Origin of the sequence: Nocardia sp., assembly GCF_025465275.1 — a bacterium.
Classification (GTDB): domain Bacteria; phylum Actinomycetota; class Actinomycetes; order Mycobacteriales; family Mycobacteriaceae; genus Nocardia.
Genome location: NZ_JAODNK010000173.1, coordinates 1 through 49396, shown reverse-complemented (window position 1 = coordinate 49396; position 49396 = coordinate 1). Strand labels below are relative to the sequence as shown.

Genomic DNA, 49396 nt, shown 5'->3' with positions numbered 1-49396 from the left:
GCCCGGCAACTCCTCACCGCTGACCGACGGCGCGTCCGCGGCGCTGATCATGAGCGAGGAGAAGGCCGCACAGCTCGGCCTGAGGGCCCGCGCCCGCTTCCACTCCTTCTCCGTTGTCGGCGACGACCCGCTGCTCATGCTGACCGCCGTCATCCCCGCCACCCGCAAAGTCCTCGCCCGCGCCGGGCTGACCATCGACGATATCGACGCCTACGAGGTGAACGAGGCCTTCGCCCCCGTCCCACTGGTCTGGGCACACGAACTCGGCGCCGACCTCGCCAAACTCAACCCCCGCGGCGGCGCCATCTCGCTCGGCCACCCGCTCGGCGCCTCCGGCGTCCGCATCCTCGCCACCATGCTCAACCACCTCGAGCAGACCGGCGGCCGCTACGGCCTCATGACCATGTGCGAAGCCGGCGGCCTCGCCAACGCCACTATCATCGAACGCCTCTGATCATCCGGTGATAGCCGCCATGGGCAGCGCCGTGGCACACGGCTATGTTCCCATCACTGGGGATATCACGTGTAGTGGTCAACGATACGTTGGACCCGTGACCACGATGCCGAGTGTTAAAGTTTAGGTCGTTCATATGTCGAACAAGAATCAGACGTTTGTAGCCGATCATCACGAACTGCGGCATCATAGTAATTTGAACGACCAGCGGTCTGCTGAGATCACTCAGGCAGCGATCCCGCCGGTTGATCATCTGAACAGTCTGGTTGATGAATTGGGAGTTGCGGGCGCGATCGGTGTACAAGCGTTGATCGACTATCACGCGAACTATCGCCAGACCGAGTTGAGCAATATTGCGGCCGCACATGGCGCAATTCGAGACACGCTGCGCGATCAGGTCATACCAACTGTCATTAGCGCGGATCAGAATTTCGGCCATCGGATCGACCCTGCTGGGGACATTCAGTCGGTGAGCTTATGACGACGGATCCTCCCCAGGGAGATTCAACTGGCAACCTGGGCAGTTCGCTTTCCATGGACCCGGCCGACCCTGCGGGCTATGGACAACTCGTTGCTGGTGGCGAATTCAACCACTACATGGTGTCGCCGAATGGTTTGTATTCCGTGTTCGCGGTCCCCGGACCGCCATCCTCCAACGACTCGTCTACTGCCTACGAGATTGTCGGGCCGGACGGTCAGCAGTTGGCCACACGGCAGCTCCCACAGGTAGGCGCGACTGGGCACATCGATATCGGCAATGACGGCGTATTGACTGAATATGCCACAGCGGGCACAAGCAAGTCCGTGCAAACAATCGCACCTTTGACGCCTAAACCTTCGCCGGGTGAATGCACCATAGTCAACTCGCCGAAGGCTCCGGCGGCGGTACGAGCCGCCATCGACGATGCACAGAAGGTAACACAGAATATCCTGGGTCAATTTGGATCCAAGAAGCCGCAGGTAGTCAACCCGTATCCATTGACGACGTCGAACGTCTTCGCTTTGGATAAAAGCAGCGGCGCGACCGCAGATCAGTACAACGCGGCAGTGAAGGCGCTTATCGATCAGGCGTCGAAATGGTCGGACGTCAATGACAAACAGGCAATCGAGGCGTCCGCTAAAATGGTGGGGGCGAACAACAAGTATTACAATGATATTGTCGATACAATTACCAATTTGAATATTCAGTTGCGGACATTGATCTCGCCGAATCCGGATAAATTCGACGCCACCAATACCGACTCGATCCTGGTGTCTGTTGCCACGGCCATGGACACCGTACAGCAGAAATATCAAGGTTATATGACGGAAGTCGCGGATGCAGCGCAGACCATCGTCGTTCGCCGCGGCGACAATCTCAGCGAGATCGCCGCCAAGTACGGCCAGACCTGGCAGCAACTGTATGCGCGTAACCGGCAGATCGTAGGAACCGACCCGAACCTGATCCAGCCCGGGCAGAAGTTGACAATCAAGCCGGCGAAATCCGCGGGAGACGGTAACGGCGCGAAGGCGTCGGGTACTCAAATCAACGAAGTAGCAACCGGCACGCCCAAAGCTAAACCGCTGACCGTGGTCAAGCCCCCGGCGAAATCCGCGGGAAACGGTAACGGCGCGAAGGCGTCAGGTGCTCAAATCAACGAAGTAGCAACCGGCACGCCCAAAGCTAAACCGCCGACCGTGGTCAAGCCCCCGCCGAAAACCGACGCTCGGACCCCGTGGTCCGCCGGAGGCGTCCAGTTGCGGACCACATAGGGCAGCACCCGGCCGAACGCGGTGAGTAGAACCCGGCAGGTTTCCCGCCGGATGCATGGGGTCGGATACACCGCTTCGGGCCGACTATTCACTCCTGGCGGGCAGTAGATCTGCGTTGCGAGCTCCCGGACCCAGGATCGGCTGGATATCTCGGCCGCGCAGATGCTCGCCGCATTCCGAGCAGACCGGCTGCACTGTCATGGTGTGGCCGCACGTCTTATGGACGGCCTCGATGGGCGGGCCGTCGGGGGCGGCCCAGGTGTCGCCCCACTGACGCATGGCGTTGACCACCGCCCACAGGGAGCGGCCCCTGTCGGTGAGCTTGTAGTCGTAGCGGACCGGATTGTCCTGATATGGAACCCTGTCCATGATTCCTTGGGCCACAAGGTATTCCAGGCGCTGAGTGAGCACGTTGCGGGCGATGCCCAGGCGTGAGCGGAAGTCGTCGAAGCGGGTGATGCCGAATAGCGCATCCCGGACGATCAACAGCGTCCACCATTCGCCCACGACCTCCAGGCATTGGGCGATGGAGCAGTTCATGTCCTCGAAGCTGGTACGGCGCATGAGCCCAGCATAGTCAGTTGCTTCAAGGAACTCACTGCCCTATTGTCCGTCTCATGATGCAACTCACTAACCGTGTGGGTGGTCGGCTGATGAGGGAGAGCTCGTGAACAGCGTTGTGGTGGAGAAGGAGCAGCGAGCCGTCGACTCGCGGGTGGTGCTCGGCATCGTCGCCGTCGGTGTGCTGCTGTCGAGCCTGGATCTGTTCATCGTGAATGTGGCGCTGCCGGATATTGCGGCGGACTTCACCGGATCGAAGATCTCCGGGCTGTCGTGGGTGCTCAATGCGTACGCGATCGTGTTCGCGGCGCTGCTGGTGCCCGCCGGGCGACTGGGTGATCGCAGCGGAAACCGCACCACCTTCCTGATCGGGCTCGCGGTCTTCATTCTCGGGTCGGCGCTGTGCGCGGTGTCGTGGGATGTGGGTGCGCTGGTGGCATTTCGGGTGCTCCAGGCGGTGGGCGGGGCAATGCTGATACCGGCTTCACTGGGCCTGGTGTTGGCGGCGACTCCGCCGGAGCGGCGGGCCGTGGCGGTGCGACTGTGGGTCGCGTTCGGCGGGCTCGGTGCGGCGCTCGGACCCGTATTCGGTGGCCTGCTCGTCGAAATCGATTGGCGCTGGGTGTTTCTCGTGAATGTGCCGATCGGCTTGATCGCACTGGTGATCGGCTTCCGGCTGCTGCCCGATCCGAGCGGCGATGGCGGCAGCCTGCCGGACGGCTTCGGGGCGCTCATGCTCGTGGGCTCGGTCGCGACATTCATCCTGGCGCTGGTGAAGGGCGAGGACTGGGGCTGGAGCTCCGCCCGTGTGATCGGCGGATTCCTTGCCGCGGTGTGCTTCGCGATCGCCTTCGTGGTGTCCTCGCGCCGTCATCACAGCCCGGTGGTCGATCCGGCACTGCTGAGGCTGCCGAATTTCGCTCTCATGCTGGCCAATTCGCTGCTGTTCAATATCGCCTTCGCGGGCATGCTGCTCTCGGTGGTGCTGTGGGCGCAGAACGTGTGGGGGTGGTCGGCGCTGCAGACCGGTCTGGCAATCGCACCCGGGCCGCTGGTCGTACCGTTCGTCGCGGTGCTGGCCGGACGGGTCATCGCGAAATTGGGTGCGGGGCCGGTGATCGCGCTCGGCGGTGTGCTGTTCGCCGCCGGAATCCTCTGGTGGACGGCAAGTATCACGCTGGAACCGAACTTCGCCGGTGGGCTGCTCGGCGGCATGCTGCTGACCGGGCTCGGCGTCGGCCTCACCATGCCGACGAGTTTCGCGGCCGGCACGGCGGGGCTGCCGCCGCAGCGTTTTGCCACCGGATCGGCGGTGCTGAGCATGGCAAAGCAGATCGGATTGGCTGTCGGCGTGGCGATACTGGTCGCGGTGCTCGGCACGCCGGTCGGGCCGGATGCGACGCTCAGGGCATTCCAGCACGGCTGGTACGTCATTGCCGGCGCGGCGGTAGTGGCTGGTGTGATCGGGCTGGCGGCTCGGTTGCCGCGGCCGGCTGTCGCCCCTGCCGAGTAATCGACAGTGCGCCGGTGTCGGTGTCTCACAGCAGGACACCGACACCGGCGCGCATCAGACTGTGGGCGGGGGTTGGCACCAGGATTCTCAGGGCTGGACTCAGGGGTTGTCCCGATAGTCGGCGGGCCCCGGTCTACATACGGTCGATACATGCGAATTGCGCCGACGGTGACAGTGCTGGCCTTGCTTGCGGTGGCGGGATGCTCATCCGTGAACACCGACAACTCACCCAAAGCTGTGACGAGTACACCGGTCGCGGTGTCCGCGCATCGGGTCGACCAGGTGCGCGCCGATATCGATGCCATCGTGCGATCGGGTGTCCCGGGGGTAATCGCGACCCTTACCGAGAATGGTCAGACGGTGACGCTTACCTCCGGAGTCGCCGATCGCGCCACCGCCGCACCGATTCCCATGTCGCCACCCCAGGAAGTCCGGATCGGCAGCATCTCCAAGACCTTCACCGCCTCGATCATCATGCAGTTGGTGACCGAGGGAAAGATCCGTCTGGACGAGCCGATCGACACCTACCTGCCCGGGCTGCTCACCGGCAATGGCGTGGACGGCAAGGTGATCACCGTTCGCCAGATCCTCCAGCATCGCAGTGGCCTACCCGAATTCAGCAATGATCCCGAGGCCGACGAATACCGCGCCGGAGTGCAGGGCCGCACGCTGACGCCCCCGCAGGAGATAACCCTCGCCCTGCGCCACCCCGCCCAGTTCAGCCCCGGCTCCCAGTTCAAGTATACGAACACCAATTTCATCGTCGCGGGCATGCTGGTCGAAAAGGTCACAGGCAGAACGTATTCCGAAGAGCTGTCGGGCCGGATCACCACGCCCAACCGGCTGACCGGCACCTATCTGCCCGCCACCGGTGACACCGACCTTCGTGGCCCGCACCCGCACGGATACGGGACCATCAATGGCGTCGTCACCGATGAGACCCGGTCCGAGCCGTCCATTCCGTGGACGGCGGGCGCACTCATCTCCACCGGCTCGGATCTCAATCGGTTCTACCTTGCCCTGCTCGCAGGGCAGATCGTCGCGGGTCCGCAGCTGAAGGAAATGCTGTCGTCGAGCGTGCAGATGCCGGATAGTCCCTTCTACTACGGACTGGGAATCGGCAATACCGAACTTTCCTGCGGTGCACAGTACTTCGGCCACACCGGCGGCATTGCCGGCTACGTCACCATTACCGGAGGCACCCGTGAGGGCCGTGCGGTGACGATCGCAATGACGTCATCCCCGGACCCGTCGCCGGACTCCATGGCCCTGCTGAGCCACGCCCTCTGTCCGTAGTTCCGCATCACAGGGTTCGGTGGTGGAGCTCGGCGGCGAGGGTGAGGAGTTCGGGCATATGCGGACCGTCCGTCGCCGCAAGGGCGACCGCCTCCGCCAGCGGGACGGCCCGAACCTCCAGAATTTGTTCCGCGTCATCCGGATTGGTGGGGGAGCCGCTGAGAACCACATCGGCGGTGCACCAGAGCCAGGCCTTGCGGGGGTGGGGCTGCCAGGGCCGGTACGGAGTCGGGCGATCTGTCACCGCATGGTGAGCGCCTATCCACCGGATGGGGCTGATCAGTTCGGCCCCGGCTTCCTCACGCAGTTCACGGGTGACGCACTCCAGCACCGACTCCGACTCCTCGCGAGTGCCACCAGGCACCAGCCACACGTCCCGATTGTCCCGGCACAGGACAATGCGCTCACCGACAAAACAGATGACGTGAATATTGGTCACCAGCTCATCCGCCGGCAGCTCGGCCGAGAACTGGACGTCCAGGCCGCCCCATTCCCACCGGGCGGGAGTGTGCAGCAGCGGATACCGATCGGCAAGCGTCATGCGTCGACCGTAGCCGGAGTCCGCAACCGGAACGTGTTTCAGTATTGTTCCCCCATGGCCTTCGTGATCGACAACAGCGTGGAGATCGACGCACCCGCCGAGCTGGTTTGGCAGGTGCTCACCGACGTGGACAAATACGGCGAGTGGAACCCCTTCGTTCCCTCCTGCCAGACCACCCTCGAACCCGGCACCCCGATCGACATGCAGGTGCGGCTGATCGGGCCGAACCCCCGCAAGCAGCGCGAATTCATCTTCTCGCACACGCCGGGCAAGGAATTCAGTTACCGCATGAAGCCGGTCCCGGGCTTGCTGCGCAGCCAGCGCCAGCACATCCTCACCGCGTTGGACGACGGCCGCACTCAATATGAATCGCACTTCTTCATCGCTGGCCCGCTCAGCCCACTCGTCGGCGGACTGTTCGGCAGCGCTATGCGTAAAGGGTTCGGCGGCATGACCGACGGCCTTAAGCAGCGCGCCGAGTCTCTGCGCCGCTGACCAGCCGTACGGTTGCGCCACGCCGAAACCCATACCTAATCCGGAGATTCAGGGCAGATCAGAATCAATCTCGAACGTACATTCGAGCGCTGGACTGCCTTTCTCGAAATGCGCAGACGGACGTTCAAGGTGAAAGACCTTGTCGAACAGCGCAATAGGCAACGACTGGCTACCCGACACGGGACTGTGGTGATCGAGGATCTGCGCACCCGCAATCTGAACCGCTCGGCACGTGGCACAGTGGCAGAGCCCGGCAACCGGGTCGCGCAAAATGCTGGGCTCAACCGGGCCATCCTCGACAAGGGCTGGCACATCTTCGATGAAGCAGGAACCAGCACCCCCGCGAGGGCTAGTGCGCCAACCCGCCTGAGCGGGATGGAATCTCTCGCCTTTCAGCGTGAGAGGAAGTCAAAAGATGAAGCCCATGCCGGGTTTGCTGCGCGGCCACCGGCAGCACATCCTGACGCCGCTGGATGACGGCCGTACTCGCTACGAGTCCCACTTCGTCATCGCCGGGCCGCTGAGCATCGTCGTCGGCGGAATCTTCGGCGGCGCTATGCGCAAGGGATTCGGCGATATGACCGACGGGCTCGAGAAGCGCGCCGAATCCCTGCGGGCAGTGCGCGACTGACGCATTATTCGCACGCTACGCCGTCGCCGTTGCCGTCCAACTGCAAGCGGTAGCCCGGGTCGTTGCGGCGTAGTGGCGCTCTTCCGGCGGCCCGCACGTCATCGCAGGTCTTGAAGAAGACTGTGACCGTGCTGGTCGCCGGGGCGGCGGGAGTGGTTGCGCCGCAGGCGGAGAGCACCTTGGCCATGGCGTCGTGCTCGGGGCGGGTTACCCAGAGGCTGTAGACGCTCTTCACTTGGATCTGCCGGGCGACGTAGGTGCACTGGTAGTCCTTGCGGGGCGGGAGCCACTCTGCGGCATCGGAATCGCCCTTACCCTGATTGGTCGGACCGTCCACGGCTTGTAGATTTCGCGGGTCGTTGGCGAGGTTGCGGCGCTGTTCGGGGGAGAGGTCCTGGGCTCCGGTCATCCAGGCATTGCTCAGTGCCACAATGTGATCGATTTGGACGGCGGCGCTGGTGTCGCGGCCCTGTTTGAAGACGATGGTCTTGCCGGTGTAGACGTCGGACAGGGTGCCGGAGACGACCTTGCACTTCTCCTTGGGATCGACCGAGGTACTCTTCAGATCCCGCTGCAGGATGTCATTGCGGGTGTCGCAGCCATTGTGGCCACCCGAGACGGCGACATCGTCGCTCCAGGCGAGGCCGAACTGCTCGCGGTTGTAATCCGTTTTGGGAGCGCGAGTCTGGACCGGTAGCCGCTCCAGTAGCGACCGCGCCTGTGTCACCTCATCGGTGGGCGTAGTCTTCGGGCCCGGTCTGTTCGTCAGCACCAGTGCGATGACGGTGACCAGTAGTAGCCCTGCAATAGCGAGGGGCAGCAACAACTTCCGGAGGCGCGATGGCTTCTTCTGCAACATGTCCGGAACACCGTGCCAATCCGGCACCCGAAACAGCAAGTTGCACCGGCGGTTCGGAGACCGGTGTCACAGCGGACAAAACAGCAGTGGCGCTCTCGTATCGATTCGAGAGCGCCACTGCTGTTACAGCACGTACGAGGGGTTTGCCGGCCCGATTATCGGGGCGGCCTTGCTGCTACCAGCGATCGCGGCAGTGATCGGGGTCCGCATGACCCCACTGATCGTGTTCGTCGTTGTGCCAATTGCCCTGGCGGTCGCAGTGCCAGTCGTAATCGCCGCGGGGTGCGCGGGGGTCGTGGAAGTCGCGATTGTTATTGCCGCCCCACTCCGGCGGGGCACCCTGATTCGAACCACCCGGTGGCTGCTGATGCATCGGGACAACCGAATCGGCGCTCGCCGTCGCCGCGAGTGGGGCGGCGAACAGCGCGCCAACCGCCGCGACAGCGAATAGGCGACCAATTATCTTGCGTTTCATCGTGATTCCTTTCCAGTCGTTTGACCAGCAACGATCTACCCGACCGTAGCGCCATCGTATTTGCCCGGTAAATAACAACAGGGTCATTCTCTGGCGGTTCGAAGAAAACTCACAGGCAAAGAGCAAGACGCACAGAAAGAATAGAAGCTGCTTCTAATCTTTTGTCCAGAATTAGCGAAACAGACATCAAGGACACCGAGTCGGCCGGGTCGGCGCATGATCAGGCCTGATGCAGCCAGGCTATGAAGAATGCTATGCCGCCGGCGAATAGAAATAACGAGACCGGAATGGCCCACCACGGCCCGGTTCGGCTGAGTATTCGCTGTGAAAGGCGGCGCTGCACAATGCCGAATGCGGCGAGCGGCAGCAACCACAGCGGGAACAATCCCACCCCCAATGCGGCATGCACCGCCCAGGCACCCGCTAATGTCGGCCCGCCCCAGGAGTTTTCGAGGTCGTCCCCGGCGATCAACGGGTAGCAGGCTCCGCGCACCAGCGCGACAGCTGCCAGAAAGACCGCGAACCACGCGAGCAGGCCGATCGCGGCGGCGAGCACCGTATGCGCGGCAGTCCGCCACGGGCTCGGAGCACGCAGCTCGAACGGTTCCCGGAACACCCGCCGGGTCACTCGGGCGCGAACCCCCGTGCTGGCGAACGCAATCGGGAGCGAGAACACCGCGTAATACGCGGCCCGCAGTATCCGTTCACGCTTCGTCATGAGGACCACGGTAGCGGCGGCCGGATCCGGAACCTCGCACCGAAACGGCCGGACCTGATCGCATGCCCATCAACGTGCGCAAATGCGAATCGCCGCACCGACATTACTGTCGGCGCGGCGATTCAGGGGAGTAAGTACTACGCGTTATTTAGCTTGTTCAAGCGCTCGCAGGACTCCAGGTACTCGGCGATCAGGCGCTGCACGACGTCGGCGGAACGCTCCACCTTGTTCATCAAGCCGACCACCTGGCCGACCGGATTGAAGTTCACGTCCTTCGCGGCCTCGGGGTAGCGGTGGCCACGCTTCACGCCGTCGAGGGCGACCATCATCTGCAGCGGCATGCCCAGCGGGTTCGGGGTGTCATCCCGCTCCCACGCCTCGGTCCAATCGTTCTTGAGCATGCGGGCGGGCTTACCGGTCCACGACCGTGACCGCACGGTGTCACTGCTGGTGGCGTCGAGATAGCTCTGCATCTGCGCGGGCGGCACATTGGCCTCCTCGACGGTCAGCCACAGCGAACCGGTCCACGCACCGGCCGCACCCATGGCCAGCGCGGCCGCGACCTGACGGCCGTTGCCGATACCACCGGCCGCGAGCGCGGGCAGATCGCCGATCGCGTCGATGACCTGCGGCCACAACACCAGCGAGGCGATCTCGCCGCAGTGGCCGCCACCCTCGGTGCCCTGCATGACGACGAAGTCGAGCCCGGCCTCCTTGTGCTTGAGCGCGTGCTTGACCGAACCGCACAGCGCGCCGATGAGGCGGCCGGAATCTTGAATCTGCTTGATCACGTCATCGGGCGGAGTGCCCAGTGCGTTGGCGACCAGCTTTGCCTTGGGGTGCTTCAGAATGACCTCGATCTGCGGGGCGACCGTGGTGGCGGTCCAGCCCAGCAGCTGATTGTGCCGCTCACCCTCGGGCAGATGCGGGACGTGATGGTCCTCGAGGATCTTCTCGGCGAAGTCGCGGTGGCCCTGCGGAACCAGTTCGGCCAGTTTGGCTTCCAGCTCCTCGGGGGTCAGACCCTCGGCGCCCTTACCTTCGTACTTGGAGGGGATGACCAGGTCGACGCCGTAGACGCCCTGCACATGCTCGTCCAGCCAGGTGAGCTCGACCTCGAGCTCCGCAGCGGTGAACCCGACCGCGCCGAGCACGCCAATTCCGCCGGCATTGCTGACCGCGGCGGCCACATCGCGGCAATGGGTGAAGGCGAAGATGGGTACATCGATGCCCAGGCGATCACAGATCTCGGTACGCATGTGGGTGGGGCTCCTCTTGACTTCCCGGCACTGGAATGTTCTGCCCATCACACTAGAACATGTTCTACATTCAGACCAGTCTCTCGAAGACCACCGGCAGGTACATGCCAACGGCTTGTTCTAGTTGCCGGGAACATGCAGTCAGTGCAACAGCAGACCGTCTACCACCAGATCGTCGAACAGCAACTGATCGACCGGCGGTACATGCGGCCGATCCGCATACGTGAACCAGGCCATCTCCTCGATCTCACTGCTGACGGTCAGGGTTCCGACGTAGTCCGCCGTGTAGCAGGCCATCCGCACGACCGCGCCGGGGATCTCGGCCTCGTACGTGCCGACATGCGCGACCGACTGCGGTGCCAGGGCAACGGTCAACTCCTCGTGGATCTCCCGCACGAGGGTCTGCAGATCCGTCTCCGCCCCTTCCCTTTTGCCGCCCGGGATATAGAAGGCGTCTTTGCCCCGGGGCCGAGCACACAGAATCCGCCCGCTCTCGATGCGTACCCACGCCACCGTGTCGATCAGCCGCTGCTCCGTCTGCATGCCCGCAGCCTAAATCAGCGCGGCGACAAGACCGCTTGCTCCACAAGGCGGTTCATTGCGCGGGCTACTCGATCTTCGTCGCCGGTGATCCAGAAGTCTTGAATGAGGCCGCGCATCCCGGAGATGAGGAGGGTGGCCGCAGCCTCGGGATCATCATGGGTGGGGTCGATGCGGGCGAGGGCGTCGGTCATGGCGGTGACCAGGACCTGGATGGCGTCATTGGCGTAAGAGGCGAAGGGGCTGCCGGGGACGCAGGCTGCGCCAAGCACCTGGAGGAGGACTCGGTTGCTGACACCCCCGGGCCCGGTGGTGTTGATCGCGAACGAGTGGGAGAGGCGCGATCTGAGGACGAGGGGGTCCTCGATGCCCGTGAAGAGGGCAGCAATGTCGGGGCGCTGGGTTTCCAGGGCGGCGACGAGCATGTGCTCTTTGGTGCCGAAGTAGTGGATGAGCATGCGGGAGCTGGTGCCCAGGTACTCCGCGAGCGGACGCAGCGAGAGTTCGGCCAGGCCGTGGTCGGCGATATAGGCGATGACTCCGGAGAGGAGTTCGGCGCGACGGGCGTGGTCGAGGGGGCGTGGCACGGGTTGACTGTAGCGGACGGTACAGGTATTCATATCAACATGGGTGTAGCAACTGGTACAGAAACTCGGCGAGTGGTGGTCACCGGAATGTCGGCTACCACCTGCCTCGGAGCCGATCTCGATACGACGTGGACTCGACTGCTCGCGGGTGAGAGCGGAATCGCGCCGCTGACGGACGATTTCGTGGCGGAGAATCAGCTCCCGGTACGAATCGGCGGCCGGTTGACCGCGCAGCCGGGGGAGCAGCTGACCCGGATCGAACAGCGGCGCATGTCCTTCGTCCAGCAGCTGGCGCTGGTGCTCGGGCGGCAGGTGTGGCGGGAGGCGGGCACACCGGAGGTTGATGGCGAACGCCTTGCGGTGGCGGTCGGCACGGGACTCGGCGGCGGGGAGGCGCTGGTGCACGCGGTCGATGTGATGCGCGCCGGCGGATATCGCAAGGTGCCGCCCATGACGGTGCCCATGGTGATGCCGAACGGCTCCGCCGCGACCATCGGCTTGGAGATCGGCGCGAAAGCCGGTGTCTACGCCCCGGTTTCCGCATGCGCGTCCGGTGCGGAAGCCATCGCCCATGGCTGGCGGCTCATCGCCACAGGTGAGGCGGACGTGGTGGTCGCCGGTGGTGTGGAGGGCCATATCGATGCCGTACCGATCGCCAGCTTTGCCATGATGCGGGCCATGAGCACCCGCAATGACGAACCTGCCCGCGCCTCACGGCCTTTCGACAGGGAACGCGACGGGTTCGTGTTCGGCGAGGCAGGCGCCATGCTGGTCCTGGAATCCGAAGAGCATGCGCTGGCGCGGGGTGCGCACATTTACGGGCGGGTGCTCGGCGCGGGCATCACCTCGGACGGTTATCACATCACCGGGACCTCCCCGGATGGTGACGGGGCCGCGCGGGCCATGCGCAAGGCGATCATCGCAGCGGGCCTGTCGGCCACTGATATCGACCACATCAATGCGCACGCCACCTCGACCCCTGTCGGCGATGCCTCCGAGGCCAATGCCATCACTGCCGTGACCCCCGAAGCCTCGGTGTACGCGCCGAAATCCGCCCTGGGACACTCCATCGGCGCGGTCGGAGCGCTCGAAGCGATCCTCACCCTGCGCACACTCGAGCGCCAGATCATCCCGCCCACACTGAATTTCGAGCAGGCCGACCCCGATATCGACCTGGATATCGTCGCGGGCACTGCCCGCACCGAGCGCATGGACTACGCCCTGAGCAATTCCTTCGGCTTCGGCGGGCACAATGTCACACTGGCGCTCGGTCGCGCCTGACGCGGCGAAACCCTAGCCGCGCAGGGCTTTCGGCACCAAGGCCGCGCCCCGCACCGCCACCGGGCGCAAGAGCGTGAAGCAGATAGTCAGCCACAGTGCGCCGAAGAGCAGGCCGCCGAGAATATCGGTGGGCCAGTGCACGCCGAGATACAGCCGGGAAAACCCGACCGCGAGGACGAAGCAGCCGGCAACGACCACGAGCAGAACTCGCCGAAGTCCGTGCACCAGCGGCAGCGCCAGCGCCACCAGGGTCGCGACAACGACCGTCGACCCCAGGGTGTGCCCGGACGGATATGAGTGATTGGTCTCGGTAACCAGGTGATCGACGACCGGTGGTCGATCACGCCCGATGAACTGCTTGCCCGCAAAGGTCAGCACGCCTGCGCCCAGCGCCGCGATACCGAGGAATATCGCCGTCTCCCACTGCCGTCGCCAGGCCAGCAGCACGCAGACCAGCACCGCGAGGATCCCCATCGTCGTGGTGTCACCGAGCGCACTGATCACCTTGGCGATCGAGGTGAGTGTGTCGCTGCGGTGGTCGATGAACCATTGCAGCCAGCGCGCATCCGGTCCGAGTGGATCGGGATGCGCGATCACCGCGAGGGTCAGTGCGAGGGTGAGCACACTGAGAGTCAGCATCGCGACCAGGGCAGCAGGCTGAGGCAGGAGTGCGCGCGGGCCGGTTGCGGGCGCCAGTGATTGCTCCTGGAGTGGTGAAGTGGCGGACGACATCTGTCGACCCTGGCATGCGGCCCCTGAGAAGAAGTTGAGAAGCCGGGTCGGCGGGCAGGACCGCGGGAGTCCTGTTGCATGCTTGGGCGGTGCGGGTACTGGTGGTGGAAGACGAGCAGCGATTGGCGCGCACGATCGCCCGCGGGCTCGAGCTGGAGGGTTTTGTGGTGCAGCTCGCGCACACCGGCAGCGAAGGACTGTGGTGGGCGATCGAGGACGATTTCGATGTCATCGTGCTCGACATCATGCTGCCGGAACTGAGCGGCTACGAGGTGCTGCGGCGGCTGCGGCAGCGGGATGTGTCGACGCCGGTGCTCATGCTCACCGCCAAGGACGGCGACTACGAGCAGGCCGATGCGCTGGATCTGGGTGCGGACGACTACCTCACCAAGCCGTTCTCCTTCGTCGTACTGATCGCCCGGCTGCGGGCACTCACTCGCCGTCGCGCCCCGCAGCAGCCGTCACTGCTCGCCGCAGGCGATCTGACACTGGACCCGGTCCGCCGCTCGGTGCATCGCGGCGGCACCGCCCTCACCCTGACTCCCCGCGAGTTCGGACTGCTGGAATTCCTGTTGCGGCACAAGGGCATTGCCGTCACCAAAACCGAGATCCTGCGCAATGTGTGGGACGCGAACTATGAAGGCCCGGAGAACGTTGTCGAGGTGTATGTCGGCTACCTGCGCAAGAAGATCGATGCCCCCTTCGGGCACAGCAGTATCGAAACGCTACGGGGTGTCGGCTACCGGCTGATCGATCCGGGGACCGGCGACGGGCAGATCGATCACGAATCGAGCGCCACCCCAGAGTGATTCGCCGACCGTGACGGTGCCGGCATGTGCACCGACCAGTTCGGCGACGATCGCCAAGCCGAGCCCGGAGCCACCGGAGGCCCGCGCGCGATCGGCTTCGAGCCGGACGAAGCGGCCGAAGATCCGCTCACGATCGGCCGGCGGAACCCCGGGCCCATCGTCATCGATCACAATGCGGGCGCGGTCCCCGTCCTGCGCAATTGAGATGCCCACCTGCGAATCGGCATGCGCGACAGCATTATCGGCAATATTGCGCAGCACCCGAGCCAGTCTTGCCGGATCACCGATGACCCGCGCGGGCCGGATATCGGTGCGGACGGTCACGGTGCCGCGAGCCTTCAGCGCGGCGGCCTGCGCATCCCCGAGATAGTCGAGATCGACATCACCGGTGCGCAATTCGAGCCCATGCTCGTCAGCGGCGGCGAGGGTGAGCAGATCCTCGATGAGGTACCGCATGCGCTCGGTCTCGGGCAGCAGAGTGTCATTGATGAGATCGCGGTCGAGTACTTCGGGTCGGTCGCGCGCCAATTCGAGCGCGGCGGTGACGGCGGCCAGGGGACTGCGCAATTCGTGTGAGGCATCGCCGACGAACCGGCGTTGCGCCAGGTGACCGGCCTCGATGCGGGCGAGCATGCCGTTCATGGTCTCGGCCAGCCGCGCGATCTCATCGCGAGCCTCGGGCACCGGCACCCGCTCGGACAGGTCCGTCGCGCCGATCCCGGTCACCCGGCGGCGGATCTCCTCCACCGATCGCAGTGACCGCCCCACCAGCAGATAGGTCGCCGCCGCTGCCGCCGCGACCACTACCGGGCCGCCCACCGCCACCAGCGCTGCCACCCGGGTCACCGCGTGCTCGGCCGATTCGGTGCTGACCGAGACCAGCACGGTGTATTTCCCCGGCGGCGTCGCCACCGCGCGGGCCGAAATCCGTAAGTCATGGTCGTCGTCCGGATGTGGCCGCAATCCGATCACCCGATCGCCGAGGGTGGCCGGATCCAGCAGCGGGACAACACTATTCGGATCCGACGACCGCACCACCCGCCCGTGCGGATCCACCACCTGGACCGTTTCGATCGGGCTCCCCGTGGCGAACAGCGGTCCCGGTAGTTCGGCCACCGCGTTCTCCGGCGGATCGTCCGTCGAGATCCGCGAAAGTTCGGACGCGAGTGCATCCATCCGGGTCCCGGCGGTGGTATCGAGTTCCCGCAGCGATGACCTATGTAGCAACCACAGCATGGCCATGGCTGCTACCAGCAGTACTGCTCCCACCACCAGGGCGGAGGCGATCGCCGACCGGACGCGCAGCCCCCAGCGCGAAGGCCGCAACCACTCCGGAATCCGATTCACCCACCCATCATCGGCCACGACCTGCGCCGATCCGTGCCCGGCTCACCAACCACACCAGCACGATGATCATCAGGGGTGCGAGGAGGAGGACAGGCACGGTGGCCGGACCGGTAAGTGGTTGCAGCGCATCGACCGCGCCGTCACCGATGCGCTGACCGATTTCCCGCACGAAGTCGATGCGATCCGATTCGCCCGGAACTTCCTGAGCCGCCCACGTCACCTCGCTGAAGTTACTCGCGGGATGTGTCGCGGGCGACCAGCTCTCAGCGGGCTCTCAACGTCAGGGCAGGGTGTCGGTCTGGATGCGGGGATCGAGCTTGCGCAGCGTGTCGGGCCGGTCGGTGAGACAGGGCCAATCTCGGCTCACCGCTTCGATAGTCGCGTGGCCGGCGGGGATCAGGGAGTCCGCGTCTATGCGGTCGGCGAGGGCGGCGCCGAGCTGATCGCTCGCGGGACGGTCGAGGGGCTGGATCACCGTATTGGGCAGGTCCAGCAGCACGGCGAGGATATCGAGGCGGCCGGGCGGGATGAGTGCGCGAGCGGCGGCCAGGGCTGTTGCCGGAACGATGATGGTGTGCCCGGCATCAGCGGTGGCCCAGACCACCGATTGCACGTAGGCGACCCGATGCGCCCATGCGGTCAGGGCGGCCGTGTCGAAGACAACGCCGCCGAGGGTCGAGCCTGCCGAGGTCATGCTGCGCCGGCATGGTCGCCGGCGGCGTCCTCCTCGGCTAATGGGGGCAGGCCCTGTACGGCCCGCGCTCGGTTGATGAGGTCCAGGGGCGGGCGTCCACCGAAGACCTGCTCGATACGAGCCAGGGATTCGGCCCGGTCGACGCGGACCTTCACGGATTCGGCGACGAAGGCCGAGATCGACTCGATGCGGCCCTTATTGCGCCACTCATCGAGCGTGGCGGCGACTTCCTCCGGCATCGTCACGGTGATCTTTCGGGTGCGACGCTGTCTCGCCATACCGGAAGAGTACTTGGGTATGGGCGACAAGTGCGACATGCCCGCACCTGGAGTCGGGAGTTTCCAATTCGACTGATCTGAAACCTGCCGGTCACACGGCGATCCGTGTTCGATACGGTTGACGTGCGCCCATATCGCCAAGCTCAGAGGACAGATGCAGATGGATGAGAGTTCGATCGCGTGGGTCGAGGGTGCCCTGGTCACCATCGATCAGCGTGCGCTGCCGCGGGAATTGCGGGAGCTGCGGATCACGACGGTCGACGATCTCATCGACGCCATCAAATCGCTGGCGATCCGCGGCGCTCCGGCCATCGGGGTGTCCGGTGCGTTCGGTGTGGTGCTGGCGGCGCTGGCCGCGACCACCGATGGTGTGGTGAATGCCGCGCAGGTGGAATCGGAATCCGCGCGTGTCGCGAATGCTCGCCCGACTGCGGTCAATCTTGCCTGGGGAGTGAAGCGCGCTCTCGCTCAGTTGCCCGGCGGTGTGCAGGCGGTGCTCGACGAGGCGCTGGAAATGCTGGCCGAGGACGGCCGCGTGAACCTGGCTGCCGCGACGCATGCCGCTGATCTGGTGCAGCACCTGTGTGAGGATCGTCCGCTGCGGATCCTCACGCACTGCAATACCGGCCGTCTGGCCACCACCACGGTCGGCACCGCCATCGGTGCACTGCGGGTGCTGCACGAACGTGGTCTTCTCGCGGAAGTCATTGTGGACGAGACCCGTCCACTGCTGCAGGGTGCACGACTGACCGCCTGGGAAATGGCCGAGGCCGGTATTCCGCACCGCCTCACCATCGACTCCGCTGCCGCATGGGCCATGGCCACAGAAGGTGTGGACGCGGTTCTCGTCGGTGCGGACCGCATTACGGCTGACGGCTCGGTTGCCAACAAGATCGGCACCTACATGCTGGCCATTGCGGCCAAGCAGCACGGGATTCCGTTCATCGTGGTCGCTCCCGAATCCACTCGTGATGTCGCGACCGCGCGCGGCAGCGACATTGTCGTGGAGCAGCGCGCGGCCTCGGAGGTCACCGGATTCGGCGGCGTGACAACGGCTCCCGAGGGCACTCTGACCTTCAATCCCGCCTTCGACGTGACGCCCCCGGAGCTGGTCACCGCGGTGGTCACCGAAAACGGTGTGCTCGGCTCAGCTTCCGACGACGGCGATTCCGGCCGCAGCCTGACCGATCGCCTCGATGCGCAGTGGGTCGCCGACTACGAGCCCAATGACGACCCGATCGCCTTCGGCGCAGCGGCGGACGATTTCCGCGCGACCTTCGCCAAACCGGTTGCAGATGAGCAGCACAAGGGCGAGGAAGCGATCGCGACGATCGCCCGCGGCCTCTACGCCAATGGGTGGATGCCGGGTACGGCAGGCAATATCTCTGTGCGCCGGGCAGATGCGGCTGTCATCACGGCGAGCGGCCTGTCGAAGGGCGAGCTCACCGCGGATGACATGGTGACCGTGGCGGTGGCCGATTCCCAGCCATCGGTCGCCGGCGCGCGAAAGCCCTCGGCGGAGACCACGATTCACACCGCCGTCTACCGCACCACCGCTGCCGTCGCGGTCGTGCATGTACACCCGCCGCACGCGACCGCGCTGTCCATCGGCGCAGGCGCTGCCACCGTGCAGCCGGTGCGCTTTTCCGGCTATGAGCTGATCAAGGGCCTGGGCGGCACCCGCCCCGACCGCATCGACATTCCGGTTTTCCCGAATCATGCCGATGTCCCGCAGATCGGCGCCGATATCGAGAAGTACCTGACCGAGCACCCGGATGCCCCGCCGGTGCTCTTCATCACCGGGCACGGCATTACGGCATGGGGTGCAAGTTTGGCCCAGGCCCGGGATCGCGCCGAATGCCTCGAGGCCATGAGCGAACTGATCACATTGACCGGGCATCGCGAGATCCCGGTGGGCGAGAACTAGTTCTCTGAGGAGGAACATTCCAATGACTCTGCTGCAGATCATGTCCGATAAGGATTCCACCGACGTCACCCTGCGCACCACCGATGATGCGGTGATCGCGGCCGAACTGAACAAGCGCGGCATCGTCTTCGAGCGCTGGTCGCTGTTCGACGGTCTCGACGGCGCGACGGCGACCGAGGACCTGCTGGCCGAATACGACGACCGCATCAAGGCACTCAATGCCGACGGCCGCTACAAGTTCATCGATGTGGCGCGCATCCACCCGGACGAGTCCGATCCGGAGTGGCCCGCCAAAGCGGTCGCCGCACGCACCAAGTTCCTCGACGAGCACCGGCACGCCGAGGACGAGGTGCGTTTCTTCGCCGCGGGGCAGGGCTGCTTCTATCTGCACCTGGGTGACGAGGTGCTGGCAACCGTCTGCACCGCAGGCGATCTGGTGTCGGTGCCCGCGGGCACCCTGCACTGGTTCGATATGGGCAGCACCCCGGAGTTCGTGGCGGTGCGGTTCTTCGAGGAGCAGGACGGCTGGATCGGCGATTTTACCGGTGACAAGATTTCCGGCGGCTTCCCGACCCTCGATGAGCTCCTCACCGCATGATCAAGCTCATCGTCCTCGATATCGAGGGCACCACCAGCCCGACCAGTTCGGTGCGTGAGGAGCTCTACGGCTACACCCGCGACCGGCTGCCGGGCTGGCTAGCCGAAAACCAGGGCGGCGCGGCCGATTCCATTCTGGCGGATACGCGTGCGCTGACGGAACGGCCTGATGCTGGTACCGACGAGGTGGCGGCCATCCTCATCGGCTGGCTGAATTCGGATGTGAAGGCGGAACCGCTCAAGGCCGCGCAGGGCATCATCTGCGCGGAGGGTTTCCGCAAGGGCGCACTGTTCGGCGAGTTCTTCCCGGATGTGCCGCCGGTGCTGCGTGCCTGGCGGGAGGCGGGCCTCGAGCTCTACATCTATTCGTCGGGTTCGGTTCGCAATCAGAAGGATTGGTTCGCCTTCGCGCGCGGCGGAGATCTTTCACCGCTTGTCAGCGGGCATTTCGATCTGACGACCGCCGGCCCGAAGCGGGAGCCGTCCTCGTACGAGAAGATCGCCGGCGCCATCGGCGTTCCGGCGGAGAGCATTCTGTTCCTGTCGGATCATCCCGACGAACTGGATGCCGCCGTCGCCGCCGGTTGGTCGGCGGTCGGTGTTGCCAGGCCGGGGGAGCCGAACCCGCCCCGCCCACCCCACCGCTGGATCAGCGATTTCGCCGACATCGAACCGAACTGAGCCGCAGGGCAAATCGGTAGCGGCTCGTTCAGGGCAGCGAGAGAGGCAGCTCGAAGGGCACGAAGTGGTCGGCGCCGAGGAATGACGTGATCTCGGCGATGTGCTCGCCGCGCAGTGTCAGCACGGTGATCGACCAGGCCACGTGTGTGCCGTTGTCGCCGATGTAGAACGCCACGGCCGGTTGGCCGTTCGCGCTGGTCACGAGGTGGCGCCAGCTCGGGCAACGGGTCATGGGGACCTGGATGGCGAAGTCGGTGACCGCCTCGATGCCGTGATACCAGTGCGGGAGCGGAGGCATCGACCAGGTGACGTCCTCGGTGAGTAGTGCGACCAGGCCGTCGGCATCGCCGCGTTCCAGCGCGGTGGCGTACCGGGTGGCGATCTCCCGCACGCGGGCGTCGTCGATCAATCGCAGCGTCTGCTGCTGGATGCGGGCGGGCACCCGCTCCGCGACGACCTTGCGGGCTCGCGCCAGGGCGGAGTTCACCGATGTGGTCGAGGTGTCCATCATCGTCGCGATCTCGGCGGCGGTGAAGCCGAGAACCTCGAACAGCAGCAGCGCGGCCCGCTGATTGCCCGAAAGGTGTTGTAGGGCAGCGACGAACGCGAGCTCTATTGCCTCGCGCTGCTCGTACCGCGCGTGCGGACAGGCCGGGCTGTCGGCGAGCCCCGCATCGGGGTAAGGGCCCAGCCAGGCGATGTCGGTCAGCGGAGCGCTGCCGAGCACCGCACGGTCGCTGGACGGGCCGAGGTCGACGGGCAGGGCCCGCTTGCCCTGGGCCGCAACAACATCCAGGCAAGTGCGGGTGGCCACCGTGTACAGCCACGTGCGCAGCGAACTCCGCCCCTCGAAGCGACCCAGCCCCCGCCACGCGCGTAACAGAGCGTCCTGCAGTGCATCATCGGCATCGTGGGTCGAGCCGAGCATCCGGTAACAGTGGGCGTGCAGCTCCCGCCGCAGCGGCTGCACGAGGCGGGTGAAGGCCGCGTCGTCCCCGTCACGCGCGGATGCCAGGTCGGTACCCTCTGGTGCCGGGTCCACCGCCGGTCCGGAAAAAACTTCTCCCACAAGCGACGATTCTGCCTCACGGCGGGAGTCCCACCTTCGACCGAGAATGCCCGGACCCCACTAGGAGACCGCCCGACATGATCGAACCGGAACCGAAAACAGCACTCCTGCCTGCGAAGGAAAGCTGGTCGCTCGTGCACGCCGAACGCGCGGCCCTCGCGTCCGACCTCGCGAACCTCACCGACGAGCAATGGACCACGCAGTCGCTGTGCACCGAATTGACTGTGCGCGAGGTTCTTGCCCACCTCACCGCCGGAGCAACCCTCACTCCCGTGCGGTGGCTGGCGGGCGTGATCCGCTGCCGGTTCGACTTCGAGAAACAGGTGGCCATGCGGCTGGCCGAGCATATGGGCACGAGCCCGGCCGACACCCTGGACAGGTTCCGCCGAGTCGTCACGAACACCAGCAAACCGCTCATGCCGATCGTGGCGATGCTCGGCGAAGTGATCGTGCACGGCGAGGACATTCGGCGGCCGCTGGCCATCCGCCGCGACTATCCGATCGAAACGCTCACGCAGGTGGCCGAGTACTACCAGGGTTCCAATCTCCCCGTCCTCACCAAAGGGCGGATCGGCGGACTGCGACTCGTCGCGACCGATGGACCCTTCACCACCGGATCCGGACTGCCGGTGTCCGGAACCACCGTGGCGCTGATCATGGCGATGGCCGGACGCACCGCGTACTGCGACGAACTCGACGGTGACGGTGTCACCCACCTGCAAAACCAGGGGTCGCGGTAGCAGTCGACGAAAGACCAACGGTCTCACCCATGCCCGAATCGTGTTGACACTGCCGGACTCTCATCACAGACTGACCGAGTCACAGTGTCCTCGCGGGAAAGCCGGGTGACCGTGGATGTCCGATGATCACACGGTGGTCGGGCGCGTCGTCGCCATTACCGACGCGATAGCGGCCGCTTCCGGGCCGTTGACGCTCGCGGCGCTCACCCGCAGTACCGGTATTCCCAAGCCGACCGTTCGCCGCATCGCCAACGACCTGGTGCGCCATCACGTTCTGGAGGCCACTCGCGCCGGCTACCGGCTCGGACCCCGGCTGTCCTACTACGGATTCCGCGCCGGGCGTGCGGGGGATCTCTCTGTCGTGGTGCCGCCGTACCTGCGGGACCTGTCGTTGCGCGCGCACGGCGAGGTCAGCTGGTGCGGGGAATTCTTCCGCGGTGAACTGGACTTTCGCCAACTGGTTTTCGGTCACGAATACCGCGCGGACATCAAATCGCAAACCTGGCCGTCGAGGGCCCTGCTCGGCCCGAGTTTCGCGCTCACCGCCGGCGGGCGACTGCAGGCCGCCTTCGACGGCGCACTCAGCGAGCAACTCGCGCAGACTGGATGCCGTCCGCTGACGCGATATTCGGCGACCGCACCTCGTGAACTGCGGCTGCTGCTCGAACAGGCCCGCGCCACCGGACTGGCCTACGAACGTGAACAGGTGACGCCGGGGTGGAGTTGCGTAGCGGCGGTCATCCTCGATGCCGAGGAACGGCCCCTGGGAGCTATCGGACTCACCGGACGCAGTTCCGTTGCCGCCCAACGTTCGACTCAACGCGCTCTGATCGCCGCGGCCGATGCCATCGGGCGCGAACTACGATCTGCTCCACGCGCCGCCCGTGTCATTGAGTGACACGCCCGATCGAGCCGACCTGCGCGAACACACCCGAATGAATATCGAACGGACGCACTCGGATATCTCTCACAGCACCAGATCGTGTGCGCCACCACCTGATATCAGGAGCGACCATGTTCTCCCCGTTGAAACGAATGCTGTGCGCCTGGCTCTTCGTACTCGGCACGAGCGCGGCTCTGACCGTCTCCGGCACCGTCACCGCACCGGCCGTACCGCCCGGCGCGGTGGACCTGCAGACCGACTGGGATGTGTATCAACGCCCGTCCGGCACCACCGACAGCCCGCTGGGCTTTCACGTCCACATCACAACGCAGGGACCCGACAAGACGAACACCTTCGTGGAGTTCACCGGACGCGCCCACACCAGCACCTACGGCGGGGAGATAAGTGGCGGGCAGATCCGGGGCCGAGCGATCACCTTCACCATCGACTGGTACAACGGCAAAACCGGTCTATACCAAGGCACCTGGTTCGACGATGGTTATCTGCGCGGTCATACACAAGAGCAGGGTGCGAGCCACACTGCTGAATGGTGGACCCGGTACAACGACTGGACCCTGTCATGACCGCTCAGCCGTTGACCGCCGACGGTTGAGCGAACCAACCAAATCGCGCCCGTCCGGATTCCGGAACGGGCGCGATGGTCGTCAGGGGGTGATGAGTTGGCCGCCGGGTGCGGCGGCCTTGGTGATGAGGTATTCCACCAGGGCCATGAGCACATTCTTGGCGGAGGCGCGATCTCGGGCGTCGCAGAGCAGCACCGGAATGTTCTCGTCGAGGTCGAGGGCGTCGCGGACCTCGACGGGTGTGTAGACCGGCGCGCCTTCGAAGCAGTTGACCGCCACCGTGAATGCCACGCCGCGGCGTTCGAAGAAGTCGATCGCCGCGAACGAGCCCTCCAGTCGCCGGGTGTCGGCCAGCACGACCGCGCCCAGCGCACCACGCGCCAATTCGTCCCAGAGGAACCAGAATCGGTCCTGTCCGGGCGTGCCGAACAGGTAGAGCACCAGGTTCTGGTCGATGGTGATGCGTCCGAAGTCCAGGGCCACCGTGGTGGTGGTCTTGCCCTCCACGCCGCGCAGATCGTCCACGCCCGCCGAGAGTTCGGTGATCAGTTCCTCGGTGCGGAGCGGCGTGATCTCACTGAGCGCCGCCACCATAGTCGTTTTGCCGACGCCGAAACCACCCGCGATGAGAATCTTCACCGAGGCGGCCAGGGGCCGGGAATTGTCAAAGTTTTCGGATGCCATCGAGTACAGCTCGCAAAATGTTGAGGTCTCCGGGCCCCGCGTCGGAGACCGGTGACCGGAAGTTGAGGATGCCGTCGGAGATGAGGTCGCCGACCAGGATTTTGGTCACCGCCAGCGGAAGCCGCAGCGCGGCAGACACTTCGGCGACGGACAACGGGAGTCTGCACAGACGGACGATGTCGCCGTACTCAGGTTCGACACGACGCAGGGGTGGTGCCGCATTGGGTACCACCACCGCTGTGAGCATGTCGAGATCGTGCGCTGCGCCCATGGTTCGACCGCCGGTGCGCGCATACGGGCGCACCAGCGGACCAGCTGCGTCGTCGAACCAATGATCCCCCGGCCGAGCCATCATGAGATCCGGGGGTTGACCTGTCCGGCCAGATGATGGCGCGGCGTGGTGGACAGGTAGGTGCCGACACGCTGCACCGTCAGGTTCATTTCGTAGGCGACCATGCCGAGATTGGCTTGTTCGCTGGCCTGCAGCGCGAGGCAGGCATTGCTGCCGGCCGCGGTCACGAACAGCACTGCCCGATCCAGCTCGATGACCGCCTGGCGGACACCGCCACCGTCGAACCGGGTGCCCGCGCTGCGGGCGAGACCGTAGAGGGTGGAGGACATGGCGCCGAAGTGTTCGGCGTCCTCCCGGCTCATGGCGGAGGAGCGTCCCAGCAGCAACCCGTCGGTGGAGTGCACCACCGCGTGTCGCACACCTGCGAGCCGATCCACCAGATCATCGAGTAGCCAGTTGAGATCACCAGCGTTTGAGGTGGTCACCGTCGCCTTCCTGTCGGTCCTGGAATGGTTTGGACGTCGGCGGGGCCGTACCGGGATCAGCCCGGCGGCCCTGCCTGGTTCCGTTTTCGATGGCGGACATGAGGTCTCGGGCCTGCTCGGCCGTGCGGCTGGGCTGGTCCGACGATTCGGTGGTCGTCGTGTCCTGCGCCAATTCCGGTGCGAGACTTGCCTGCCGGCGCCTACGCGGTAGCGCGGGCCGGGCGTCCGAGCCAGTGTACTGGGAACGATCGAATTCACGTGAGCGGAAACCGATTTCCGGTTCTGGCTGGGGAAACGGTGGCGGACGGTGCGAGTTCGGCTCCGTCGGCGGCTCGTACGGCCGCAGTTGGGGTTCGAAGGTCATCGGGCGCTCCGGGGCTCGGGGTTCGGGCCGGGCCGGGAAGGACGGGGGGAGTGCCGCGGGTGCGGCGGGCGGCTCGAGTTGCCGGGGCTCCTCGAACTGCTGGGCGGCGGCCTCGGCCTGCCGGGCCGTTTCGACCGCCAGGGCGGCGTGGAACTGCCCGGTGTCGAAAGCCGAGGGTACAGCGGGGATTTCACCGGTGCGACCGGTCGACACCGTCAGGTTGTTGGGCACCAGCACGATGGCGCGCACGCCGCCGTAATCGGATTCGGTCAGCCGCACCGAGATGCCGTTGCGGACCGCCAGCTGGGCGACGACGAACATGCCGAGGCGGGAGTCCTCCGACAGCGTATTGACGCCGAAATCCGGTGGGTTGCGCAGCATGTCGTTGATACGGGCGATCTCGGACTCCGGCATGCCCATGCCCTGGTCGACGATTTCGACCGCAATGCCCTTGCCGACCACATTGCCGCGCACCTCGACCTGCGACTGCGGCGGCGAGAAGTGCGAGGCATTGTCGACGAGTTCGGCGAGCAGGTGCACGAGGTCGGCGACCGCGGTGCCTGCGACGGCCACCTCGGGCAGCCGGGCGATCTTGACGCGGGTGTAGTCGAGCGCCTCACCCACACCGCTTCGCACCACCTCGATGAGCTGCACCGGGTTTCGCCACTGCCGGCCGGGCTGACCGCCCGCGAGAATGATCAGGTTCTCGGCATTGCGGCGTTCGCGGGTGGCGAGGTGATCGAGGCGGAAGAAGATCTCCAGCAGCGCTGGATCCTCCTGCTTGGCCTCGGCCTCGTCCAGTACCTCCAGCTGGCGGTGCACTACGACCTGGCTGCGGTGCGCGATATTGAGGAAGACCGCCTTCACACCCTCGCGGGTGCGGGCCTCGGTGACCGCGGCGGTGACGGCGGCGGTGTGCGCGTGGCCGAAGGCCTTGGCCACCTGACCGATCTCGTCGGTGCCGAAGTCCAGTTCCGGTGTCTCGGTGGACACCTCGACCTGCTTGCCGTCGCGCAGCTGCGCCATGATCTCCGGCAGTCGTTCATCGGCGAGCACGAAGGTCTGGTCACGAAGTCGCTTGAGCCGCCGGATGATCCGGTTGGCCAGCACCAGCGCGATGAGGAACGCGGAGGCCGAGACCAGCAGCATGGCCCCGCCGGCGATGGCGGAGTTGCGCGCGCTGGTATCCGCGGCGTCACCGGCCGCGCTCAGCGACTGCTTACTCACCCGGTCCCACTGCTCGAGCAACGACTTGTTGACCGAAGCGACCGCGTCGTGCCACTCCTGCGGGGTGAAGGTCAGTGGCGCGACCGGCAGGGTGGCGCCGGACTTGAGGGGCGCGGCCGTCAGCGGATCGAGTGCACGTGCCATCAGCACGTTCTCCATCATGATCAGCTTCTGCCAGGACGGATCATTGACGAGGCTCGCAGCGGAGTTGTCGCCCTTGCTGCCGTCCGCACCCGCGAGCACACCGACATTGACGCGGTACGCGCCGACCACACGGGTGAACTCGATGGCCAGTTCCGGTGACAGCGTGCCGTTGTTGATCAGCACCTCGGCCAGTGCTGCTGCCCGGGAGAGCATTTCGGAAGCCGAGACGATCTGCAGCGTCTCGGCGGTCCCCATCGCGACCTCGGGATTGGGCGCGGTGGTCTCCACGGCGCGGGTGCCGATCGAGATCAGATCGAGCAGGTGGCCGTAGAACTGGTAGGCATCCGCCAGCGGCAGCGCATTGGCGTCGATCTGGGTGCGCACGGCCGCCAGCGACCGGCTCAGCGTGACGAAGCCGCCGACGTCACCCTTGACGTCCTGGGGGCCGAGCGCCTCCATGTCCTTGGTGGTGCCGGCCATACCGCGCAGCGCGTCGTCGAGCCGAGTCCTGGCCTGCGTCAAGCCTTTCGGATTGGGCTCGTCGCCCGCCAGCTGAGCCAGGGTCAGCTGGCGTTCCAGCTGCACCGAGCTCACCAGTTCCTTGCTGAGCGGTGTGGCGGCGGTGAGTGCGTCCGCCCAATCTCGCGCGTTTGTGCCCTCTACCACCAAATATCCCGCGCCACCCACACCTATCACGAGCAGCGCGAGGCTCGGGACAAGTGCGATGGCGAGAACACGGGTCCGGACCCCGAGCCTCGCTCTGAACATCGGCACAACGTAACGGTCGAACGTCACATAAGTCACTTAGATCCCGTTGAGCGGGAACATGATTGACACCATCAGTGATGCATGCTCCGGTATGAATCATTCAGGCGACTGCGCGCGTGATGAGATATTCGGCGAGCGTGGTCAGTACGGTCTTGCACGAACCGCGGTCGCGCGCATCGCAGAGCAGGATCGGGACCTGCTCGTCGAGATCCAGTGCCACCCGCACTTCTTCGGGGCTGTAGCGCGGCGCACCCTCGAAACAGTTCACGCCGATGGTGAAGCCGATGCCGCGGCGTTCGAAGAAATCGATGGCGGCGAAGGAGTTTTCGAGCCTTCTGGTGTCGACGAGGATGACCGCGCCGAGCGCACCGCGCGCCAGTTCGTCCCAGAGGAACCAGAAACGGTCCTGGCCGGGCGTACCGAAGAGGTACAGCACCAGACCGGCATCGACGGTGATGCGGCCGAAATCCAGGCCCACCGTCGTCGTGGTCTTACCCTCGATACCGGTGAGATCGTCGACGCCCTCGGAGCGTTCGGTAATGATCTCTTCGGTGCGCAGCGGCGTGATCTCGCTGATCGCGCCGACCATGGTGGTCTTGCCGACGCCGAACCCGCCGGCGATCAGAATTTTCACCGATTGGGCGAGCGGCTGGTCCGGCTCGGGGCGGGTCATCTGGGGGCTCAGCCGAATTCGCCGGGGCGCCGGGCGGTGGTGGACAGGAACGTGCCCACTCGCTGCACGGTCATATTCATCTCGTATGCCACCATGCCCATATTCGCGTCGACGCCGGTCTGCAGGGCCAGACAGGCATTCGCGCCCGCGGCGGTGACGAACAGGACCGCGCGATCGAGTTCGATCACCGCCTGGCGGACACCTCCGCCGCCGAATCGGTGTCCGGCACTGCGGGAGAGCCCGTACAGCGTGGAGGACATGGCGGAGAAGTGTTCGGCGTCCTCGCGGCTCATCCGGGTCGAGCGACCCAGAAGCAGGCCGTCGGTGGAGTGGACCACGGCGTGACGCACTCCGGCGAGTTTCTCGACGAGATCGTCGAGTAGCCAGTCGAGGTCACCTGCGGGGGAGGTGTTCACCGTCGCCTTCCTGTCGATAGGTGGTGGGTTTGGGTTGGGTACGCGGATCGATGCGGCGGCCCTGGCGGGTGCCGTTCTCGATGGCGGACATGAGATCTCGGGCCTGCTCGGCGCTGCGGTCGGTGCGCACGGACTCGGCCTCCGGCTCCGGCGGGGCCGGGGCCTGCGCCAATTCCGGTGCGAGACTGGCCTGTCGGCGACGGCGTGGGAGCGAGGGGCGATCACCGTTTTCGGGCACGTCGGCCTCGGGCTGGGTTTCGCGGCCGGTGTCGTACGGCCGCGCGGGCGGCAGGCCGCCGGTCATAGGGGGCCGGGTCTGCGGGGCCGGGGCGCGTGGCGCGCTGCGCAGGGCGGGCAGATCCGCGGTGGGCGGGTTGTATTCCGCGCGCCGCGGTAGCGGCAGTTGTCCGGAGGTGTACTCCGGCGACGGCGTCTCACCGGCGACCAGCGCGGCAGGCACCAGCACGATGGCGCGGATGCCGCCGTAGTCCGATTCGGAGAGCCGCACCGAAATGCCGTGCCGCCCAGCCAGCTGCGACACCACGAACAGGCCCAGCCGGGAGTCCGACGAGAAGCTGGTGATGCCGAAATCGGCAGGCGTGGCCAGCATGGCGTTGATGCGGTGCAGCTCCGCTTCGGGGATGCCCATGCCCTGATCGCTGATCTCCAGGGCCACACCCCGGGCCACAGTGCTACCGGCGACCTGGACATGCGCCTGCGGCGGGGAGAACGAGGTCGCATTGTCGATGAGCTCGGCGAGCAGATGGATCAGGTCGCCGACGGCCCCGCCGACGATGAAAGCCTGTGGCAACCGCCCGGTTCGGACCCGCTTGTAGTCGACGGTCTCACCGACCGCGCTGCGCACCAGTTCCATGAGCGGCACCGGATTGCGCCACTGCCGGCCGGGCTGACCGCCCGCGAGGATCACCAGGTTCTCGGCATTGCGGCGCTCGCGGGTGGCGAGGTGATCGAGCCGGAAGAAGATCTCCAGCACGGCCGGATTCTCCTGGGTGGATTCGGCCTCGTCCAGCAGTTCGAGCTGGCGGTGCACCACGACCTGGCTGCGGTGCGCGATATTGAGGAAGACCGCCTTCACGCCCTCCCGGGTGCGCGATTCGGTGATCGCGGCGGCGACGGCGGCGGCGTGGGCATGGCCGAAAGCCTCTGCCACCTGGCCGATTTCATCGCTGCCGAATTTCAGTGCGGGAGCCTCCGTCTCGATATCGACCTGCTCACCCGCCGCCAGCCTGCGCATGGTTTCGGGGAGATGCTCATCGGCGAGGGCGAAGGTCTCATCACGCAATCGCCGCAGCCGCCGGATGATTCGATTCGCCAGCGCCAGTGCGACGAGGATCGCGCCCAGCGCGACCACCAGCATGCCCGCGCCGGCGAGCAGTGAGTTACGGGTGGTCCGGGCGGCGGCCGTGCTGGCAAGATGTTGGGCCCGCAGGTTCTCCGACTGCCACAGCTCGGCCAGCGCATGATCGACCTCGCCGGCCTTGGCCTGCCAGTCGTCGGTGGTCAGCGGCAGCACGGTGCGCGGTGCGGCAGCGCCTGCGGTACGGGGCAGGGCGCGCTGTGCCAGTACGGTTTCCATCGCACCGAGCTGCTGCCAGGCCGCGCCGCTGGTGAGGGTTTTGGCGGCCGCCGCCTGTTCGGAATCGGTGTCGGTGAGCAGACTTTCGATGCGGGTGCGGTAATAACCGAGCAGGCGTACATATTCGCCGGCCAGGTCCGCGGAGAGCCCCGGGCCGCCATCGATCAGGGCCGCGCCCAGCGCGGTCGCGCGGCTCATGGCCTCCAGGCCCTGTAGAACCGCACCGGCCTGGGCGAGTTCGATGGCGGTGGGTGCGTCCGGTGCCTGCTTCTGTGCGATCTGCACACCGGCGAGCACGAGCTGCGGCATGGCGCTGTAGAAGGCGTCGGCATCGGCGGTGGACAGTGTGGTCGCGTCCGCTCCGGCACGAATCTGGGTGAGCTTTCCGCCCAGATCACCCATGGCCGCCGTGGTGTCGCCCATCGCCTGCGGTCCGATGCTCGACAGCCGGGACTGCGCGGGCGCGATCTGGCGCAGTGCGTTGTCCAGTCGCAGGCGCGCGGTCGCGAGGTCGCGCACATCGATTTCCGCACCGGCCGTGCGCCATTCGGTGAGCTGTCGTTCCAGCTGCACGGCCTCGATGAGTTCACGGGTGGGCGCGACACCAGATTGCAACTCGTCGGCCCAGGTGCGGGCATTGTTGGAATGGTCGATCAAGGTGCCTGCCGCACCGACGCCGATCAGTACCAGCGCGAGACTCGGTACGAGTGCGATGGCCAGAATCCGCGTCCGCACCCCGAGCCGCCTGCTGAGCATTGCCCGAGGGTAGCCATCAGATGGCCGGAAAGGGTGCCCGAGTCCTCTTGAGCGGGACGGGATTTGACGCGCGGACCGTACGTCCGGTATGCCATCTTGGTCGGGGTTTCGCCGGAGAAGTCTCTGAATCCGTTGCGAGAGAATCTTTCTCGTCCACGGTCTGGCCAACCGAGGTCACCACCTGTGTTACGCATCGCGTTTCCTGGTCAGAGGATAGCCGCGCATTCCCGAGCGCGTAGCCGGCTCGCCGTCCGGACGAGCCCAACCTGCCGCGGTGCGGCATTCGCTGGTTCGTGGTGGAGTGATCGCGGCGCTGGTGGTAATCCTGGGGTCGGGCTGCGCACCGGCACCCGACGCAACCGCCCCGGCGCAGGTGTTGACTACGACGTTCGCACCGAAACCGGTTGCGGCCCCGGATGCTTCGATCCCCGTCCTGTCAACGAATAGCACTCACCCGCAACACCACGTTCCACAAGCTCACCAGGAACTCCTGGCGGCATTGTGCGACTCGTCGGCCATATCGATCTTCGAAGGCCCGTCCCCGATCGCCTGCCGCTCAGCCATCTCCCACCGCGTCCTCTCCGCGTGAAAGGTCACAGAGCTGCGAGTATGGGCCATTCACGGAGGCTTGCCGCAAGTCCGGGTGCGCGGTATACGTTGGAATGGGAAAGAAATATCGGGCCTGCGCACCCCTCGTGACGCAGGCCCGATAACTTCCCGGTGGATCAGCTGGCGGAGATGGTCGAGCCGTAGGAGCCGAAGGTGTGGCCCTTGCTGTTGCAGACGAAGCTGCCGTGGAATCCGACTGCGCAGGTGGCTCCCGCGTAGGTGACCGAGGGGCCCCACATGTCGCCGCCTGTGGCCACATCATCGATATTCGGGTTGCCGCCGGGCAGGGTGTAGATGCCCGGAGCGAAGCCGGGGTGAGCCGGAGCCCACGGCACATCGATGACGACCTGGGTGACCGTGAAGGGCATCGGAATATTGGCTCCGGCGACCTGTATGGACATCCATGCCGGTGAGGACAGGTCGCAGCCGACGGTGCCGTCGGTGCCGATGGAGCAGTTGAAGCCGCCGGCCCGGAAGAACAGGGGACCCGGGTCATCGGCCTGGGCGGTCGCGGCGAGCGGAACTGCGGCCAGAACGGCCGCCGCGGTGAGGCCTGCGGCTTTACGCGCAATGCTGGGCATAGAGACAATCCTTCCGAATGGAGAAACTCGATCGTTGCTATTCGGCGGTGCTGCTACTGGGGGATTGTTCGTCGCCTGGCGCTCATTGGTTACAGATTGTTTGCGCGATCCGGCAAAACGGACAGGCAGAGCTTGACTACCGCTGAGCCTGATTACCGCAGCCGGACGGCCAGTTCGTAGATCGGGTCCGTTTCGCCGGCGGTGGACGGGTCGCGCAAGAAGATCTGCCGGGGCGTCCAGTCTGCCTGTTCGTGGTGTCCGAGCAACCACTGGTGCAGCGATTCGAAGCCGAGCGCGGTCATCATGTCGGCCTTGACGATGCGGATGTAGATCTCCCGCCCGGCCGGATCGTCGACCGAGGTCATGGCCGGGAACCGGCCGATCACCTCTTCGGCATCGGATTCGATTACCGGGCAACAGAATTCGACCGGCCCGTCGCTGTCCGCGGTGACTTCACCGCGATAGCGCAGGAAGGGCACGCCCACAATGCCTTCCGGGCGCGGCACACCCGGACCGCCGAATATGGGGAACAGCCGGGTGGCGAATTCGGGAATCTGGTCGGCAGTGAGGTTTTCGGTGGTGCTCAGCAGTGTCCGGGCGGGCATCTCGCGGATCAGTACCTCGTGCATGACGCTCTTCCTTCCAGTCAATTGATCGATGAGGAAGCCGACCAACTGCCGCTTGGCCGCGACCGCCTGTTCCTGCTGACTCCAGTACGTGGCCAGTTCGGCGGCCGCTGCGTCCGGGGAGAGCTCCAGGACCTCCCTGATCCGGGCGAGCGGCATATCCAGTTGCCGCAGCAGCGACACCCGGCGAGCCTTCTCCAGTTGATCAGGGGAGTACCAGCGGTAGCCGGAATCCGGATCGACGCGCACGGGTGGCAGCAGCCGCAACTCGTCGTAGAGCCGCAGGGCCTTCGGCGACAAATGGGCCAGACGCGCGAACGCGCCGATGCTGAGCAGGTCCATGGTCGTCTCCCTCGTTCCGGGCGAACTCCCGGCTGTCCTCACTGTGCGGCCGTCCCCAGGGTCAAGGTCAAGCATGCGGGCACAGAGATCCGGCCGCGTGCGGTGGGATCGACATTTCCGGTCGGAAACCAGACGCGAGCGGCCCGGATCACGGAGTCGGCGGCCGGGAGATTCGGGCGAGGGTAGATTGCCTGTATCCGTGGGTTACTCATAAGTAGGAGGCAACGATGCCCGTGCCGGCAGCCGCAGTATTCGAACGCCTGAAGACGTTCGCGGCGGTGGACACGACCGAGGACCGCGATCACCGGGCGATCACCGAGGTGTTCACCGGGAAGACCCTAGGCACGGTGCCGGTTGGTACCGCCGCCGACGTCACCGCCGCGGTGACCAAAGCCCGTGCCGCCCAGGCGGAATGGGCCGCGCGCCCGGTCAAGGAGCGCGCCGAGGTCTTCAACCGCTATCGGGATCTCGTGGTGGAGAACCGCGAATACCTGATGGATGTGGTGCAGGCCGAAACCGGCAAGGCGCGCTGGGCGGCCCAGGAGGAGATCATGGGCCTGATGATGGCGGCCCGCTATTTCGCCCGCGTCGCACCGCAATTGCTCGCCTCGCACAGCGTGGCCGGCGCCTTCCCGCTGCTGAATCGGGCGGCCGTGCGGCACGTGCCCAAGGGTGTGGTCGGTGTGATCGCCCCATGGAACTACCCCATGCTGTTGTCGATCGGCGATTCGATCCCGGCGCTGCTGGCGGGCAATGCCGTGGTCGTGAAGCCCGACAGCCAGACTCCGTACTCGTCGCTGGCCAATGCCGAACTGTTCGCCCGGGCCGGACTGCCGCGCGATCTGTTCGCCGTGGTCACCGGTCCCGGCACGGTGGTCGGTACCGCGATCGTCGATGTCTGCGACTACCTCATGTTCACCGGTTCCTCCACGACCGGCCGCACGCTGGCCGAGCAGTGCGGCCGCCGCCTCATCGGATTCTCCGCCGAACTCGGTGGCAAGAACCCGATGATCGTCACGGCCGGAGCGAATCTCGACAAGGTGGCCAAGGCCGCGGTGCGCGCCTGCTTCTCCAATGCCGGGCAGCTCTGTATCTCCATCGAGCGTCTGTACGTCGAGAAGTCGGTTGCCCCCGAGTTCGCCGAGAAGTTCGTCGCCGCCGTGCAGGCTGCGAAACTCGGTGCGGCGTACGACTATTCGCAGGATATCGGCAGTCTCATCTCCGAAGCGCAGCTGGAGACGGTCACCAAGCATGTCGCCGACGCTGTCTCCAAGGGCGCGAAGGTGCTGGCGGGCGGCAACCCTCGCCCCGACCTCGGCTCGCTCTTCTTCGAACCGACCGTGCTCACCGACGTCACCGACGCCATGGAGTGCGGTCGCAACGAAACCTTCGGCCCGCTCGTCTCGATCTACCCGGTCGAGAATGTCGAGGAGGCCATCACCCGCGCCAATGACACCGAGTACGGCCTCAATGCCAGTGTGTGGGCAGGCAGCAAGGCCGAAGGCGAACGCATTGCCGAACGCCTGCACGCCGGCACGGTCAATATCGACGAGGGCTACGCCCCCGCCTGGGGCACCACCGGCGCCCCGATGGGCGGCATGGGCATCTCCGGTGTCGGCCGCCGCCACGGACCCGACGGCCTCCTGAAGTTCACCGAACCCCAGACGGTCGTGGTCACCCGCTTCCTGAATCTCGATGCCCCGCCGCTGATTTCGCAGGACAAATGGCAGCCGTTCCTCATGGGTGTCGCCCGCGCGGTCAGGTTCCTCCCCGGCCGCTGATCCGAACGCTGTCGCTCGACGCCGCCACTTCCGTCGGCGGCGTCGAGCGGTGGTGTTATCGAATCAGCGTTACTGGATCAGCCACTCGAGTGCGGGGAACTGGAGTGCGGTGCGCTCCATGCCTTTTCCGTCGACCGAGACGGACGGGCGGATCTGGAGGCGTGAACCGGGCGAGCACGCTTCGAAGTACTCCGGTCCGATGAAACCCAGTGCGTAGCCGTTCTGGAGCTCACCCTTGGTGAGGGGTGCGCCGGACCTGACTCGGAGGGACGATCCTTCCGAGCCGGCGATCTGGCAGGAAATCCACACTGCCTGCCCGACCCTGGCGGCGGGCCATACGGGAAGCCGGACAGTAGCCCCGGCCGTGACCTTGGACAGCGGCAGAACACCCGTTCCGTCCGCTTCCTCGATATCAGGTCCTTGGAGATCGTCGAGCGCCAAGGTGTTTTCCTCCGTCGAATAGTGGGCCGCGGACGACCCGGTGCAGCACAACCTGGCGGAGCCGTAAATATCCAGTCCCGCAGGCGGATTCATACTCGCACCTTTGGCCCGCGCCCGCCGGAGTTGCACACAGGTACGGCGACGCGGCCGGCCCGGAGAAACCGGCCGCGTCACCTCTCATCCGGCCGAATCGGCGCCTCGGCGTGGGGCGGGAGCCGCTTCCAGCACCGCTGCCTCAGCATCGGTGAACAAACGCGACCGGATGATGAAACGGACTCCCTCAGGAGCTTCGAGGGAGAAACCGCTGCCGCGACCTGGCACCACATCGACGGTGAGGTGGGTGTGGCGCCAGTATTCGAACTGATCGGCGCTCATCCAAAACGCGGTTTCCGGGAAGATGCGGCCGAGCAGAACATCTGCTGCCCCCACCCGGAACTCGCCCAGCGGATAACACATCGGCGAGCTGCCGTCACAGCAGCCGCCGGATTGATGGAACATGACCGGGCCGTGCTGGGAGATGAGTCCCTGCAGGACATCGGCGGCGGCATCGGTAATGGCCACCCTGGTGACAGAACTCGTTTTCACTGGACCCCTCCAATAGCGCTCGAAGGCAACGGAAGCGGGCTGCTTCAGAAGAAACCGAGCTTCTTGGGGGAGTAGCTGACAAGCAGGTTCTTGGTCTGCTGGTAGTGGTCGAGCATCATCTTGTGGTTCTCGCGGCCGATGCCGGACTTCTTGTAGCCACCGAACGCCGCATGCGCGGGATAGGCGTGGAAGCAGTTCGTCCACACCCGGCCCGCCTTGATGGCGCGACCCATCCGGTAGGCGGTGGAGCCGTCGCGCGACCACACACCGGCGCCCAGCCCGTAGAGCGTGTCATTGGCGATGGTGACCGCCTCGACCTCATTGTCGAAGCGGGTCACCGCCACCACCGGACCGAAGATCTCCTCTTGGAAGATGCGCATGTCATTGCGCCCCTCGAAGATCGTCGGTTCGATGTAGTACCCATTGGGCAGGCCCTCGACCTTGCGCATCTCGCCGCCGGTGAGCACCTTCGCGCCCTCTTTGCGGCCGATATCGATGTAGGACAGGATCTTTTCGTACTGGTCGTTACTGGCCTGCGCGCCGATCATGGTGGAGTCATCGAGCGGATTGCCGCCCTTGATGGCCTTCGTCCGTTCGATGGCCTTCGCCATGAACTCGTCGTAGATGGAGGAATGCACGAGCGCCCGTGAGGGACACGTACAGACCTCACCCTGGTTCAGCGCGAACATGACAAAGCCTTCGACGGCCTTGTCGAGGAAGTCGTCGTCGGCGGCCATCACATCGGGCATGAAGATATTCGGGCTCTTGCCGCCCAGCTCCAGGGTGACCGGAATGACGTTCTCGCTGGCGTACTGCATGATGAGCCGGCCCGTGGTGGTCTCACCGGTGAACGCGATCTTCGCGACGCGCGGACTGGCGGCCAGCGGCTTGCCCGCTTCCACACCGAATCCATTGACCACGTTGACGACTCCGGGCGGCAACAGATCGGCAATGAGTTCGATGACCAGCAGCAGCGAGGCCGGGGTCTGCTCGGCGGGCTTGATGACCACACAGTTTCCGGCCGCCAGCGCGGGGGCCAGCTTCCAGGCCGCCATGAGAATCGGGAAGTTCCACGGAATGATCTGCCCGACCACGCCGAGCGGTTCCTGGAAGTGGTATGCGATGGTGTCGGCATCGATCTGCGAGATCGAACCCTCCTGTGCGCGAACGGCTCCCGCGAAGTAGCGGAAGTGGTCCACCGTCAAAGGCAGGTCGGCGGCGAGGGTTTCGCGGACCGGTTTGCCGTTCTCCCAGGTTTCGGCGACCGCGAGCTTCTCCAGGTTCGCTTCGATGCGGTCGGCGATGCGGTTGAGAATATTGGCACGATCGGTCACCGAGGTGGCGCCCCAGGCGTCTGCGGCGCGGTGCGCGGCCTCCAGTGCCATATCGATGTCCGCGGCGCTGGAACGCGCTACCTCGCAGAAGGTTTCGCCGTCGATCGGCGAGGGATTGTCGAAATACCGGCCCTCTATCGGGGCTTTCCATTCACCGCCTATGAAATTCTCGTAGCGGCGGGCAAAGCTGACAATACTGCCGTCGGTGCCGGGTTTGGCGTAGATCATGGTCGCGGCTCCTGATCGCATATCTGCGGTGACCGGGGTCACTATGAACCGGCGAGGTTGGCGAGGGGTTGGCGCTGGGTTGGTGAAAAGTAGGCTGTTCAGTGCAACCTTCGCGCAACCTCTCGCCGCCCGTCGGGCGGGTGGTTCGTATTGCCGAAAGAGCCCGTCGCCGAGCCCGTTCGACCGACTAGGCGCGTAAGGCGGTGTGCAGCCGGGCCGCGGCCAGAGCGCGGCGGCTGTCGCCGGGGGTGAGCAGGTGCAGGGCGTGCTCGTGGATCTCGATATCGTCCGGGCAGCGCTGACCGAAGCGCAGGGCATGCTCGGGGTTCCGGTCGGCCAGCACGGCGGTGCGCAGGCAGACGTCGAGATGTTCGCGCCACTGCACGATGCCGGGGATATCGGAATCCGGTAGCAGCGGACCGCGATACACGCGGACGGCGGTGGTGAGGTCGCCCGCTTCCAGCGCCGCCAGTAGTTCGGTGGCGTCGCAGGCGAGGGGATCGGTGAGCATATAGCGGCGGTCGGCGATCTGACCGTCTGTGGCGCGGCGCAGCCGGGAGACATCGGCCTTGAGGGTGCTGGAGGACACCGAACGGTCACCGTAGACGGCGGCGTGCAGGCGCTCCGGGGTGAAGCCCTCCGGCTCCAGCGCCAGCAGCGCGAGGATCTCCAGCTGACGCGGGCGCATGGCCACCTGCTGCCCCTGCTTGTACAACCGTGGCACGCCCAGGCATTCCAGGCGGGTGCGTGCGACCGGACGGGATTGCTCTGCGTGCAAACGTGATTCGATGGCGGTGACCAGCGCCCGGACCGTTGTCAGAATCATCGGGTGCGATCGATCCCAGTAGGTCGACAGATCCAGCACACCCAACTGCCTGCCGTCGGCTGCGCGAATGGGCGCGCAGTAGCAGACCCAGCCGTGCAGGGCCTCCACGAGATGCTCTGCGGCCCATACGGAACTGGGCCGTCCGCTGTGCAGCGACAGGGCGACTCCGCTCGTTCCCATATACGGTTCGTCCCAGCAGCCACCCGGCGCCAGGTTCACCGTTTCGGCCTGCCGCCGCACCGCCCGGTCGCCACAGCTGAACAGCACCGTGCCCACCTCGTCGGTGACGACGGCGATCATTCCGGCATCTTCGGCGATGGCGCGAATCTCACTCGCCAGCTCGGTCACCGGTGTGCGCAGCGGGGATTCGGCCCAGCGCGAACCCAATTCGTCCCGATCGGCGGACGGCGCGACCGCCCGTGCCGGGTCCACCGTACGGAGTGAACGCTCCCACGATTCGACGACTTCGCTGCGCAAAATCGCCACCTCGGAACGCAGTACGGGCGCCGGAGCCGACGGCCTGCCACCACCCACAGCCCAGCGCGACCACACCTTCTCCAACTCCGCACGCTGCAGTGATAGGGCGGGCAGGTGTGTCATCGCGCAAACTCCTCGCGGGGCGACCGGAAATGCGATACCCCATGATGGCGCGCGGTGCCACCACGCGTACCCAGTTCGGCGCAGTCCATGCGTTAATTCGATTCGACCGCCTTCGCAGACTTCGCTATGGCCCCGATCCGCAGGTCCGCTTGACGGATTCGGCTGGCGGACCGCCTGTTTGAGCTCGCGGTGTCGAGGCATTACGTCACCACGAAGACGGACTCGACCAGGAGGTACGAATGTCGGGTGCAGTAATGACAGTGGTCATCATTTTGATTGTGATCGCGGTGGTGGTGCTACTCGGAGTAGCGCTGTGGCCGCGATTGCGGAGCCGGCGCCTGCGTGAGCGGTTCGGCCCCGAGTACGACCGGACCGTGGACGAGTCGCAGAACAAGAGGGTCGCGGAACGTGAACTGGCCGAACGGCAGCGGCGGCACCAGCAGCTGGAACTACGGCCGCTGAGCGATGAGGAGAAGCAGCGCTACAACATGCAGTGGGCGCACGTGCAGGAACAGTTCATCGACGATCCGGCGCGGTCGCTGCAGAATGCCGACCGGCTGCTCACCGCGGTCATGACCGATCGCGGCTATCCCACCGAGGACTACCACCAGCAGTTGGCGGACCTCTCGGTGCAGCACGCCGAACCGCTCGAGCAGTACCGGACCGCGCACGACATCGCCGAACGGGCCGGGCGCGGTGAGGCTTCCACCGAGGACATCCGCGCCGCGATCGTGCACTACCGGGAACTGTTCGTCGACCTACTCGACGACAACCGGGCCGATCAGCCCGCGCGCAACAAGGTCGATCAGACCGCGCAGAACAAGTGAGGCATGGAATGAGCATCGAATCCGAAGAGACGAAGAACGCAGCAGCCGTGCAGAATTCGGTCCACCCGACCGAGGCCGCGGAGCGTGGCAGCCACTCGGCGGCCGTCGCGAACACCCGCATCGAACCGGACAGCGTCACCGATGAGCCCAACGCGGACGACAGCCGAAAGACGGCGTACAGCGATCGCATCGCAGGCGACGACCAAGGCGGCGACGACCGCATCCAGCAGGTTGGCGACCAGCGCGGAACTGACGACCGCACCCAGCAGCTCGGTTCGCAGAGCGGAGTCGGCGACAGCGGCCGGCAGCTCGGCGTGGACGCCGGCGGCCGCCAGCCGAGTGGGCAACGCGGAGTCGGCGACCGCACCCAGCAGCCGATCGAGCAGAGCGGTCTGCGGGAGCTGCGCGATCAGTGGCGGGAAGTGCAGACCATGTTCGTCGACGACCCGCGCGATGCGGTGACTCGGGCCGACGGCCTCATCTCCGGCACCATCCAGGGGCTCACCGACACCTACACGCAGCGCCGCCAGGCCCTCGAAAAGGGCTGGTCCGGCGACAACTCCGCCGATACCGAACAACTGCGGCAGGCGCTGCGCGGCTACCGCGACCTCTTCGATCAGCTGATGACGGCCTCGGCGGGCGGTGCCACGAACATGTAGGACTTCTCCTCGATCCGCTGGCTGATCCGCCACTCGCCATCGACCCGGACGAAGCTGTCGTGGTACCAGAGTCCGCACAGCATCAGACGGCGATGACCGTCCGCACCTTCCACGAGCATGGGATTGTGGCACATGGTGCGGGCGGTGGCGGCGTCGCCTTCGACCCGGATCGAGGAGTTCGCGACCAGGTGCTGGAACGCGGCGAAATTGGGCATGACGGTGGCCAGGAACTGTTTGGTGGATGCGAGATCACCGGCCGGGCCACCCATTGCCGTGTAATCGATATGGGCGCCGACGGTGAAGATCTCGTCCAGCAGGTCCCACTGGTGGGTGTCCACCGCGTGCGAGTAGCGGACCATCAAATCTTGGATCTCCAGGCGGTCCGAAATCTCCTGCAGGGACAGCATGGTTGCCTCCGGGTAGAGCCGATACAACGGTGGTTCGGTGCGCCAGCGTACGGCGGACCGGTAGCTGATCTTGTTGTTTTCCGAAAGTTCTGGGGTGCAATAGATCTCATTCCGGCCCATCGGGCATTGTGGTGCCGTGCCCACCATAACCCTGGAGCAGGTCAGCGCAGGTCACGGAGCAACGCCGCAGTTCACGGCGATCGACGCGGTATTCCCGGCCGGTCGCTGCACGGCGGTGGTCGGCCCGAGCGGCGCGGGCAAGACCACGCTGTTGCGCCTGCTCAACCGGTTCGGTGAACCCAGCGGCGGGCGAATACTGCTCGATAGCGAGCCGATCGCCGAACTGGATGTACTGGCCCTGCGGCGGCGGGTCGGGCTGGTGCCGCAGCGACCGACACTGCTCACCGAAACGGTGCGCGCGGAGGTCCAGGTCGGCCGGGAACTGCCCGATACGAGTATCGGCGAACTGCTGATCCGCGCCGGGTTACCGCCGGGCTTCCTCGACCGGCGTTGTGCGGAGCTGTCCGGGGGAGAGGCACAGCGGGTCTGCCTGGCCCGTGCGCTGGCGGTACAGCCCGAGGTGCTGCTGATGGACGAACCGACCTCGGCGCTCGACGGAGTCTCCGCCGGGGCTGTCGGCGACCTCATTCGCGCGCACACCGCCGACGGCGGCAGCGTTGTACTCGTCAGCCATAACACCGCATTCGTCGCGGAGATCGCCGACGAGGTGTGGTCTCTCACGCAGGGGCAGCTGTCTCGCACCGTACTTCCGCGCCAAACCGGCGCAGGGGAGCAGCAGTGACCACGACCAGCGGTCTCTCCGTTCCCGACTGGCCCGGCGTCGCGGCGTCCCTGCTGCTGGTAGCCCTGGCCGCACTGGTCGCCTACCGGCAGCATCTGCACCTCACCCGGGAGCTCCTGATCGCCGCCGCCCGCGCCGGCGTCCAGCTGATCGCGGTCGGTGCGATCCTGGTGATTCTGTTCCGCCATACCGGACTGCCGGGCGCGCTCGCCTGGGTCGTCCTGATGGTCGTCATCGCGGGCTATGTCGCGGGCCGCCGCGGGGCGGGCCTGCCGCACGCCCGTCGCTCCGCCACCCTCGGCGTGGCCTTCGGCTCTACCGTCACCCTGGGCGCACTGATCCTGCTGGGCGTCATCTCCACTCAGGCGCGGGTCGTGGTGCCGGTGGGCGGCATGATCGTTTCCTCCGCCATGCAGTCCACCGGAATCGCCCTGCGCCGCTTGGTCGAAGACGCGCGTACGGCCCGCGATTCCATCGAAGCCCGTCTGGCTCTTGGCCTCTCGGCTCGTGAGTCGTTCCTCCCGCACCGGCGCTCGGCGTTGCGCACCGCGCTGATTCCCGCCATCGACTCCACCAAGGTGGTCGGACTGATCAGCCTGCCCGGCGCCATGACCGGCCTGATCCTCGCCGGGGTCGATCCGCTGACCGCGATCCGCTATCAGATAGTCGTCATGTATATGCTGCTGGCCGCAACGACTCTCGCCGCGCTGGCCGGTGCCCGCGCCGCCGAGCGCACCCTCTTCGATCCCGCGCAGCGTTTGATCACACTCCCCGGGTAGCCCCAATCCGACTGGGCGGCAGCTTCTTCCCGCGATGTCGATCACTCCACCCTGTCCGGATGTGATTTTCATGCCTTTGACTGGCGGGAATAGCGGTTAGGTCGCAGGATCTGTCTGAAAGGTCGGTATTGTCGTAAGAGCGAGTAAACTGGTTGGGAGATAGGCAGTTTCGATGGAACCAACCGAATTTTTCATGCCGTACGCTGCGGAGGGCCTCAACCCTCTGGAGCTGGAGGCTGAGGCGGGTATGTGGGACTGGCTCGAGAAGTTCGAGCTCGTACCTACCGAATTGACGCGGCGCCGCATGGTCCGCACCAGACCGGCCAGAATGTACGCCCTATGGTGTCCAGCGGCCGGAGTACACGAACTGACACTGCTGAGTCAGTACACCGCATGGGCTTTCGTGGTGGACGATCAGTTCGATATTGAAATACCTGATCCGCAGCGCTGTTTGGACGCCATCACGGCACTCAACGCGGTATTCGACAGTGACAGGCAACCTTCCGGCGTCCTCGCCGTATCCTTTGCCGACCTGTGGCGGCGCCTGTCGGAGGGGCGCTCGCCGGAGTGGCGGGAAAGTGTGCGCGCGGAGATCCGCGACTGGCTGTGGACCTACTACACCGAGAGTGTGGGGCGGCTCTCCGGCAATCTGCCGGACCTGGAGACGTATCGCGCGCATCGCCGAGATGGCGTGGCACTCTTCGTCTTTCTGGATATCAGCGAGCGCGCCGAGGGGGTCGATCTCAGTCCGGCGGCCCGCTATCTGCCGGCCATGCGTAGCCTGCGGGAAGCCGCGGTCGAGCATATGGGGTTGTTCAACGATGTGCTCTCGGTCGCCTCGGACGAGGCGTCGGGGTACCTCTACAACTCGGTACTGCTCGCCGAATACCACTTCGGCCACAGTCGCACCGAGGCGCTGACGCTGGTCAACAATATGCTCACCGAGTGCATCGAGCGCTGCGAGACCGCGCTGGAACGTCTTTCGTCCGAGTTGCACGATGCCGGGGTCAGCGATCGTGACCGCATCGACACCTTGGCCACCGCAAGGAATTACACGGTGTACGTTCGGGCGAATTTCGATTACCACTACCAGGCGGCGCGTTATACGAGCGCGCCGATCGAAGCGCTCGAACATGGGCTGCCACTCACCTGAGCTGCGGCGGAGCGGCTGTTGCCGAACTGAAATCGGTAGGCGGTGCCGCGTTTTCACGCAATCATGGGAGGATTGGCTTCTTCTACGCATGGCCGCCCATCTGCCGCCGGGTGGCTGAGGAGGCCGTGTCCGAGTGAGCGGGGCCGATTATGCGCGCATCGAAACCGACCAGAACATCCACAGGGCAGCACCTCGAAAGCATCCGCCGATGGGCACTGTCCCGCCCGGCGGTGCCGAACCTGACCGGACACAGCGAGATTCGGCAAAGGCCGGCCGACTACGGGCAACACCTCGGCGACAGCGTGGTGGAACGCTCGGCGCGCAAACAGCTCGCCGCCGCCCGAGTCGCCATCGAACCGGTACTGCGGGCGGCAGTCGAATCGTTGTCGGAGCCGCTGAATCATATGGCGGGCTACCACTTCGGCTGGTGTGACACCGACGGCACGCCGGTGACCGGGGTGCAGGGCAAGGCCTTGCGGCCGGCGCTCACCTTCGCCGCCGCCGCGGCCTGCGGCGGCAGCACCGAGCATGCGGTACATGCCGCGGCGGCGGTCGAACTGCTGCACAATTTCTCGCTGGTGCACGACGATGTCATGGATCAGGACCCGTTCCGCCACGGCCGTCCGACGGTCTGGCGGGTCTGGGGCGAGACCAATGCCACCCTGCTGGGAGATGCATTGCAGGCGCTGGCATTGGGAGTGCTGTCCGACGGCGTGCCCGAACCGGTCACGTCCGAGGCGGTCATCCGGCTGGCACGGGCCACCGTCACGCTGTGCCGGGGGCAATACGAGGACTGCGCTTTCGCGAGCCGGTCCACGGTGAGTGTCGAGGAGTACCTGAACATGGCGGCGGGTAAGACCGGCGCACTGCTCGGCTGCGCCTCGGCGCTCGGTGCACTGTGCGCCGGCGCGGACCATCGTGTGGTTTCCGGGATGCACACCTTCGGCAACGAACTCGGTCTGGTGTTCCAGCTTGTTGACGACGCCATCGATATCTGGGGCGATCCGGCGGTGACGGGCAAGCCCGCGCACAGTGATCTCATGCAGCGCAAGCAGTCCTTCCCGGTGGTCAGCGCACTGGCCTCCGATACCGTGCACGGTCGTGAGCTGGCTCGGATCTACCAGGCTCGCCAGCCCATGACCACGCAGCGGGCGGCTCGTGCCGCGGATCTGGTCGAGAAGGCGGGCGGCCGGCAGCACACCCTCGGACGGGCAGCGACCGCGCTGGAAGCGGCTTTGCACGCCTTGCCGCCGGAGGTCGCCGCGGGCGATCTGAAGGCATTGGCGGAGCTGGTCGCGCACAGAGACCGGTAGTCGAACACAAAGAGGATTTATATGTAACCGTCGGTTACACATACTTTTACTCTTACCGAAAATGGGAGGATGCCGCACACGACGGGCAGCGATGTCGTAAACGATAGCACCGCTGCGCGCATGCTGCGGCACCACCCGCACATTGCTCCGAACCGGCTGACTAGCCGAATACCCGCACTCCGCCGACGAACGTCTGTGCCACGCCGGTGTCGGCGATCTCGGCCGGGCTGCGCTCGAACGGATCACGGTCCAGCACAACGAGATCCGCGAGTGCGCCGGTTCGCAGACTGCCGGTGTCGTCGCGCCGATTCACGTATGCCGATCCGGCCGTGTACGCCGCGAGCGCCGTCATGAGGTCCAGACGCTGATCCGGCAACAGTGGTGGCAGGCCCGAGCCCGGGATGACGCGATTGACCGCGGTATGGATTCCGGCCAGCGGATTCGGTTCGCTGACGGGCCAGTCGCTGCCGCAGGCCAAGGTGGCTCCGGCGCGGGCCAAATCGCCGAAGAGGTATTGGCGCTCGGGCAGATCCCCGCCCAGGAAAGGCAGTGTGAGCTCGTCCAGCTGCGGCTCGTGCCCGGCCCAGAGCGGCTGCAGGTTCGCGACCGCGCCGAGGCGGTGGAACCGCGGGATGTCGTCGGGGTGCACGACTTGCAGGTGCGCGAGGTGATGACGATTTCCGCGCGGGCCGTTGGCGTGCAGCGCGGCTTCGATCGCGTCCAGGGACTCCCGGACCGCGCGATCACCGAGCGCGTGGAAGTGCACCTGGAAGTCGTGGGCATCCAGCTCGGTCACATACCCGCGCAACGCCTGCGGGTCGACGAAGCTGAGCCCGGAATTGGCGGTACAGCAGCCGCGGTGATCCTTGTACGGTTCGGTCATGGCGGCGGTGAAGTTCTCCGCTATGCCGTCCTGCATGATCTTGACCGTGTCCAGCCGGAAACGGTCGGTGCCGAACTGCTTGCGGCGCAGCAGCATTCCGGGAATCTGCGCGGCGCCCTGGTCGCGTTCCCACCACTGCGCGCCGGTGACACGGGCGGTGAGCAGGCCGCGTTCGGCGGCGGCGAAGTAGGTGGCCGTGGAGTCGAAGGTGCCGTTGTCGGAGCTGACAATGGCCTCCTGCCAGCCGGTGATACCCAGCGAATGCAGTAGTGCTTGCGCTCGCAGCAGTCCGGCCAGCCGGTCCTGGGGTGTGATGGGTGGCAGTATGCGCTCGACCAGGTCCATCGCTCCCTCCTGCAGCATTCCGGAAGGGGCGCCGGTGTTTTCGCGTTCGATGCGGCCGTCGACCGGATCGGGTGTGCCGGCGGTGAGGCCTGCCAGTTCCAATGCGCGGGTGTTGGCCCAGGCGCCGTGGTAGTCGCGGTTGGTGAGGTACACGGGCCGGTCGGCGACGACGGCATCGAGTTGCGCGCGGGTCGGCAGGCCGCCGGGGAAGCTCTCCATCGACCAGCCGGTGCCGGTGATCCACTTCCGCTCCGGATATGCGGCTGCGTAGGTGGCGATCCGGTGCAGGTACTCGCCCAGATCGGTGGTCCCGCTCAGATCGCAGGCGGCCAGTTCCATGCCCGCGGCGGCCGCATGGACGTGGGCGTCCTGGAATCCGGGTAGCAGCGCGCGTCCGTGCAAATCCACGACTTCGGTACGGGGGCCGATGAATTCGCGCACCTCGGCGTGGCCGACAGCGGAGATGCGCTCGCCGGTGACCGCCAGCGCTGTCGCGCGGCTGCGGGCGGAGTCCATGGTGAGGACACTGCCGCCGGTGAACACGAGGTCGGCGTGGGTCATGCGCTTGCTCCTGACAACGGTGGTGGTCGGAATCAGTTGCCGCGGGCCAGGATTGCCAGCAGCAGTTCGGCGCGGACTCGGGCGCTGTCGAGGTCGCAGCCGAGCAGGCCCTGCGCGATGGTGATGCGTTTGCGCAAGGTGTGGCGGTGTACGCCGGTCGCGGCGGCGGCTGCCTCCCATTGACCATTGGCCTCCAGGTAGGCGCGCAGCGAGATCAGTAGGTCGGTGCCGTGTGCGCTGTCGTGTTCGGTCAGCGGGGTGAGGACGGTGTGCGCGAGGGTGTCGAGCACTCGGCGAGTGGTGTCGAAGGACAGCAGTGAACTGCCCGTGAGAGTGCCGAATTCCGAAGGGGCGCTGCCACGTTCGGCTGCGGAGGCGGCAAGTCCGGCAGCGTCGGCGGCGGTGACCAGTTCCCGTAGCGAGTGTTCGCCGCTCAGCCCGAAGCGCACCGATCGGCGCAGGCCGGGGGCGAGATCGGCAGCCAGTTGACCGGCGAAGGCCACGGGCGCGACGCCGGGCAGCACCACCAGGACACGACGGTCGACGATATGCAGGAACAGGGGATGCCCGGAGCGCACCGCCATGCTTTCGGCAATGGAGCGGACACCGTCGAGGGCCTCGGTCGTATCGCAGTCGGCGGCGAGCACCCGAATCCGGCCGGCGGCGTCGGCGGCCTGCGCCAGATGTGTCCACGCCGGGTTCAGGTCCGCATCGGTGTTCAGCAGCAGGCCCAGCACTGTGCTGTTGAGCCGGTGCTGGGCCTCCCATAGTCGTGCGGGCTTCTCGAAATCGAGGGTCAGCAGCGAATTGGCGTGACCGAGCAGGATCTGATCGACCGCGCTCAGCGGGGCGGTGCTCACGACCACCAGATCGCCGTGCACGCGGCCGCCGACGCCGATGCGCTGATGGGTGATCGTATGACCGGACGCGTCGGTGGCCACGCCGCTCGCGCCCGCCGATCGGTCGGCAGCCAGGGCGGTGCGCACCGTGTGCAGCAGTTCCTCGTTCGGGGCGGCGGGGTGCACGTCGGTGACGCGGGCATTCGCGTCCAGTACCAGGACGGTCGCGCGCAGGGAGGTGGCCAACTCGCGGACGATGGCACGGGCACCGGAGCGCACCAGTGCCCGCGTCATGCGCGGCTGGGCGCGGGAGGCGCGCAGCAGGTCGTCGTGCTGGAGTTGTGCCGCCCGCTCGGTGATGCGTTTGACGATTGCCGCGAACGGGGTGGGCAGGGGGACTTCCAAGAGTGGGATACCGATGTCGTCGGCGGCCGCGACCAGATCGGCGGGCACATCCGGATGGGTGAGCCCGATGCCGAAACCGACTGCGGCAACACCACGTTGGTTGAGGCGGCGCAGGTAGGTGGCCCGGCCCGCTGCCGATCCTGGAAGGTGCATACCCGTGGTGAGGACGAGTTCGCCACCGGACAACCAGCGGAAGGGATTCTCCAACTCCGTCGTCACCACGAGGTCGATGGTCCGCCCGATACCCGCGGCCCCGCCACGCAGCGGGATCGACAGATCGGGCTGCGACAGAATCCAGCTGACGGGAACGGCCACCGGCTGAGTCTACGGGCGGTCCCTATGGACACCGTGTCGAAGACACGCTAGCCAGATCGCCATTTCGGCACACACGTACCGGCGAGTCCTCGGTGGATGAGATCAGCCGATCAGATCAGGGCCTATATTTGCCCGCTCGTCCTGCGCTGTCCGTTTCTGACCATGACGGGTCCACTTTCAACCTCGCCGAACGCCGGTCGGACGAAGACCATGGATGAGCGGCGAAGCGAGCCTGCGAGCCGACCCACCATCAGCACTCACCACAGAAGGACCACGTCATGGACACCCGGATCACCGACCCCGCCCAGCTCCCCGCCCTGTTCGAAGAGCGCCTGAACGCAGGCGACGTCGACGGCGTCCTGGCACTCTTCGCCCCCGACGCAGCCATGCGCACCACCACCGGAACCGTCATCACCGGCGAGGAAGCCCTGCACCAGGAAATCACCGGCACAGTCGCCGCAGGCGCACACCTCTCCAACACCCCACGCCACGCCTTGATCGGCGCAGACACAGCCCTGCTGGTAACCGACTGGGCAATGGAAATCAACACCCCAGACGGCACCCGCATCTCACCCACCGGCACCACCGCCAACATCGCCCGCCAACTCGACAACGGCCAATGGCGCTTCGCCGTCCTCAACCCCCTGGGCACAGCCTAACCGGCCCCCACCAGGCAACACCCCTCACGAGAATAGAACTGCCCCAACGTCATTGATCCAAGCCCCGAAACGACCCCACAGACCCGAAGTGCCGAGGCGGGCAGCGGCTTGTAGCACCGACGGGACGAAACCTGTCGGTGGCACCGGGGGTGGGGAATCCTGTTGTTGCGGTGGGGGTATTGCGGTCCGCGGGGCGAACCATTCTCGCAGGGGTGGGGTGAAACGGAAGAACCAAGCCGGGCCACGGTTTGTAACACCGACAGGGTCAACCTGTCGGTGACACCGGGGCGGGAAACCTATTGTCGTGCCGGGGGTGTGGTGGTTCGGCGGGCGATCCGGTCCTGAACCGGTTGCGGGCGCACCGGATTACAGAAACTGCGGGCACGCACCGACGGTGGGACAGCGGTCAGCATCTCAGCAGGGTGATGCAGGTGATTGACCTGCGGAGTCCCGGACGGATCGACATGCGCAGGGGCGATCCACGCGGTGCGGCCCGGGAAATCCGACTCCGGACCCAGTTTGATCGTTGTCCAGCCGCGCGGGCCGTCCTTGACCAAGGCATGGCAGTGATCGCACGCCAAGGTCAGGTTTTCGATATCGGTGCGGCCGCCCTTGCTGAACTCGGTCACATGATGCACCGCGCACATGCTCGACAGTGCTGTGCAGCCCGGGCGGGTGCACCCGCGTTCGGTCGCGATCAACGCCAACCGCTGTGCCGGGTTCGCCAACCGGGCTTCCCCGATATGCAACGGCATCCCGTTCTTGTCCTTCACCAGCACGAACGTCT

53 protein-coding genes and 1 pseudogene are annotated in these 49396 nt (G+C 65.8%); 23 read left to right on the top strand and 31 right to left on the bottom strand.

What is annotated here, in order from left to right; genetic code table 11:
- The 3 genes and pseudogenes from JWN03_RS35880 to JWN03_RS35870 form a co-directional block, all read left to right on the top strand.
- Positions 1 to 454: pseudogene (locus JWN03_RS35880) on the top strand (steroid 3-ketoacyl-CoA thiolase); the annotation flags it as partial.
- A 136-nt stretch (positions 455 to 590) separates the two neighbouring features.
- Entirely contained in the window at positions 591 to 935 is a 345-nt protein-coding gene (locus JWN03_RS35875) for a hypothetical protein (RefSeq protein WP_297624685.1), read from the top strand.
- Complete coding sequence (locus JWN03_RS35870) at positions 932 to 2206, top strand: LysM peptidoglycan-binding domain-containing protein (RefSeq protein ID WP_297624682.1); 1275 nt, start codon at positions 932 to 934, stop codon at positions 2204 to 2206. The genes JWN03_RS35875 and JWN03_RS35870 overlap by 4 nt, the downstream gene beginning before the upstream one ends.
- An 84-nt stretch (positions 2207 to 2290) precedes the next feature.
- Here JWN03_RS35870 and JWN03_RS35865 read toward each other — a convergent pair whose 3' ends face one another.
- Positions 2291 to 2770, bottom strand: coding sequence for a winged helix-turn-helix transcriptional regulator (locus JWN03_RS35865; RefSeq protein ID WP_297624679.1), 480 nt, complete (start codon positions 2768 to 2770; stop codon positions 2291 to 2293).
- 103 nt (positions 2771 to 2873) lie between these two features.
- On the opposite strand from JWN03_RS35865, the gene JWN03_RS35860 reads away from it, so the two are divergent.
- Positions 2874 to 4280 (top strand): MFS transporter, encoded by a 1407-nt coding sequence (locus JWN03_RS35860; RefSeq protein ID WP_297624676.1) that lies wholly within the window; start codon positions 2874 to 2876, stop codon positions 4278 to 4280.
- Between the two features lie 150 nt (positions 4281 to 4430).
- Positions 4431 to 5576 (top strand): serine hydrolase domain-containing protein, encoded by a 1146-nt coding sequence (locus JWN03_RS35855; protein ID WP_297624674.1) that lies wholly within the window; start codon positions 4431 to 4433, stop codon positions 5574 to 5576.
- Positions 5577 to 5583: 7 nt separating this feature from the next.
- Here the strand turns inward: JWN03_RS35855 and JWN03_RS35850 are convergent, their stop codons facing one another.
- Positions 5584 to 6117 (bottom strand): NUDIX hydrolase, encoded by a 534-nt coding sequence (locus JWN03_RS35850; protein WP_297624672.1) that lies wholly within the window; start codon positions 6115 to 6117, stop codon positions 5584 to 5586.
- Between the two features lie 54 nt (positions 6118 to 6171).
- Here JWN03_RS35850 and JWN03_RS35845 point away from each other — a divergent pair, with 54 nt between their 5' ends.
- Positions 6172 to 6612, top strand: coding sequence for an SRPBCC domain-containing protein (locus JWN03_RS35845; RefSeq protein WP_297624669.1), 441 nt, complete (start codon positions 6172 to 6174; stop codon positions 6610 to 6612).
- 415 nt (positions 6613 to 7027) lie between these two features.
- On the top strand, positions 7028 to 7243 hold the full coding sequence (locus JWN03_RS35840) for a hypothetical protein (protein ID WP_297624665.1): 216 nt from the start codon (positions 7028 to 7030) through the stop codon (positions 7241 to 7243).
- 4 nt (positions 7244 to 7247) lie between these two features.
- Here the strand turns inward: JWN03_RS35840 and JWN03_RS35835 are convergent, their stop codons facing one another.
- The 6 genes from JWN03_RS35835 to JWN03_RS35810 all read right to left on the bottom strand — a co-directional run bounded on the left by JWN03_RS35835 (position 7248) and on the right by JWN03_RS35810 (position 11681).
- Positions 7248 to 8102, bottom strand: a complete 855-nt coding sequence (locus tag JWN03_RS35835) for a GmrSD restriction endonuclease domain-containing protein (protein ID WP_297624662.1) — start codon at positions 8100 to 8102, stop codon at positions 7248 to 7250.
- Between the two features lie 175 nt (positions 8103 to 8277).
- A complete protein-coding gene (locus JWN03_RS35830) occupies positions 8278 to 8577 on the bottom strand; it encodes a hypothetical protein (RefSeq protein WP_297624659.1) in 300 nt (99 codons plus the stop codon).
- Positions 8578 to 8797: 220 nt separating this feature from the next.
- Entirely contained in the window at positions 8798 to 9295 is a 498-nt protein-coding gene (locus JWN03_RS35825; RefSeq protein WP_297624658.1) for a hypothetical protein, read from the bottom strand.
- 137 nt (positions 9296 to 9432) lie between these two features.
- Positions 9433 to 10554, bottom strand: a complete 1122-nt coding sequence (locus tag JWN03_RS35820; protein ID WP_297624655.1) for a nitronate monooxygenase — start codon at positions 10552 to 10554, stop codon at positions 9433 to 9435.
- Positions 10555 to 10695: 141 nt separating this feature from the next.
- Positions 10696 to 11097 carry an NUDIX hydrolase gene (locus JWN03_RS35815; protein ID WP_297624653.1) on the bottom strand — a complete coding sequence of 134 codons (402 nt, stop codon included), beginning with the start codon at positions 11095 to 11097 and terminating at the stop codon, positions 10696 to 10698.
- 14 nt (positions 11098 to 11111) lie between these two features.
- On the bottom strand, positions 11112 to 11681 hold the full coding sequence (locus tag JWN03_RS35810; RefSeq protein WP_297624650.1) for a TetR/AcrR family transcriptional regulator: 570 nt from the start codon (positions 11679 to 11681) through the stop codon (positions 11112 to 11114).
- Positions 11682 to 11720: 39 nt separating this feature from the next.
- Here JWN03_RS35810 and JWN03_RS35805 point away from each other — a divergent pair, with 39 nt between their 5' ends.
- Positions 11721 to 12962 carry a KasA/KasB family beta-ketoacyl-ACP synthase gene (locus tag JWN03_RS35805; RefSeq protein ID WP_297624647.1) on the top strand — a complete coding sequence of 414 codons (1242 nt, stop codon included), beginning with the start codon at positions 11721 to 11723 and terminating at the stop codon, positions 12960 to 12962.
- Between the two features lie 12 nt (positions 12963 to 12974).
- Here JWN03_RS35805 and JWN03_RS35800 read toward each other — a convergent pair whose 3' ends face one another.
- Positions 12975 to 13694 (bottom strand): phosphatase PAP2 family protein, encoded by a 720-nt coding sequence (locus tag JWN03_RS35800; protein WP_297624644.1) that lies wholly within the window; start codon positions 13692 to 13694, stop codon positions 12975 to 12977.
- 89 nt (positions 13695 to 13783) lie between these two features.
- On the opposite strand from JWN03_RS35800, the gene JWN03_RS35795 reads away from it, so the two are divergent.
- Positions 13784 to 14503: a response regulator transcription factor gene (locus JWN03_RS35795; RefSeq protein WP_297624693.1), complete on the top strand. Its 720-nt coding sequence runs from the start codon at positions 13784 to 13786 to the stop codon at positions 14501 to 14503.
- Here JWN03_RS35795 and JWN03_RS35790 read toward each other — a convergent pair.
- The 4 genes from JWN03_RS35790 to JWN03_RS35775 are packed head-to-tail and all read right to left on the bottom strand — an operon-like array spanning position 14420 to position 16822.
- The gene (locus tag JWN03_RS35790; protein WP_297624641.1) at positions 14420 to 15868 is read right to left on the bottom strand and encodes a sensor histidine kinase; all 1449 of its coding nucleotides are present in this window, start codon (positions 15866 to 15868) and stop codon (positions 14420 to 14422) included. The genes JWN03_RS35795 and JWN03_RS35790 overlap by 84 nt on opposite strands.
- Positions 15858 to 16070 carry a hypothetical protein gene (locus tag JWN03_RS35785; RefSeq protein ID WP_297624638.1) on the bottom strand — a complete coding sequence of 71 codons (213 nt, stop codon included), beginning with the start codon at positions 16068 to 16070 and terminating at the stop codon, positions 15858 to 15860. The genes JWN03_RS35790 and JWN03_RS35785 overlap by 11 nt, the downstream gene beginning before the upstream one ends.
- 60 nt (positions 16071 to 16130) lie before the next feature.
- The gene (locus JWN03_RS35780) at positions 16131 to 16544 is read right to left on the bottom strand and encodes a hypothetical protein (protein WP_297624636.1); all 414 of its coding nucleotides are present in this window, start codon (positions 16542 to 16544) and stop codon (positions 16131 to 16133) included.
- The gene (locus tag JWN03_RS35775; protein ID WP_297624634.1) at positions 16541 to 16822 is read right to left on the bottom strand and encodes a hypothetical protein; all 282 of its coding nucleotides are present in this window, start codon (positions 16820 to 16822) and stop codon (positions 16541 to 16543) included. Before JWN03_RS35775 ends, JWN03_RS35780 begins: the two co-directional genes overlap by 4 nt.
- Positions 16823 to 16982: 160 nt before the next feature.
- On the opposite strand from JWN03_RS35775, the gene mtnA reads away from it, so the two are divergent.
- Genes mtnA through mtnC form a run of 3 tightly spaced genes read left to right on the top strand, consistent with a single transcriptional unit; the run spans position 16983 to position 20027 of the window.
- Positions 16983 to 18749, top strand: a complete 1767-nt coding sequence (gene mtnA / locus JWN03_RS35770) for an S-methyl-5-thioribose-1-phosphate isomerase (protein WP_297624631.1) — start codon at positions 16983 to 16985, stop codon at positions 18747 to 18749.
- A gap of 22 nt (positions 18750 to 18771) precedes the next feature.
- On the top strand, positions 18772 to 19347 hold the full coding sequence (locus JWN03_RS35765) for a 1,2-dihydroxy-3-keto-5-methylthiopentene dioxygenase (RefSeq protein ID WP_297624628.1): 576 nt from the start codon (positions 18772 to 18774) through the stop codon (positions 19345 to 19347).
- A complete protein-coding gene (gene mtnC / locus JWN03_RS35760) occupies positions 19344 to 20027 on the top strand; it encodes an acireductone synthase (RefSeq protein WP_297624625.1) in 684 nt (227 codons plus the stop codon). The genes JWN03_RS35765 and mtnC overlap by 4 nt, the downstream gene beginning before the upstream one ends.
- Before the next feature lie 28 nt (positions 20028 to 20055).
- Here the strand turns inward: mtnC and JWN03_RS35755 are convergent, their stop codons facing one another.
- Positions 20056 to 21096 (bottom strand): sigma-70 family RNA polymerase sigma factor, encoded by a 1041-nt coding sequence (locus tag JWN03_RS35755; protein ID WP_297624622.1) that lies wholly within the window; start codon positions 21094 to 21096, stop codon positions 20056 to 20058.
- Positions 21097 to 21173: 77 nt separating this feature from the next.
- Between JWN03_RS35755 and JWN03_RS35750 the strand changes: the two genes are divergently transcribed.
- The 3 genes from JWN03_RS35750 to JWN03_RS35740 all read left to right on the top strand — a co-directional run bounded on the left by JWN03_RS35750 (position 21174) and on the right by JWN03_RS35740 (position 23303).
- On the top strand, positions 21174 to 21836 hold the full coding sequence (locus JWN03_RS35750; RefSeq protein ID WP_297624620.1) for a maleylpyruvate isomerase family mycothiol-dependent enzyme: 663 nt from the start codon (positions 21174 to 21176) through the stop codon (positions 21834 to 21836).
- A 115-nt stretch (positions 21837 to 21951) separates the two neighbouring features.
- Complete coding sequence (locus JWN03_RS35745; protein WP_297624617.1) at positions 21952 to 22734, top strand: IclR family transcriptional regulator; 783 nt, start codon at positions 21952 to 21954, stop codon at positions 22732 to 22734.
- Between the two features lie 116 nt (positions 22735 to 22850).
- On the top strand, positions 22851 to 23303 hold the full coding sequence (locus JWN03_RS35740) for a hypothetical protein (protein WP_297624614.1): 453 nt from the start codon (positions 22851 to 22853) through the stop codon (positions 23301 to 23303).
- An 81-nt stretch (positions 23304 to 23384) separates the two neighbouring features.
- Here JWN03_RS35740 and JWN03_RS35735 read toward each other — a convergent pair whose 3' ends face one another.
- The 9 genes from JWN03_RS35735 to JWN03_RS35695 all read right to left on the bottom strand — a co-directional run bounded on the left by JWN03_RS35735 (position 23385) and on the right by JWN03_RS35695 (position 32867).
- The gene (locus JWN03_RS35735; RefSeq protein ID WP_297624611.1) at positions 23385 to 23987 is read right to left on the bottom strand and encodes a GTP-binding protein; all 603 of its coding nucleotides are present in this window, start codon (positions 23985 to 23987) and stop codon (positions 23385 to 23387) included.
- The gene (locus JWN03_RS35730) at positions 23968 to 24339 is read right to left on the bottom strand and encodes a DUF742 domain-containing protein (protein ID WP_297624609.1); all 372 of its coding nucleotides are present in this window, start codon (positions 24337 to 24339) and stop codon (positions 23968 to 23970) included. Before JWN03_RS35730 ends, JWN03_RS35735 begins: the two co-directional genes overlap by 20 nt.
- Complete coding sequence (locus tag JWN03_RS35725) at positions 24339 to 24764, bottom strand: roadblock/LC7 domain-containing protein (protein WP_297624606.1); 426 nt, start codon at positions 24762 to 24764, stop codon at positions 24339 to 24341. Before JWN03_RS35725 ends, JWN03_RS35730 begins: the two co-directional genes overlap by 1 nt.
- Positions 24742 to 27267 (bottom strand): sensor histidine kinase, encoded by a 2526-nt coding sequence (locus JWN03_RS35720; RefSeq protein ID WP_297624604.1) that lies wholly within the window; start codon positions 27265 to 27267, stop codon positions 24742 to 24744. The genes JWN03_RS35725 and JWN03_RS35720 overlap by 23 nt, the downstream gene beginning before the upstream one ends.
- 100 nt (positions 27268 to 27367) lie before the next feature.
- Complete coding sequence (locus tag JWN03_RS35715; RefSeq protein WP_297624601.1) at positions 27368 to 27940, bottom strand: GTP-binding protein; 573 nt, start codon at positions 27938 to 27940, stop codon at positions 27368 to 27370.
- 8 nt (positions 27941 to 27948) lie between these two features.
- Positions 27949 to 28356 carry a roadblock/LC7 domain-containing protein gene (locus JWN03_RS35710; protein WP_297624599.1) on the bottom strand — a complete coding sequence of 136 codons (408 nt, stop codon included), beginning with the start codon at positions 28354 to 28356 and terminating at the stop codon, positions 27949 to 27951.
- Complete coding sequence (locus JWN03_RS35705; protein ID WP_297624596.1) at positions 28334 to 30709, bottom strand: sensor histidine kinase; 2376 nt, start codon at positions 30707 to 30709, stop codon at positions 28334 to 28336. The genes JWN03_RS35710 and JWN03_RS35705 overlap by 23 nt, the downstream gene beginning before the upstream one ends.
- Positions 30710 to 31434: 725 nt before the next feature.
- Complete coding sequence (locus JWN03_RS35700) at positions 31435 to 31899, bottom strand: hypothetical protein (protein ID WP_297624592.1); 465 nt, start codon at positions 31897 to 31899, stop codon at positions 31435 to 31437.
- A gap of 152 nt (positions 31900 to 32051) precedes the next feature.
- Positions 32052 to 32867, bottom strand: a complete 816-nt coding sequence (locus tag JWN03_RS35695; RefSeq protein WP_297624589.1) for a MerR family transcriptional regulator — start codon at positions 32865 to 32867, stop codon at positions 32052 to 32054.
- A gap of 227 nt (positions 32868 to 33094) precedes the next feature.
- On the opposite strand from JWN03_RS35695, the gene JWN03_RS35690 reads away from it, so the two are divergent.
- On the top strand, positions 33095 to 34648 hold the full coding sequence (locus tag JWN03_RS35690; protein ID WP_297624586.1) for a succinic semialdehyde dehydrogenase: 1554 nt from the start codon (positions 33095 to 33097) through the stop codon (positions 34646 to 34648).
- Positions 34649 to 34717: 69 nt separating this feature from the next.
- On the opposite strand, the gene JWN03_RS35685 is transcribed toward JWN03_RS35690, so the two are convergent.
- The 4 genes from JWN03_RS35685 to JWN03_RS35670 all read right to left on the bottom strand — a co-directional run bounded on the left by JWN03_RS35685 (position 34718) and on the right by JWN03_RS35670 (position 38662).
- The gene (locus JWN03_RS35685; protein WP_297624583.1) at positions 34718 to 35182 is read right to left on the bottom strand and encodes a hypothetical protein; all 465 of its coding nucleotides are present in this window, start codon (positions 35180 to 35182) and stop codon (positions 34718 to 34720) included.
- Positions 35183 to 35266: 84 nt separating this feature from the next.
- Positions 35267 to 35674, bottom strand: coding sequence for a DUF779 domain-containing protein (locus JWN03_RS35680; RefSeq protein ID WP_297624580.1), 408 nt, complete (start codon positions 35672 to 35674; stop codon positions 35267 to 35269).
- A 44-nt stretch (positions 35675 to 35718) separates the two neighbouring features.
- On the bottom strand, positions 35719 to 37236 hold the full coding sequence (gene adh / locus JWN03_RS35675) for an aldehyde dehydrogenase (protein ID WP_297624577.1): 1518 nt from the start codon (positions 37234 to 37236) through the stop codon (positions 35719 to 35721).
- A gap of 187 nt (positions 37237 to 37423) precedes the next feature.
- Complete coding sequence (locus JWN03_RS35670; protein ID WP_297624574.1) at positions 37424 to 38662, bottom strand: transcriptional regulator; 1239 nt, start codon at positions 38660 to 38662, stop codon at positions 37424 to 37426.
- A 239-nt stretch (positions 38663 to 38901) separates the two neighbouring features.
- Between JWN03_RS35670 and JWN03_RS35665 the strand changes: the two genes are divergently transcribed.
- Together JWN03_RS35665 and JWN03_RS35660 are read left to right on the top strand one after the other, a co-directional pair.
- Positions 38902 to 39489, top strand: coding sequence for a hypothetical protein (locus JWN03_RS35665; RefSeq protein WP_297624571.1), 588 nt, complete (start codon positions 38902 to 38904; stop codon positions 39487 to 39489).
- An 8-nt stretch (positions 39490 to 39497) separates the two neighbouring features.
- A complete protein-coding gene (locus tag JWN03_RS35660) occupies positions 39498 to 40148 on the top strand; it encodes a hypothetical protein (RefSeq protein WP_297624568.1) in 651 nt (216 codons plus the stop codon).
- Here the strand turns inward: JWN03_RS35660 and JWN03_RS35655 are convergent.
- Positions 40106 to 40555 carry a nuclear transport factor 2 family protein gene (locus JWN03_RS35655; protein WP_297624691.1) on the bottom strand — a complete coding sequence of 150 codons (450 nt, stop codon included), beginning with the start codon at positions 40553 to 40555 and terminating at the stop codon, positions 40106 to 40108. The genes JWN03_RS35660 and JWN03_RS35655 overlap by 43 nt on opposite strands.
- Before the next feature lie 136 nt (positions 40556 to 40691).
- Between JWN03_RS35655 and JWN03_RS35650 the strand changes: the two genes are divergently transcribed.
- From JWN03_RS35650 to JWN03_RS35635, 4 genes are all read left to right on the top strand, one after another.
- Positions 40692 to 41357, top strand: a complete 666-nt coding sequence (locus tag JWN03_RS35650; protein WP_297624567.1) for an ABC transporter ATP-binding protein — start codon at positions 40692 to 40694, stop codon at positions 41355 to 41357.
- The gene (locus tag JWN03_RS35645; RefSeq protein WP_297624564.1) at positions 41354 to 42136 is read left to right on the top strand and encodes an ABC transporter permease; all 783 of its coding nucleotides are present in this window, start codon (positions 41354 to 41356) and stop codon (positions 42134 to 42136) included. Before JWN03_RS35650 ends, JWN03_RS35645 begins: the two co-directional genes overlap by 4 nt.
- A 172-nt stretch (positions 42137 to 42308) precedes the next feature.
- Positions 42309 to 43289 (top strand): terpene synthase family protein, encoded by a 981-nt coding sequence (locus JWN03_RS35640; protein WP_297624561.1) that lies wholly within the window; start codon positions 42309 to 42311, stop codon positions 43287 to 43289.
- 257 nt (positions 43290 to 43546) lie between these two features.
- The gene (locus JWN03_RS35635; RefSeq protein WP_441343125.1) at positions 43547 to 44602 is read left to right on the top strand and encodes a polyprenyl synthetase family protein; all 1056 of its coding nucleotides are present in this window, start codon (positions 43547 to 43549) and stop codon (positions 44600 to 44602) included.
- Positions 44603 to 44762: 160 nt separating this feature from the next.
- Here JWN03_RS35635 and JWN03_RS35630 read toward each other — a convergent pair whose 3' ends face one another.
- Both JWN03_RS35630 and JWN03_RS35625 read right to left on the bottom strand, forming a co-directional pair.
- Positions 44763 to 46391 (bottom strand): amidohydrolase, encoded by a 1629-nt coding sequence (locus JWN03_RS35630; protein WP_297624555.1) that lies wholly within the window; start codon positions 46389 to 46391, stop codon positions 44763 to 44765.
- 32 nt (positions 46392 to 46423) lie between these two features.
- Entirely contained in the window at positions 46424 to 47950 is a 1527-nt protein-coding gene (locus tag JWN03_RS35625; protein ID WP_297624552.1) for a PucR family transcriptional regulator, read from the bottom strand.
- 278 nt (positions 47951 to 48228) lie between these two features.
- Here JWN03_RS35625 and JWN03_RS35620 point away from each other — a divergent pair, with 278 nt between their 5' ends.
- Positions 48229 to 48609 carry a YybH family protein gene (locus JWN03_RS35620; RefSeq protein WP_297624549.1) on the top strand — a complete coding sequence of 127 codons (381 nt, stop codon included), beginning with the start codon at positions 48229 to 48231 and terminating at the stop codon, positions 48607 to 48609.
- 296 nt (positions 48610 to 48905) lie between these two features.
- On the opposite strand, the gene JWN03_RS35615 is transcribed toward JWN03_RS35620, so the two are convergent.
- Positions 48906 to 49396 (bottom strand): HNH endonuclease signature motif containing protein (locus tag JWN03_RS35615; RefSeq protein ID WP_297624546.1); only part of this gene is annotated, 491 nt, incomplete at its 5' end.

Coding starts and splice junctions, on each gene's coding strand:
- JWN03_RS35875 (WP_297624685.1), top strand. CDS start 591: ATGTCGAACAAGAATCAGACGTTTGTAGCCGATCATCACGAACTGCGG.
- JWN03_RS35870 (WP_297624682.1), top strand. CDS start 932: ATGACGACGGATCCTCCCCAGGGAGATTCAACTGGCAACCTGGGCAGT.
- JWN03_RS35865 (WP_297624679.1), bottom strand. CDS start 2,770: ATGCGCCGTACCAGCTTCGAGGACATGAACTGCTCCATCGCCCAATGC.
- JWN03_RS35855 (WP_297624674.1), top strand. CDS start 4,431: ATGCGAATTGCGCCGACGGTGACAGTGCTGGCCTTGCTTGCGGTGGCG.
- JWN03_RS35850 (WP_297624672.1), bottom strand. CDS start 6,117: ATGACGCTTGCCGATCGGTATCCGCTGCTGCACACTCCCGCCCGGTGG.
- JWN03_RS35845 (WP_297624669.1), top strand. CDS start 6,172: ATGGCCTTCGTGATCGACAACAGCGTGGAGATCGACGCACCCGCCGAG.
- JWN03_RS35840 (WP_297624665.1), top strand. CDS start 7,028: ATGAAGCCCATGCCGGGTTTGCTGCGCGGCCACCGGCAGCACATCCTG.
- JWN03_RS35835 (WP_297624662.1), bottom strand. CDS start 8,102: ATGTTGCAGAAGAAGCCATCGCGCCTCCGGAAGTTGTTGCTGCCCCTC.
- JWN03_RS35830 (WP_297624659.1), bottom strand. CDS start 8,577: ATGAAACGCAAGATAATTGGTCGCCTATTCGCTGTCGCGGCGGTTGGC.
- JWN03_RS35825 (WP_297624658.1), bottom strand. CDS start 9,295: ATGACGAAGCGTGAACGGATACTGCGGGCCGCGTATTACGCGGTGTTC.
- JWN03_RS35820 (WP_297624655.1), bottom strand. CDS start 10,554: ATGCGTACCGAGATCTGTGATCGCCTGGGCATCGATGTACCCATCTTC.
- JWN03_RS35815 (WP_297624653.1), bottom strand. CDS start 11,097: ATGCAGACGGAGCAGCGGCTGATCGACACGGTGGCGTGGGTACGCATC.
- JWN03_RS35805 (WP_297624647.1), top strand. CDS start 11,721: ATGGGTGTAGCAACTGGTACAGAAACTCGGCGAGTGGTGGTCACCGGA.
- JWN03_RS35800 (WP_297624644.1), bottom strand. CDS start 13,694: ATGTCGTCCGCCACTTCACCACTCCAGGAGCAATCACTGGCGCCCGCA.
- JWN03_RS35780 (WP_297624636.1), bottom strand. CDS start 16,544: ATGACCTCGGCAGGCTCGACCCTCGGCGGCGTTGTCTTCGACACGGCC.
- JWN03_RS35775 (WP_297624634.1), bottom strand. CDS start 16,822: ATGGCGAGACAGCGTCGCACCCGAAAGATCACCGTGACGATGCCGGAG.
- mtnA (WP_297624631.1), top strand. CDS start 16,983: ATGGATGAGAGTTCGATCGCGTGGGTCGAGGGTGCCCTGGTCACCATC.
- JWN03_RS35765 (WP_297624628.1), top strand. CDS start 18,772: ATGACTCTGCTGCAGATCATGTCCGATAAGGATTCCACCGACGTCACC.
- mtnC (WP_297624625.1), top strand. CDS start 19,344: ATGATCAAGCTCATCGTCCTCGATATCGAGGGCACCACCAGCCCGACC.
- JWN03_RS35750 (WP_297624620.1), top strand. CDS start 21,174: ATGATCGAACCGGAACCGAAAACAGCACTCCTGCCTGCGAAGGAAAGC.
- JWN03_RS35745 (WP_297624617.1), top strand. CDS start 21,952: ATGTCCGATGATCACACGGTGGTCGGGCGCGTCGTCGCCATTACCGAC.
- JWN03_RS35740 (WP_297624614.1), top strand. CDS start 22,851: ATGTTCTCCCCGTTGAAACGAATGCTGTGCGCCTGGCTCTTCGTACTC.
- JWN03_RS35735 (WP_297624611.1), bottom strand. CDS start 23,987: ATGGCATCCGAAAACTTTGACAATTCCCGGCCCCTGGCCGCCTCGGTG.
- JWN03_RS35730 (WP_297624609.1), bottom strand. CDS start 24,339: ATGGCTCGGCCGGGGGATCATTGGTTCGACGACGCAGCTGGTCCGCTG.
- JWN03_RS35720 (WP_297624604.1), bottom strand. CDS start 27,267: ATGTTCAGAGCGAGGCTCGGGGTCCGGACCCGTGTTCTCGCCATCGCA.
- JWN03_RS35715 (WP_297624601.1), bottom strand. CDS start 27,940: ATGACCCGCCCCGAGCCGGACCAGCCGCTCGCCCAATCGGTGAAAATT.
- JWN03_RS35705 (WP_297624596.1), bottom strand. CDS start 30,709: ATGCTCAGCAGGCGGCTCGGGGTGCGGACGCGGATTCTGGCCATCGCA.
- JWN03_RS35700 (WP_297624592.1), bottom strand. CDS start 31,899: ATGCCCAGCATTGCGCGTAAAGCCGCAGGCCTCACCGCGGCGGCCGTT.
- JWN03_RS35695 (WP_297624589.1), bottom strand. CDS start 32,867: ATGGACCTGCTCAGCATCGGCGCGTTCGCGCGTCTGGCCCATTTGTCG.
- JWN03_RS35690 (WP_297624586.1), top strand. CDS start 33,095: ATGCCCGTGCCGGCAGCCGCAGTATTCGAACGCCTGAAGACGTTCGCG.
- JWN03_RS35685 (WP_297624583.1), bottom strand. CDS start 35,182: ATGAATCCGCCTGCGGGACTGGATATTTACGGCTCCGCCAGGTTGTGC.
- adh (WP_297624577.1), bottom strand. CDS start 37,236: ATGATCTACGCCAAACCCGGCACCGACGGCAGTATTGTCAGCTTTGCC.
- JWN03_RS35670 (WP_297624574.1), bottom strand. CDS start 38,662: ATGACACACCTGCCCGCCCTATCACTGCAGCGTGCGGAGTTGGAGAAG.
- JWN03_RS35665 (WP_297624571.1), top strand. CDS start 38,902: ATGTCGGGTGCAGTAATGACAGTGGTCATCATTTTGATTGTGATCGCG.
- JWN03_RS35660 (WP_297624568.1), top strand. CDS start 39,498: ATGAGCATCGAATCCGAAGAGACGAAGAACGCAGCAGCCGTGCAGAAT.
- JWN03_RS35655 (WP_297624691.1), bottom strand. CDS start 40,555: ATGCTGTCCCTGCAGGAGATTTCGGACCGCCTGGAGATCCAAGATTTG.
- JWN03_RS35640 (WP_297624561.1), top strand. CDS start 42,309: ATGGAACCAACCGAATTTTTCATGCCGTACGCTGCGGAGGGCCTCAAC.
- JWN03_RS35630 (WP_297624555.1), bottom strand. CDS start 46,391: ATGACCCACGCCGACCTCGTGTTCACCGGCGGCAGTGTCCTCACCATG.
- JWN03_RS35620 (WP_297624549.1), top strand. CDS start 48,229: ATGGACACCCGGATCACCGACCCCGCCCAGCTCCCCGCCCTGTTCGAA.